Annotated in this window: 45 protein-coding genes and 1 riboswitch (2 of these 46 cut by a window edge); of the genes, 7 read left to right on the top strand and 38 right to left on the bottom strand. The window is 31.6% G+C overall.

What is annotated here, in order from left to right:
• The 9 genes from JHL18_RS19245 to JHL18_RS19285 all read right to left on the bottom strand — a co-directional run.
• Nucleotides 1-94 carry the start of a response regulator transcription factor gene (locus JHL18_RS19245; RefSeq protein ID WP_200272245.1) on the bottom strand. Its footprint begins 599 nt before the window's first position, so only the first 94 of its 693 coding nucleotides appear in the window; it begins with the start codon at nucleotides 92-94; its stop codon lies beyond the left edge, outside the window.
• Nucleotides 95-226: 132 nt separating this feature from the next.
• Nucleotides 227-1,216 carry a phosphotransferase gene (locus JHL18_RS19250; RefSeq protein WP_200272247.1) on the bottom strand — a complete coding sequence of 330 codons (990 nt, stop codon included), beginning with the start codon at nucleotides 1,214-1,216 and terminating at the stop codon, nucleotides 227-229.
• A gap of 80 nt (nucleotides 1,217-1,296) precedes the next feature.
• On the bottom strand, nucleotides 1,297-2,568 hold the full coding sequence (locus JHL18_RS19255) for a sensor histidine kinase (protein ID WP_200272249.1): 1,272 nt from the start codon (nucleotides 2,566-2,568) through the stop codon (nucleotides 1,297-1,299).
• Nucleotides 2,555-3,235, bottom strand: a complete 681-nt coding sequence (locus JHL18_RS19260) for a response regulator transcription factor (protein ID WP_200272251.1) — start codon at nucleotides 3,233-3,235, stop codon at nucleotides 2,555-2,557. Before JHL18_RS19260 ends, JHL18_RS19255 begins: the two co-directional genes overlap by 14 nt.
• A gap of 1 nt (nucleotide 3,236) precedes the next feature.
• On the bottom strand, nucleotides 3,237-3,998 hold the full coding sequence (locus JHL18_RS19265; RefSeq protein WP_200272253.1) for an ABC transporter ATP-binding protein: 762 nt from the start codon (nucleotides 3,996-3,998) through the stop codon (nucleotides 3,237-3,239).
• Between the two features lie 13 nt (nucleotides 3,999-4,011).
• Nucleotides 4,012-6,384, bottom strand: a complete 2,373-nt coding sequence (locus JHL18_RS19270; protein WP_200272255.1) for an ABC transporter permease — start codon at nucleotides 6,382-6,384, stop codon at nucleotides 4,012-4,014.
• Between the two features lie 294 nt (nucleotides 6,385-6,678).
• Complete coding sequence (locus JHL18_RS19275; protein WP_200272257.1) at nucleotides 6,679-7,542, bottom strand: GNAT family N-acetyltransferase; 864 nt, start codon at nucleotides 7,540-7,542, stop codon at nucleotides 6,679-6,681.
• Between the two features lie 112 nt (nucleotides 7,543-7,654).
• Nucleotides 7,655-7,948 carry a CD3324 family protein gene (locus JHL18_RS19280; RefSeq protein ID WP_200272259.1) on the bottom strand — a complete coding sequence of 98 codons (294 nt, stop codon included), beginning with the start codon at nucleotides 7,946-7,948 and terminating at the stop codon, nucleotides 7,655-7,657.
• A 297-nt stretch (nucleotides 7,949-8,245) separates the two neighbouring features.
• On the bottom strand, nucleotides 8,246-8,656 hold the full coding sequence (locus JHL18_RS19285) for a peptide deformylase (protein WP_200272261.1): 411 nt from the start codon (nucleotides 8,654-8,656) through the stop codon (nucleotides 8,246-8,248).
• Between the two features lie 431 nt (nucleotides 8,657-9,087).
• Here JHL18_RS19285 and JHL18_RS19290 point away from each other — a divergent pair, with 431 nt between their 5' ends.
• Nucleotides 9,088-14,265: a TIM-barrel domain-containing protein gene (locus tag JHL18_RS19290; protein ID WP_200272263.1), complete on the top strand. Its 5,178-nt coding sequence runs from the start codon at nucleotides 9,088-9,090 to the stop codon at nucleotides 14,263-14,265.
• Nucleotides 14,266-14,391: 126 nt separating this feature from the next.
• Here JHL18_RS19290 and JHL18_RS19295 read toward each other — a convergent pair whose 3' ends face one another.
• The 13 genes from JHL18_RS19295 to JHL18_RS19355 form a co-directional block, all read right to left on the bottom strand.
• Nucleotides 14,392-15,882 (bottom strand): NCS2 family permease, encoded by a 1,491-nt coding sequence (locus JHL18_RS19295; RefSeq protein WP_200272265.1) that lies wholly within the window; start codon nucleotides 15,880-15,882, stop codon nucleotides 14,392-14,394.
• 291 nt (nucleotides 15,883-16,173) lie between these two features.
• Nucleotides 16,174-16,276, bottom strand: a riboswitch (purine riboswitch).
• A 219-nt stretch (nucleotides 16,277-16,495) separates the two neighbouring features.
• On the bottom strand, nucleotides 16,496-16,957 hold the full coding sequence (locus JHL18_RS19300) for a YdeI/OmpD-associated family protein (protein ID WP_200272267.1): 462 nt from the start codon (nucleotides 16,955-16,957) through the stop codon (nucleotides 16,496-16,498).
• A gap of 35 nt (nucleotides 16,958-16,992) precedes the next feature.
• A complete protein-coding gene (helD, locus tag JHL18_RS19305) occupies nucleotides 16,993-19,233 on the bottom strand; it encodes an RNA polymerase recycling motor HelD (RefSeq protein WP_200272269.1) in 2,241 nt (746 codons plus the stop codon).
• 226 nt (nucleotides 19,234-19,459) lie between these two features.
• A complete protein-coding gene (locus JHL18_RS19310) occupies nucleotides 19,460-20,545 on the bottom strand; it encodes a helix-turn-helix transcriptional regulator (protein ID WP_200272271.1) in 1,086 nt (361 codons plus the stop codon).
• 363 nt (nucleotides 20,546-20,908) lie between these two features.
• Nucleotides 20,909-21,568 carry a YczE/YyaS/YitT family protein gene (locus JHL18_RS19315; protein ID WP_200272273.1) on the bottom strand — a complete coding sequence of 220 codons (660 nt, stop codon included), beginning with the start codon at nucleotides 21,566-21,568 and terminating at the stop codon, nucleotides 20,909-20,911.
• A 24-nt stretch (nucleotides 21,569-21,592) separates the two neighbouring features.
• Nucleotides 21,593-22,030 (bottom strand): MarR family winged helix-turn-helix transcriptional regulator, encoded by a 438-nt coding sequence (locus JHL18_RS19320; RefSeq protein WP_200272276.1) that lies wholly within the window; start codon nucleotides 22,028-22,030, stop codon nucleotides 21,593-21,595.
• Nucleotides 22,031-22,527: 497 nt separating this feature from the next.
• Nucleotides 22,528-23,061 (bottom strand): ribonuclease FAU-1 family protein, encoded by a 534-nt coding sequence (locus JHL18_RS19325; RefSeq protein WP_200272278.1) that lies wholly within the window; start codon nucleotides 23,059-23,061, stop codon nucleotides 22,528-22,530.
• Between the two features lie 384 nt (nucleotides 23,062-23,445).
• Complete coding sequence (locus JHL18_RS19330) at nucleotides 23,446-23,796, bottom strand: PqqD family protein (RefSeq protein ID WP_200272281.1); 351 nt, start codon at nucleotides 23,794-23,796, stop codon at nucleotides 23,446-23,448.
• Nucleotides 23,783-25,705 (bottom strand): OPT family oligopeptide transporter, encoded by a 1,923-nt coding sequence (locus JHL18_RS19335; protein ID WP_200272282.1) that lies wholly within the window; start codon nucleotides 25,703-25,705, stop codon nucleotides 23,783-23,785. The genes JHL18_RS19330 and JHL18_RS19335 overlap by 14 nt, the downstream gene beginning before the upstream one ends.
• Nucleotides 25,706-26,013: 308 nt before the next feature.
• Nucleotides 26,014-27,735, bottom strand: a complete 1,722-nt coding sequence (locus JHL18_RS19340) for a flavin monoamine oxidase family protein (RefSeq protein ID WP_200272284.1) — start codon at nucleotides 27,733-27,735, stop codon at nucleotides 26,014-26,016.
• Nucleotides 27,736-27,993: 258 nt separating this feature from the next.
• A complete protein-coding gene (locus JHL18_RS19345; RefSeq protein ID WP_200272286.1) occupies nucleotides 27,994-28,851 on the bottom strand; it encodes a hypothetical protein in 858 nt (285 codons plus the stop codon).
• A 236-nt stretch (nucleotides 28,852-29,087) separates the two neighbouring features.
• A complete protein-coding gene (locus JHL18_RS19350; protein WP_207753063.1) occupies nucleotides 29,088-32,432 on the bottom strand; it encodes a HEAT repeat domain-containing protein in 3,345 nt (1,114 codons plus the stop codon).
• Nucleotides 32,433-32,702: 270 nt separating this feature from the next.
• Nucleotides 32,703-33,371, bottom strand: coding sequence for a hypothetical protein (locus JHL18_RS19355; protein ID WP_200272288.1), 669 nt, complete (start codon nucleotides 33,369-33,371; stop codon nucleotides 32,703-32,705).
• A gap of 528 nt (nucleotides 33,372-33,899) precedes the next feature.
• Here JHL18_RS19355 and JHL18_RS19360 point away from each other — a divergent pair.
• On the top strand, nucleotides 33,900-35,297 hold the full coding sequence (locus JHL18_RS19360) for a DUF4317 family protein (RefSeq protein ID WP_200272290.1): 1,398 nt from the start codon (nucleotides 33,900-33,902) through the stop codon (nucleotides 35,295-35,297).
• A 245-nt stretch (nucleotides 35,298-35,542) separates the two neighbouring features.
• On the opposite strand, the gene JHL18_RS19365 is transcribed toward JHL18_RS19360, so the two are convergent.
• The 6 genes from JHL18_RS19365 to JHL18_RS19390 all read right to left on the bottom strand — a co-directional run bounded on the left by JHL18_RS19365 (nucleotide 35,543) and on the right by JHL18_RS19390 (nucleotide 42,312).
• A complete protein-coding gene (locus JHL18_RS19365) occupies nucleotides 35,543-35,914 on the bottom strand; it encodes a DUF1304 domain-containing protein (RefSeq protein ID WP_200272292.1) in 372 nt (123 codons plus the stop codon).
• A gap of 13 nt (nucleotides 35,915-35,927) precedes the next feature.
• Nucleotides 35,928-36,677 carry an MBL fold metallo-hydrolase gene (locus JHL18_RS19370; protein WP_200272294.1) on the bottom strand — a complete coding sequence of 250 codons (750 nt, stop codon included), beginning with the start codon at nucleotides 36,675-36,677 and terminating at the stop codon, nucleotides 35,928-35,930.
• A gap of 426 nt (nucleotides 36,678-37,103) precedes the next feature.
• The gene (locus tag JHL18_RS19375; RefSeq protein ID WP_200272296.1) at nucleotides 37,104-38,195 is read right to left on the bottom strand and encodes a VWA domain-containing protein; all 1,092 of its coding nucleotides are present in this window, start codon (nucleotides 38,193-38,195) and stop codon (nucleotides 37,104-37,106) included.
• A gap of 320 nt (nucleotides 38,196-38,515) precedes the next feature.
• Nucleotides 38,516-40,273 (bottom strand): leucine-rich repeat protein, encoded by a 1,758-nt coding sequence (locus JHL18_RS19380; protein ID WP_200272298.1) that lies wholly within the window; start codon nucleotides 40,271-40,273, stop codon nucleotides 38,516-38,518.
• A 187-nt stretch (nucleotides 40,274-40,460) separates the two neighbouring features.
• Nucleotides 40,461-40,865, bottom strand: a complete 405-nt coding sequence (gene mscL / locus JHL18_RS19385; RefSeq protein WP_200272300.1) for a large-conductance mechanosensitive channel protein MscL — start codon at nucleotides 40,863-40,865, stop codon at nucleotides 40,461-40,463.
• Nucleotides 40,866-41,154: 289 nt separating this feature from the next.
• Nucleotides 41,155-42,312, bottom strand: coding sequence for a MerR family transcriptional regulator (locus JHL18_RS19390; RefSeq protein WP_200272302.1), 1,158 nt, complete (start codon nucleotides 42,310-42,312; stop codon nucleotides 41,155-41,157).
• Between the two features lie 403 nt (nucleotides 42,313-42,715).
• On the opposite strand from JHL18_RS19390, the gene JHL18_RS19395 reads away from it, so the two are divergent.
• The gene (locus tag JHL18_RS19395; protein WP_200272305.1) at nucleotides 42,716-42,985 is read left to right on the top strand and encodes a hypothetical protein; all 270 of its coding nucleotides are present in this window, start codon (nucleotides 42,716-42,718) and stop codon (nucleotides 42,983-42,985) included.
• 251 nt (nucleotides 42,986-43,236) lie between these two features.
• On the opposite strand, the gene JHL18_RS19400 is transcribed toward JHL18_RS19395, so the two are convergent.
• From JHL18_RS19400 to JHL18_RS19425, 6 genes are all read right to left on the bottom strand, one after another.
• Nucleotides 43,237-45,477 carry a diguanylate cyclase gene (locus JHL18_RS19400; protein WP_200272307.1) on the bottom strand — a complete coding sequence of 747 codons (2,241 nt, stop codon included), beginning with the start codon at nucleotides 45,475-45,477 and terminating at the stop codon, nucleotides 43,237-43,239.
• Nucleotides 45,478-45,507: 30 nt separating this feature from the next.
• Nucleotides 45,508-46,134 (bottom strand): hypothetical protein, encoded by a 627-nt coding sequence (locus JHL18_RS19405; protein ID WP_200272309.1) that lies wholly within the window; start codon nucleotides 46,132-46,134, stop codon nucleotides 45,508-45,510.
• 329 nt (nucleotides 46,135-46,463) lie between these two features.
• Nucleotides 46,464-47,441, bottom strand: coding sequence for an ABC transporter permease (locus JHL18_RS19410; RefSeq protein WP_200272311.1), 978 nt, complete (start codon nucleotides 47,439-47,441; stop codon nucleotides 46,464-46,466).
• Nucleotides 47,441-48,184 (bottom strand): ABC transporter permease, encoded by a 744-nt coding sequence (locus tag JHL18_RS19415; RefSeq protein ID WP_200272313.1) that lies wholly within the window; start codon nucleotides 48,182-48,184, stop codon nucleotides 47,441-47,443. Before JHL18_RS19415 ends, JHL18_RS19410 begins: the two co-directional genes overlap by 1 nt.
• A gap of 18 nt (nucleotides 48,185-48,202) precedes the next feature.
• Nucleotides 48,203-49,141, bottom strand: coding sequence for an ATP-binding cassette domain-containing protein (locus JHL18_RS19420; RefSeq protein WP_200272315.1), 939 nt, complete (start codon nucleotides 49,139-49,141; stop codon nucleotides 48,203-48,205).
• Between the two features lie 430 nt (nucleotides 49,142-49,571).
• Nucleotides 49,572-50,126: a MarR family winged helix-turn-helix transcriptional regulator gene (locus tag JHL18_RS19425; protein WP_200272317.1), complete on the bottom strand. Its 555-nt coding sequence runs from the start codon at nucleotides 50,124-50,126 to the stop codon at nucleotides 49,572-49,574.
• 340 nt (nucleotides 50,127-50,466) lie between these two features.
• On the opposite strand from JHL18_RS19425, the gene rsmH reads away from it, so the two are divergent.
• The gene (rsmH, locus tag JHL18_RS19430) at nucleotides 50,467-51,531 is read left to right on the top strand and encodes a 16S rRNA (cytosine(1402)-N(4))-methyltransferase RsmH (protein ID WP_200272319.1); all 1,065 of its coding nucleotides are present in this window, start codon (nucleotides 50,467-50,469) and stop codon (nucleotides 51,529-51,531) included.
• 111 nt (nucleotides 51,532-51,642) lie between these two features.
• Here rsmH and JHL18_RS19435 read toward each other — a convergent pair whose 3' ends face one another.
• A complete protein-coding gene (locus JHL18_RS19435) occupies nucleotides 51,643-52,425 on the bottom strand; it encodes an HAD family hydrolase (protein WP_200272321.1) in 783 nt (260 codons plus the stop codon).
• Between the two features lie 164 nt (nucleotides 52,426-52,589).
• Between JHL18_RS19435 and JHL18_RS19440 the strand changes: the two genes are divergently transcribed.
• Nucleotides 52,590-53,354, top strand: a complete 765-nt coding sequence (locus JHL18_RS19440) for a DeoR/GlpR family DNA-binding transcription regulator (RefSeq protein WP_200272323.1) — start codon at nucleotides 52,590-52,592, stop codon at nucleotides 53,352-53,354.
• A gap of 73 nt (nucleotides 53,355-53,427) precedes the next feature.
• Here the strand turns inward: JHL18_RS19440 and JHL18_RS19445 are convergent, their stop codons facing one another.
• A complete protein-coding gene (locus tag JHL18_RS19445) occupies nucleotides 53,428-54,747 on the bottom strand; it encodes an amidohydrolase family protein (protein ID WP_200272324.1) in 1,320 nt (439 codons plus the stop codon).
• A 295-nt stretch (nucleotides 54,748-55,042) separates the two neighbouring features.
• On the opposite strand from JHL18_RS19445, the gene JHL18_RS19450 reads away from it, so the two are divergent.
• Nucleotides 55,043-55,495: a MarR family winged helix-turn-helix transcriptional regulator gene (locus tag JHL18_RS19450; RefSeq protein WP_200272325.1), complete on the top strand. Its 453-nt coding sequence runs from the start codon at nucleotides 55,043-55,045 to the stop codon at nucleotides 55,493-55,495.
• A gap of 160 nt (nucleotides 55,496-55,655) precedes the next feature.
• Here JHL18_RS19450 and JHL18_RS19455 read toward each other — a convergent pair whose 3' ends face one another.
• Nucleotides 55,656-56,354: an alpha/beta hydrolase gene (locus tag JHL18_RS19455; protein ID WP_200272326.1), complete on the bottom strand. Its 699-nt coding sequence runs from the start codon at nucleotides 56,352-56,354 to the stop codon at nucleotides 55,656-55,658.
• 199 nt (nucleotides 56,355-56,553) lie between these two features.
• Between JHL18_RS19455 and JHL18_RS19460 the strand changes: the two genes are divergently transcribed.
• Complete coding sequence (locus tag JHL18_RS19460; protein ID WP_200272327.1) at nucleotides 56,554-56,859, top strand: hypothetical protein; 306 nt, start codon at nucleotides 56,554-56,556, stop codon at nucleotides 56,857-56,859.
• Nucleotides 56,860-56,995: 136 nt separating this feature from the next.
• Here JHL18_RS19460 and JHL18_RS19465 read toward each other — a convergent pair whose 3' ends face one another.
• Nucleotides 56,996-57,671, bottom strand: the 3' portion of a protein-coding gene (locus JHL18_RS19465) for a DNA (cytosine-5-)-methyltransferase (RefSeq protein ID WP_200272328.1). It continues 440 nt past the right edge of the window; only the last 676 of its 1,116 coding nucleotides appear in the window; the start codon falls outside the window, past its right edge; its stop codon occupies nucleotides 56,996-56,998.

Consider the following 57,671-nt stretch of genomic DNA (forward strand, 5'->3'; position numbering starts at 1 on the left):
CTATTCTTCCTTCAAAACCATATTTATTTATATATTCTTGCAATAGCCTGCTTATTGAGGAATCATCTTCTACTATATATACTTTATATTTCATATTAATCCCCTTCATAATTCACATATAACATAAACACTTGGCATTCAATACATTATTTTTCCAACCTAATTATACTATTCTTCTTACATCAATTAAATCATCTATACAATATCAGTATCTCTCATTTCTATTTCAATTTCCTCTGGAGCTCTTTGATATGACCTTCAAAGCTTCTTCAAAACGCTCAGTTTTAATATTAGCTAAGAATTGATTCATGTGGACTATCCCATACTTAAGTTTGTTTTCATCATTGGCTAAATCAATTTCGCCCTCCCACATACGTTTATGAAAATCTTCAAAGCTTACATTTTCACCTTCTATATTAATATCTACAGTTTTAGATGAATAAAGCATGAAGATTGACATATAGAATATGTGAAGTAGTTGCTGCATTAGAAAGAAACGTGCTCTAATATAATCATTAGGAGCTTCTCCAAAATAATTCTCAAGATATTCAAGCTCATCGTCTTCGTTATTAACAGCAAAATTCCCCACTACAGCCAAATCTAAATAGCGATCATTTAGAAAAGCAGCTTCCCAATCAACCAGCCAAGCTTTTTCGCCATCAAATATATAGTTTTCTGGCTTTAAATCGTTATGGCATGATACTAAATCTTCAGAATGACAAGGATATATCTCTTTAATACGGATATAGTTTTTCATTATTTCTTCACTCAAATTATCTGAAAGAAACTTCGCTCCAAAAAATCTTTGAACAATTCCATCCATTGCATCAGAATAATTAACTCCCTTATGAAATGGCGGAAGCTTGTGGAGTTTATCAAGAAGTTTTGGCATTATCTCCTTTGCTTTGTCTATGGGAAAAGGTTTAGCTTCAATAAAATCTGTTATTGAAATTTTATCCTCTGTGCTTAAATACCAGACATGTGGAGCTATACCTGCATCTGATCCAGCTTTCATATATTCATAATAATTTGCTGGAGCACTTAATTCGTCCGTGCGTGCAATCTTCATTAAATAAGTTTTATTTTTCACAGCAATTCTAAATGTTAGCGCATTTGAAAGACCTATAGTTATTTCTTCTATATCTTCATAGCTGTCTACCCCAAAAGCTGTTTGTAATGCTTTTTTTACAATGGTTTTCTTATTCTCTGGAATCATACTATCCTCCTAAATATTTTTTATAGTGTATCTCTTTAGGTTTGTTGTTTAGATATAAGCATTTTATATTATATACTTAATTATCTAAAAACTAATGTAAAACTCATACCCTCTTTCTCACATTCTGCAAAAATTTCTCCATCCATCTTTTTCATTATCCCCTTACAGATGTAAAGTCCCAGACCATTTCCCTGCTTTCCTTCCGAATTACTAGCTCTATAAAAGCTATCAAAAATATGATTAAATTCGTTTTGACTTACTATACCTCCAGTATTAAATATCTTAATAAGTTGACAGTAATCTTCTTCATAAAAGGAAACTTTTATTTCCTTACCATCACCATATTTAAAGGCATTTTCAAGTATATTACCTATAACTTCAAAAGCTCTATCTAAATCTCCTTTTACTAACTTGTTATTATAATCTTCAACGATGAAATCTATCATTTTCAGATTGCACTTTTCTTTATAAGTTAATACTATTTTATCCATTAAATCTTTTAAATAAAATTCACCATCTACAACTTCAATATCAAGAACATCTTCAGTGGAAGTTTTTATTAATTCTCTTACGAAGCTTTCTATTTCTAATGATTTTTCTTGTATCTGTTTTGCTGCCAGTATCTTCTTTTCATTGGTATCGTAAACCTCTTCCGCTATAGCCTTAGCATAAAGCTTTATGGTGTTTAGCGGTGTCTGTATATCATGAGAAATTGAAATTAGTAGAAGTTTCTTCTCCTTTTGAAGCCTAAGCTCTTTTACCTTATGGTGATCTAGGCTTTCTCGCAGTATATTGATCCCCCAAATAAATTTACCAAAATATCTATCCTTACTTTCTTTTATATCCTCTTTAAAGTTTCCCTTTGATAATTCATAAGGCATTTCACTTAAAGTATTAAAGGGCTTAAGAATTGAATTTCTTATATATAAAAGTATTGATATCATACTTACTGCAAACATAAATAATACAAGTTCTACTTTTAGTAAGAAGCTATTATGGACTTTTCTGTTTATATAATTAAATCTCAAATAACCTAGCAAATTATCTCCATCATACCAAGGTTTAATTTCATATTCCATTCCATTTGAACTTTTATAAAACTTATCAAGTTCTTCATTGCTTGGTCTCGAAATCTCTGGTAAAAAGGCCACAGATTTTATATATTCATAGGAACTTAAATTAGGCTCAGTAAAAGTGCTACCTTTTACCAAGCCTAAATATATTCTGTTTATCTCTACTTTATATTCACTGCTTTCTTCATTATTGATACTTTGAAATAATATAGGCAGCACAAGTGATATTAATACATATACTGAAAGAACAACAGCTATTAGTTTATCAAACTTCTTCATACTTGTATCCTACTCCCCATATTGTCACAATCCTTTTTGGCTTCTTAGGGTCTTGTTCGATTTTATCTCTAAGCATCTTTATGTGAACTGTTAAAGTTTGGTTTTCACTAAAGCTTTCTGCTCCCCATATCTTGTTAAAAAGATATTCCTTGTTTAAGGTTTTACTTGGATTTTCAACTAGTAGTAGTAATAATTCAAACTCTTTTGAAGTCATATTTATCAGCTTTCCATCAAGATAAACTTCATTAGCATTTTTATTAATTGAAATAGAACCTGAATTTATAATGGTACGTTCTACTTTAAGCTCATAGTTTCTTTTCATAAGTGCCGAAACCTTTGCACTTAGGACATCAACATCTACTGGCTTTTCTATATAATCATCTGCCCCAAGGGTAAAGCCATTTATCTTATCAGTTTTATCAACCTTTGCACTCATTATGATAATTGGCACATTCTGATTTTTCCTAACTTCTGAACAAACTGTAAAACCATCTATGCCAGGCAACATTATATCTAAAAGCATAATTTTCGCAACATCCCTCTGAAAAAATTTCAATGCTTTTTCACCACTATCAACACTTATAATGCTGAAGCCATCTTTTCTTAAAAAAGTACAAATTAAATCTGCAAGTTCTAAATTATCTTCTACTAGAAGTAAATCTACCATATTACCATCCCATCTCCATTAGCCAATTATTGACCTTCCGTTCTCTATCTTTAAAATTATTATCTTCAACAAATTTTCCTAGCTGAATTTCACCTTTTATTGCTCCATCCTCTATATACATTATCCTATCGCACTTAGCTGCAACCTTCATATCATGGGTAACAAGCATAATAGTGGTACCATCTTCATTGATTTTATTAAGCTCTCGCATAACTTCCCTTGAATTTTGCTGATTTAATGCACCTGTAGGCTCATCTGCAAATATCATCTTTGGTGAGTTGATTAAACTTCTGCAAATACAGGCTCTTTGAAGTTGTCCACCTGAAACTTGATTTATATCATTTTCTGCAATCTCGCTTATTCCAAGTTTATTCATAAGCTCTTTTGCTCTGCTATTAACTTCCTTTTTGCTTTTTCCATTCTTTGACTGATATGCAGGTAATATAATATTATCATATATAGAGAGATTTTTTAACATATGCATTTGTTGAAATATAAATCCCATTTCATTAAGACGCAAATCACTGATTTCATTTGCACTAAAAGTACTTATTTCTTTACCAAAATAATCTACCTTTCCTGCAGTTAATTTATCCATCCCACTAACTACATATAGAAGAGTTGATTTACCAGAGCCGCTTGGCCCCATAATAGCAACCATTTCACCTTCAGTAATCTCAAAATTTATATTCCTTAACACATTATTTTGTATTTTATTTATAATATAAGTTTTACATAAATCTCTAACCTTTAATGAACTCATTTTAATCCCTACCTTATTCCATATTATTTATTTCTTTTAAATCTACTTTTTTAACAGCTCCGGCGCTCAAATAAGCTATAACTGTAGTAACTACTAAAATCATAATAGGATATATCCCATATACTTCTAATGGATTTACCTTTAATATAATGTTATGAACCCCAAGTACAGCAAACACTTGACCTATTGCTAAAGGCCCAAGGAAATCTGACAGTATAATACCTAAAGTAATTGCCACAATGAGTACTATACTTATTCTTGCTGCCTGCCAAAATCTAATAGAGCTATTTCTAAAGCCAATACTTTTAAGCATTGCAATCTCACCTTTTTCCTTAGTTATAAAAGTTTTCATCATTAAAACTGTAATTAAACCATTTATGCATACAACTATTAATGCTATTAGATTTTTCATTGTATCAAGCTGACTCATAGTTCCTCCTATATATTTCGAAATATATTCCTTAGAATTTTGAAAAGTGTAGTTTGGATATTTAATTTTTAATTTGTCCATTGACAATTCAGGCTTTTCCTTCCCTATGAAATCTCCTTGAAAAGGACCAACCCCCACTAAATAATTAAAATCTATATCTATTTTAGGATTCAATCTTACTGACTCACCCATGTTATTCATATTTTCATATAATCCAGTTATAATAAATTCTTTTTTCTCTTTACCTATTTGTGTATAAATCGTATCTCCAACAGAAGCCTTGAGTTTCTTAGCCACAGTCTCGGTTACTGCTAATTCATTTTTTAATTCTGGCATCTTACCTTTCAAAAGATTAATATTATCTTCATCATTTTTTATAGTCTGAAAGGACATTAATGACGAAGTATCATTTTTATCTTCAACATAGAATTTAAGTCTATAGATTAAACTTCCATAAAGCTTTGTATCTATACCGTTATCTTTAAAGGATTTTGTAAGACTATCCATATCACTTATATACTCTGCTTTGCTTGCTCCCATGGTATACTTATCCATTTTATCAGTTTGGATAAATACATCACTGCGATTGAACCCAAATAACCTAATAATATTATCATCCTTAAAAGTATTTATTGTATTTAAAGGGATAATGATTAAAACAGTTCCTATGCAGAAGGTTAAAATCAAAACCACAAATCTCTTAATATTACATAGAATATCATTTAAGGCAATAAACATAGGTACTTTAACTTTTTTGAAGCTTTTAAATTTTAATCTTGTTTTCCCCTTAAAGCTTTCACCATTACTTCCATTTCTGATTGCATCTATTGCTGATAATTTATTTAACCTTCTTGTGCATAAATAGCAGAATAAAATAACTATAAAAACTATTAGAACAGAACAACCAATATTGACAAAGATATTTCCAGCGGAAGACTCCATTAATATGTTTCCCTTAAATTGATTTAGAAAAATATTTCCAAATGGGAAGCTTGCTGCAAATCCAATTAATACACCAACTACTGTTATTGCAATATACTTTATTAAATATATCTTCTTTATGTCGAAGCCCCTCAGACCTATGGCCTTCATCACCCCTATCTCTTTTAAGTCATCTTGCATGGTAAAAATTATTGTAAATCTTAAAATCAAAAATGCTATTAATATAAGGCAAAGGCTTACTATAATTAAAACTCCAGATGGTATCATATCTAGAATAAAGGTCGTATTTAGAAGAGCTTTATCAAAGCTAATGATTGTATTGCACTCTATATTTTTAAATTCTTTTTCAAGAGCATTTGTATCCTTTGAAATAATGTAATAATTGTTTATAGCACCTGCTTCTTTATACTCTTTGAATATCTGATAGTCCTCATCACTTATGAGTATCCTCTTCATATCAACCATGCTTGAGCCAAATATAGCGTCTTTTATAAACGTCTTTACTAAGAATTCTTTTTTTATATTACCTAGGGTAATAATTATTGTATCTCCAATTTCTAAATTATTTTTTCTTTTGTCACCCAAGGAAAAAGCAATTTCACCAGCTTTTAAATTGATTTCATCTCCATTATCATCTAACATTTTCCCATAATTTTGTGGTTGTGCCTGAAATAGAATTTGTCCATAAGGATTAAATTCTTTAAGAGTGTCCCCTGTTTTTATCTTAATATTATCTTTAGAAAGTATAGTAGTTTTATCAATATCATGCGACTCTATATACTTAGAAGAATTAAGCCATTTATATAACTCTTCATTTTCTCCCTTATCATAAGCAGAAATAATATAATCAGGAGTTTTGGCTTTATTCATGAAATAATCAACTGACCTTGACACCGCTATTAGATTATTTACACTGCTAGCTAAAAACGTTGTTGCCATTATGATAAATAATAAAAGAATAATATTCATTGATTTCTTTCGTTTGAAGTCTTTTTTTAATATTCTAAAAAACATTTCATTTCCTCCATAAATCTTTTACATTGACATACACTTTATCCAAAGCCTACTCTCAGAACTCAAAGTATTTTTTATTACTCTAAGATAAAAATGATACATCAATAACTATGAATTTATTATAATTTACCAATTATTAAATAATCCTTAAATAAAAATAAGAATACACCAACAATTAATTTTGTAAGTGCATTCTTATTTTTATAGTTTTCTATAACATTTCATTTTTAACTTTAGCTCTGTAAAAACACCCCGTTTAAATGAAGCAATTAGCCCTCCTAAACTTTAATGAGTTTACGCATGTGATAAAGTTGGGAATATTAATTTCTTGGTTTCAATACACTCTAAATCTTTTCCAAGAATAAATACTGTACAATCATCTTCGTGATATTCATTAATGATATACCCAGTTACATCATAAGGCGTGAATCCAAGCCTAACTTTTTTAATACTATCACCAAAAGAACTAATCACTTCTTCTAGATCCACTTTATGACTTGATATTATTTGCTTAATATAAAGATTGTCGTCCTTTACATCTGCAATTATATAAACCTCTTGCTCAGCTAAATAATATACACAATCGCTCCACCTTGTCCAAAATGCAATCAATCCTGGATTGTTCATTGTGAACCTGTCGTTGCTTACACTATTCATTACAGTTTTAAAAAAATCTTTCCATTTAACCTCATCAGACATATTAACCTGTTGTATTTTCTTTACATTATTTATTGAATAAATATCTTTACTATACTGATATTGTTTACTACTTTTAAATCCAAATTTAGGATAAAAATTTATAACGCTATCATTTGCAAATAAATATATTCCATCTGAAGTTTCTTTATACTCACCAATTACCCTCTGCATAAGGTAACGACTCAAGCCTTGTCCACGATAATATTTATCTGTCATAACTGTACCAATTTGAATATAATGTTTCTCTATGCCATCCAAATCGAAATCCATTATATTAACAGAAACATTAGCTATAACCTTATCACCATCTACCAAAGAATGTGGAATGAACTTATCTTCCCAAAAACCATTCGAATACCAATTTTCAAAGTTAAAGGAAAAAGTTTTTTCCGTTAATTCATTTAGGCTTTTACGCAGTTCATCATTATCTTTATAAGATTTAATATAAGTATATTTCATTGTCCTCAACCTCTCAAAATCACTCTTAATACCCATCAATAATAACATCAATAGATTTGTTCAAACAACCTCATACTTAGTTCATAAATGAAAATGAGCCACCTAAAGTAAATTAGGTAGCACACTCTATGTTACAGCATTTTTTCTTTTCAGAAACAATCCTTTGTATACTCTTAGGTGACAAATAATACTTCTCAGAAAGTAATTGTGTAGACATCCCTTTAAGATAATCTTCATATATATTTGTATTCCTCTTCAAAAGTTCATTTTTACTCTTAGTTAGTTCGCCCCATGCAATTTTATTTTCATCTTTCCTCGGTATATAAATATATTCACCATCTACATAATTTTGAATAATCTCTAATACTTCACTAGGAAAAATATCTTTCCCATTTGAATAGCTCATTTTATGCTCCTCCTAAATATAATTTCATTTTAGGACTCACAAAGGCTACTTTATATTTTTAATATTTAAATATTATGCAATAGCCTTTGCTATGCATAAATAACATATGTTTTCATAAAAACTATACCCCTTTCGAACCTATAACTATGTACTTTCCATCAAAGTTATATCATAATAATTAATCTAAAACTCATTACCTTATATATCCAATTATATTATATTACTCCAGCTAACGTCTACAAATTTAGAATTATTTTATTATATTACTTAAGCAAAAATATCTTTAGGCCACTCTTTTTAGATTATTACACCTTCAAAATGATCCATTTCATGTTGAATTATTTGTGCTGTAAATCCAGTAAACACTTGCTTTTGTTTCTTAAGATTTCTATCTAGATATTCCACCTCAATCATTTCATATCTCTTTGTTTTTCTAAATCCAATTAAAGATAAACAACTCTCTTCTGTTTCATAAAGCTTTTCTTTTTTTAATATAACTGGATTTATCATAGGCACAATAAGGTTGCCAACAGCAAATACCAATATACGCTTTTTTACCCCAATCATATTACCAGCTAGACCAACACAATTTTCTAAGTTTGCTCTTAATGTATCTATTAAATCATCAACAACTACTATATCATCTTTAGTTGCCTCTTCTGATTTTTGTCCTAAAAACAATATATCTTTTACAATTGGTTTTATCATTAATTTATACCTCTTTTTTATTAGATTTTTATGAAAATAAGATAAGATTTTAAAATATACCATATAAAAAACCCTATTAAATAGCTTTACTATACTATTTGCATTGCTATAATCAGCTATGAATTTTTCACATAATGAGCATCTTTAACTCAAAAAAAATTATAACATAAACCAATGACAGATTTAATATACTTGGCTTACTTTTTATTTTTGGGGATGTTTAATCACCGTGTTGAAATTAAACACAATAATGTTCTACCTTCTTTAAAGTTTATTGAAATATGCGTCCTTAGTGTCTGTGCGTTAGCAGAAAACCTTTTAAAAACATATAAAATCTTACTTGAAGGTAGTAAAATTTATCGCTATAATGGAAATATATGGTAACAAATTTTTAGATAAATTTATGATTTTATAAGGGGGAGATAAGTAAAATGAAACCAAAAACAAAACTAAAACGGTACATTGCATCTCTGATTATGCTTTTTTTCACATTAAGTAATGTATGCATGACCAAAGCATTTGCAGCAGAGCAGCCAAATCTGAGCACCGGAATTAAAGTATCTTCTGTAGAAGCGAAAACAGGCATCATCATAGGGAATATCAGAGTACAGGTTCTCTCTTCATCTCTTGTAAGACTAGAGGTAAAGGGAGCAAAAGGGTTTGAAGATCGTAAAACCTATTTTGTTGTGAACCGTTCTTGGTCAGGTACTGAGTGTACAAGATCAACAGCTAACGGTTACGAATATATAACTACCTCCCAATTTGCTGTGAAAGTACCACAGGGAGCAACCTCTCTAAGTGGCATCGATATCACAAAACCAGATGGAACTAAGATCTGGACCTACACTTCACTACCAAGCGAAAAGGTTTGGCTTCCAGCAACAAGCGAAAAGACCATGGCTTGGGCAATTGCGGACAATCCTAGAATGGTACCTGCAGAGTGGGGCTATAATCCAGCTCCTACTGAAACAGCTAACAATGGCTGGGATTTAGACAACAATGCTCCCGATATGTATGTGTTTCTACCAAATGGAGATAGTCAAAAACTTCGCAAGGAATTTTTAGACCTTACAGGACATACGGACATGGTTCCACTTAGCGCACTAGGATACTGGGATAGCCGTTGGTATAAGTATACTGATGCTTCTGCACTAAAACAAATAGACGACTACAGGGCTCATGACATTCCACTTGACAATCTTGTTATTGATACTGATTGGCGTGTAAACGGTTCAACTGGATATGATATAGCTAAAGATTGCTTTCCTGATATGACCAAGTTTTTAAGTTCTGCACACGAAAAGAATGTGAAAGTTATGTTTAATGACCATCCTGAACCAGTTGCTGGTGGATTGGATTCTAAGGAGGTTGCATTCCGTAATACCGGACTTCGGGGACTTTTAGATAAAGGACTAGATACCTGGTGGTACGACAGGAACTGGAGCGTTGCATTAACTCCACCAGCTGGGCTTATAAAAGAGACCTGGGGTATGTACATGTATAACTGGATTACTGCCGATGCTGATAAAAATAAGCGTCCCATGATTATGGCTAATGTAGATGGAATAGACAATGGATACCGCAACACAGCTCCATCAATTGCATCTCATCGTTATCCAATTCAGTGGACAGGTGATATCCAACCAGACTTTTCATCCCTGCAGAGAGAGGTTGATAATGCTGTTTACAACGGTATGCATGCAGCTTATCCATATACCAGTGCTGATTTAGGAGGACATACATCCAATCCAACCACTGAAGGTTATATTAGGTGGCTTCAGTATGGTGCTTTATCTCCTATAACAAGACCTCACTGTACATTAAACTACACAAGAATGCCGTGGACCTTTGGAGAAAATGCTGAAAACATAACACGAGATTTTGTTAAGATGCGATATCGCTTACTTCCACTATTCTATTCATTGTCTAGGGAAAGCTATGACAATGGAACACCTATGCTAAGGCGCTGCGATTTTTATTACCCAAATTATAAAGAAGCAAGCAGCAATACCCAATACCTTTTAGGAGATGGAATACTTGTAGCACCAGTACTAGAAGAAACTAGCGGTTATAACGTTGTACCATCTGACTGGTTAAAAACTAGCGATGGCAAAGCAGGACTAAAGGGTGAATATTATGCAAATAACAATTTGTCGGGCAACCCAGCTTTGACCAGAACTGATAGTTCAGTGAATTTTAACTGGGGTACCAATAGCCCTGGAAATGGAGTACCAGCAGATAACTTTAGTGCCAGATGGACAGGAAATATTACTGTAGGAGACCAAGATGCAATTTTAGCTACCACTATTGACGATGGAATCCGTATGTATATAGATGACAAGCTTGTAATAGACGCATGGGGACCTCATGATTCATCAACACTCGATGCAAATATTACATTAGCCAAAGGTACAACTCATTCTATAAGGCTTGAATATAATGAAGGAGCTAGAGATGCACTGATCAGCCTGAAGTGGAAGTCTGCAGCACCAAGCAAAGACGCTTCTAGAACCTTATGGATTCCTGAAGGAAACTGGATTGATGCTTGGAGCGGAAACATAATAACCGGTCCAAAGACTATCACTACTAACGTATCTATTGATAAGATGCCAATATATATAAAGGCTGGAACCATGGTGCCTCTTGCACCTGAAATGTCATATACCGGAGAAAAGCCATGGGATCCTGTTACTTTAGACCTATATCCAAGTGTTGTCAATGAAGCAAAAGCACATCTATATGAAGACGACACAGAGAGCAATAACTATAAAAATAGTGCCTTCAGAACTACTGAAATGAACGCAAAAGTTGATAATACAAGCAAGAAAATCACTGTAAATATAGATCCAGCCAAAGGAACCTTCGATGGCGCCATAAGCGAACGTTCCTGGGTGGTAAGACTTCATAAAACTGCAGAATGGAAAAATCCTGTTCCAAGATCTGTTACAGTGAATGGTGTAAAAGCGGAATTTTCAATCAAAAACAAAAGTGATAGTGTAATGCCTTTCGTAAACAATGGCAGCTCAAGAGATGGCGATATTGTTGAAGTTGTAGTACCAAAGGCTTCTGTATCAAGTAAAAGAGTAATAGAAGTAACCTACTCTGTTGAAGCCAACAATGCTGATAAATCTAGCTTAATATCAGTACTTAGTCAAGCTGAAAAAATATTACAATCAGCTAAAGAATCAGATTATACCAAAGATTCTTGGAATGCATTTATGACTGCACGTACTACTGCAATATCTGTGAAGGATAGCTTAGACCCATCACAAATACAAGTGGATGCCGCAACAACTGTATTGAAAATCTCTTTAGATAAGCTTACCCTTGTGAATCCCAAAATTGATGTTAAGGATCTCAAAGGGAAAATATTTAAAGAAGCTGTTAATCTAACTGAAGAAGGAAAAATCGCCTGGGCTCAATATGGTCTCGGAAATGCAACTGGTTTCAACCACAAAAACGGAAATGAGCAGATCAGTGAGCTTAAGGTCATTGGAAACTCAGGACTTGAACAAGTATTGGATTCTAGAATCACCATGTCATGGACTGATGGTGCTCCGGTGAAGAAAGCTGACGGAGTGATAAATGCATCCTTTATCCGCTATCCTGGTAATGCTTCAGAGTTTTCCGTAGATCTTATCTCTCAAGAAACACAGAGATTGAAGGTTTATACCACTACTTGGAAGGCAAAAGGTAAGCTAGAAGTACTGAAAGAGGATGAAAACGGCCTTAAACAGCCTGTTAACTATATTGATAAGGATGGAGTAGCAAAGCCTGCAGTTTCATATTACGACTCTCCTGCTGGCAATGAATATGTTATGTGGACATTAAATTTAAAGCCAGATAACAGTAAGATCGGAAAGCAAAGATTATATATTAGATATACTACTGATAGTACCTATATAAATGGAGGTAACACCTCTATACAGGGAGTGACTCTTTCAACTGTAGACCCTAATCAAAAGGATTATATTACAGGCTATGGAGAAGCCTTTACTGGAAAAATTAACTTATCCCAGGAAGGAACCTCCTCTTGGGCTCATTATGGCTTAAATGATGCAAATTCCTATAATTATAAGAGCAGCGCTCAGCTTATTGGAGACCTTGTAAGCTCTGCAGGAAAGAATCGTTTAGGAGATTCACAGATAAATATGTCTTGGAATGATGGAGCTCCTGTACAAAGTGCAGATAATGCAACTCAAGCAGTATATGTGTGGGGAGCAAATAAAGGTTCCGAAATCAAAGTAAAAATTGACAAGCCAAGTAGATTAAAGGTATATACAACCACTTGGAAAAATGACGGAAAATTCGAGGTTATCTCGGAAGACGGCAAATCAAAACCTGTTGTTGAATATTTCAGTTCACCAGACAGTAACGGTTATACTTGCTGGACAGTAGATTTCATATCAGGCAGCGGTTTTAAAGCACAGACCGTAACAGTAAGATATACAAATGATATGGAAGGCGGAAATACTTCTATTCAAGGAGCTACCCTATCACCGTTAAAAAATCTCCTTGAAAAAATCCAGCCAGCCACTGATATACAAATAGAAACGGGTACCAGTATGGAGGGAGCTCTTTCAGCCCTGGCTAAAACCACTACTATTACTGACAACTGGGGAAAAATTTATGAAGTACCTCTAAGCTGGACCATAGCAAACTTTGACGGCAGCAAAGCAGGCCAATTGACTGCAACAGGCACCTTCACATTGCCAGAAGATGTGGAGCAAGGGGCTACTCCAATTGATTTAAAAGTGACTGCAAAAGTCACTGTAAAATATGCACCACCACTAGGTAAAATCACACTCAGCGCAGATAAATCTGTTTTAAAACCAGGAGACACAGCACAATTATCAGTAAAGGGATTTTTAACTGATGGTACACAGAGTGACTTAAGCCGCGGCACAGTAATATACCATAGTGATAATGAAAAGATAGCAGCAGTAGATAAAAATGGAACTATTACAGGAATAGGTGAAGGAAAAACAAATATTACGGTATCTGTAACCCTCCGTGGAGTAACCAAAACTAGCGCTATCAGTGTTTTGGTAGATAAAACACCTCCTGCATACAGCTTTACCTTAAATGGAAAGGTAATAAATAAAACTGCAGTATTTGACGACAATCTTCCTCTGACCTTCAGTATTTGGGATAACCTCTCAGGTATTGCTTCAGCTGAGCTTGTCATAGGAGATAAGACCTATCCCATTAATACTAAAACACAATCTAAATTAACACTAGACTTCGCAGGTAAAACTGGTAGCTACACAGCAGTCATAACAGCTAAGGACAATGCAGGCAATATACTTAAGGATAACTTCTCCTTTACTGTTACCACAAGTATCTCTTCAATGAGAAGTCTCATAGATGGCTATATTAAAAACTGTGAACTAAGTTTACCAATAATCCCTCAGCTTATCAACAGTCTTAATCAAGCACAACATGAGCTTGATAAAGGAAGAAAAGACAAGGCGATTGAGCACTTACAAAACTTCAAAAAACACCTTAACAACGATCCTTTTAAAAAATGCACAGGAGAAAATGCTAGAAAAGTCCTAAATGCTGATGCAGATGATATTATTAAAATCTGGTCCAATAAATGTGAGTAAAGCTCATTAATCTTATATGGTCAGATACAAGCAATTAATGTTTTATAGATGACTTTTAATGCATTATATCTATGCAAAATAAAGGTGCCGTAAAACCTAGGTTTTACGGCACCTTTTAAAATACAATTAAAGATTTCTAATTGCTAATAACACAAAGTTTAAAATAAATAGTCCAGTGAATAGATAAATAACTGGATGTATGCCCTTTGTTTCCTTCTTAACAATAGCAATTATAACATAGCTTATAAATCCAAATGCGATACCAGTTGTGATGCTATAAGCAAACGGCATAAGTGCGATTGTTAGGAATGCAACTGATGCAACACTTAAATCCTTCCAGTCGATTTCTCCAATAGAAGACATCATTAGGATACCAACAACCACAAGCGCAGGAGCTGTAGCAACTGATGGTATAACTCCTATAACTGGAGCAAAGATTAAGCATACTAAAAACATAATTGAAGTTACAACAGATGATAATCCAGTTCTACCACCAGCAGCGATACCAGCTGAACTTTCAACATAAGTAGTAGTATTAGATGTTCCGAAAAATGCTCCAACAATTGTAGCACTTAAGTCTGCAAATAAAGCTTTATCTAAACGAGATTTAACACCCTTACCTTCAAGCATAAGCTTTTCGTCTTCTGCATCAAAGATTCCTGCACGACGTCCAGTACCTATGAATGTTCCTAGTGCATCAAAAATATCTGTAAGTATAAATGCTATCATAGCAGTGATTGCAAGAAGAAACTTACCGCCATCAGCAAAAAGCCCAGCAAAGTCCATCTTGAAAGCAGTGTATTTAACTGCTCCTATAGATTCTCCTATACCACTTAGTGATATATTAGCTGAAGAGAAAAACTCTTGTGCATTTTTTGCATGGAAACCAAAAACGCCCGGATTAACACCACAAGCAATTTCAATGAAAGTTAAGGCAGTCACCGTTGTAATACCAATTAAAATAGCTGCTTTAACTCTTAAAATCATAAGAACAAGTATTAAAATAATTCCTAGTAGTGCTAACTGTACTGAAGGACTTGAGAAGTTAACAAGTGCTGGAACAGCTGATGAATTTGTTACTACAGTTGCATCTGCTGGAGTTTTTCCTAGGAACAGATATGTCCCAGGATCAGCAGTGAATTTTAAAAGTCCACTATCTTTTATACCTATATATGCTATAAATAGACCAATACCACCGCCTATTGCCTTTTGTAAAACCGATGGTAAAGAACGTATAATTATCTTACGAAGTCCTGTAACTGTTATAATTATGTTTACAACACCACAGATAAATACCATTGCTAAAGCTTGTTGCCATGTAAAGCCCATAGTTCCACAAACTGTGAATGTAAAGAATGCATTTAATCCCATACCAGGAGCTAATGCATAAGGCACGTTAGCAAAAAGACCCATAACAAGTGTACCAACCACTGCAGATATAATTGTTGCAACAAATATACCTTGTGGATTAAAAGGGTTGTCCGCAGTTCCTGCTAATTGCAGAATGCTTGGATTAACAAAAATAATGTACGCCATAGTAAAGAAAGTAGTAAGACCAGCTATGATTTCAGTTCGTACATTTGTACCATATTGCTTAAGCTTGAAAAATTTTTCCATCTCTATAACTCCCTAAAAATATTTTTTTGAGAAAATCTAATGTTTAAATAATTCGATAAGATCACTTTCATTAGTATTGTTACCACCTATGCCATTTCTAAACTTATTTTAGAAAATCAATGGGCACCTCATTTTTTACTCTTATTGATAAAACTTATTAAATCTAATATAATTCCTAAACTATCAAAATATTAATTTTATTATTGATATAAAGAGCAAAAAAAATAGATTGAAACATTGTTTCAACCTATCGAAAATACTTAATTACGAGTTATGTAATAAAAATTCCAAACTCTTCATCAACTTTTCGATAGTCGGGTAATTAACGGTCACCCGGTAGAAACTGCCAACCCATATATGTCGGCGATATATCGAAGCTATTTAATTTTACAAAATAATTTCCTCTTAAATTATAGTGTAATTTGTCGAATTTTACAAGAGGTAATAATGTTTTTTTGAACAAATACTTCATTTATTCTCATTGATTACAATTTTCACTATTATGATATTTATTAAAACTTGAATATATTCATAAAAAGCCTACTAATCCTAATTTTTCCTAATCTAAGTTGCAAGAAAGATTTTTTATATTTTAATATCTACTAATATTATATCAGCCTCTCAGCTTTTTACCTTCTGTAAGTAAGGCTACTGACTTATTGATACGATCGAGTCTAGTTTCTTCACGTTTAGCTGAAGTGATCCAAGTTACGTATTCTTTCCTCCCTGTATATGAAAGAGAGTTGAAGGTATTTATAGCAGCTTCATTATCGTTCATTGCAGCTTGAAAATCTTCTGGAACCTCAACCATACGTTCTTCTTCATCTTTTTCTATAGTAACAAGTATTTCGTCGCCAAAGCTTTTGCCAATTTTATTTCTAATATCTTTTGTTAATCCAAGCATATAGCAGCCGCCCATGTTTACCACAGAGCCTCTATACTCTACACCATCAAAGGTTGCCTTAACTTTCACACGTTTTGAACCAAAAACCTCTTGAACATCAAATGGCGGTTCAACAAAACCCGCATCTTTATTTTCAACCTGCTTTATAATTGCTTTAAACTCTTGTTTCAATTAATTCACTCCCTTTTCCATTGTTTAAATTTATATCAAAAATCAAGAAGTGGTGTAGGCTTATCTGAATAGTATACATTTAAAACATGAAGAGCTCTTGTACAAGCTGTATAAAGTAGAAGTCTTTCCTCTTCATCTTTATAATTATCATTTCCTACATTATATATAAGTGCGACATCAAATTCCAATCCCTTAGCTAAATATGCTGGAATCACCAAAATACCACTTACATATTCGTCATCATCCTTCATTATACCTTTCACTGTAACCTTATCTTTTAAAAAACCAAATACATCTTGTGCTTCTTTTTTAGTCCTCGTTATTATTCCAATAGATTTGTGTCCTTTTTCTTTATAAATTCTTATGTCACTAAGAATTCTTTCCCTTATTTCTTCATCGTTAGAAAAACCAACGAATAGAGGCTCTTCTCCACTTCTTTCAACATAACCATCATTAATTTGTTTATTTAGTAGTCTTCTTGAGAATCTTGTAATTTCCATGGTAGATCTATAGCTTTTACTTAAATTTATTATACAAGTATTATCCTCAGGGAATATGTTTTCGATATTTTTATACTCACCTACGTTCATAAATGGGTTTATAGATTGATTAAGGTCCCCAAGTATAGTCATATCTGCATGACTAAAAAGCTGCTTTAGTATTTCATACTGTAAAGGTGTATAATCCTGTGCCTCGTCTATAATAACATATTTAATTGATGAAGTCTTAGGAAAATCTCCTAAAACGCCCTTTAGATATAAAAGAGGTGATTGATCTTCATAATTTAATAATTTACCTCTTAAATTTTCTAAAGTATATCGTTTAATCTCATATATCTTTTGCTCACTGTACTCTGAGTCTGAACTTTTTGCAAAAGACTCTAAGTTCTGGAAAAGCTTTTTATAAATATCTACTAAATCAAACTCTGTCATTTTATCAATTGAATAGTATAGCTCCCTCATTTCAGCTTTTATAAGAGCTTTACTTTTCTCATTTATTTCATTTTTATCTATATATGAATCAGCCTCTTTTAGCTCATGAGACACTTCTTCTATCCAAAGCTTTTCATAAGGTTCTATAAGGAAAAGGATTCTGTCTCTTATCTTTTGAAGCCTTCTTTTTAGCGGTAAATTAGAATAATCCTCAAAAAATAACTTGTTTATTTCCTCAGAAGTTACTATTACCTGTCCTCTTAAATTAATGTCTCTAAAATCTCTATCAAGATTTTCAACATAAACAACATATCGCTTTAGCACGTCTATAAATTCCATTGAAGCTTTATATTTAATACTATTTATTCTTTCTCCATAACTAGGTTCATCCTTTGAAGCCAAAATATATTCCATCATCTCGCAGTAATTTTCCTTTTTAAAGCCACTACCTAAAGCATTATGCATATATTCCTTAAAGGTTGTTTGGTTCATGTTGTCTTCCCCAAGTTCAGGCAAAACATTAGAAATATAATCATTAAAGATTTCATTTGGGGAAAATATCACTATGTTTTGAGCTGTTATTTTATCTCTATGCTTATACAATAGATACGCAATTCTATGAAGAGCAACCGAAGTCTTTCCGCTTCCAGCAGGCCCTTGAACAATTAAATTTTTATACTGTTCATTACGAATTACTTTATTTTGTTCTCTTTGAATAGTTGTTATTATGGTCTTCATCTTATTATCAGTATTCTTGCTTAAGATATCTTGAAGTATTTCATCATCTATTTTAATATTGCTATCAAACATATAGTCAATTTTTCCGTTATTAATTTTGTACTGTCTCTTTAGAGTAAGCTCACCTTCCACTATCCCTTCAGGGCATTCAAACATAGCCTCTCCAATCTCATAGTCATAAAACATGCTTGAAACTGGAGCTCTCCAGTCATAAACAAGAAAATCATAATTATCATCAGTAAGGTTGGAGATTCCAATATAAAACTTCTCTTCTCTTTCCTCTCCCTTTTCTAAAAAATCGATTCTTCCGAAATAAGGAGATTCAACTATTCTTTCATACTTCTCTTGAAATTTTCTAGTTAACTCATGTTTTCTCTTTTGGATTTTCATAGCATCTATAAATTCCATAAACTCTACAATCTGATCCATTCCATTAGCTATAGAAACTGAGCCTAAATCTTGCCATAGTTGTCTTTGAGTTTCAATTGCATCTTTCTTAAATTTTTCTTTAAAATTCACCTTTTCATTGAACTGCTTTTTAGCTTCCCTAAGCACCGCTTCTAACCACTGATCTTCAAGTTTACATTCTAAGTCGTTCCTTTTCATGAATACCCCTCCAATACCTCAATTATAGATGCACCAAGCCTTAACCTAATCATAACTTAAAGACTATCGCTATAACATCTTAGCAAAATGGGATAAAAAGAAACAGTCTATATTTAGTTTTTTAAATATGGTATAATATAAGTGGGGGGAGAAATATACTATATTTCTCCCCATTTTGATTATTATTAAAATTGTATACAACACCTATTTTTATAGATCCATCATATCATCTTTTTATCTCTTCAATCATCCATTCATACTGTAAATCTCCAAGCCCGTACTGAGGAAATAATGAAAGCAGCTCTTTTATAAGATTATCTTTACTAAAATTATTTTTGATATAACGTTTAATATCACTATTTTCTTCCCTATAGGTAAGATATAAATTCATTGCCTGATAAGTAACAGGTATCAATTTTATATCACATTTTTTTCTATAACACAAAATGGTTTTATAGATTTCTTCATAATTCTCTATATCAATCTCAAATGCATCTGGCAACATTGTATCAGTTTGCTCTTCTGCCATACAAAAAAGCACGTCACCCTTAAAATGAATTTGTTCCAAAAATGCAAGTATCGTAACTAAATTCATCTGACAGAACATGTCATCACCAAACCATAAAACAATAATATCAAACTTTTCGTCAAACAGAGGGCTTAACGGCTCCATAACAATCTTTTTATATTCTTCAATCGTTGATTTTAAAGAACAAACCCTTTTTTCTATAAAATCCTTTGAGAAAATTTTTTCTGCAGTTTCTCCCCAGCACATAGCCTCATTAAATGGTACATAAACTTCATTTTCATGGATTAAGTGATTTTTTCGAAAAAAATCAAGCATACTGAGTCCACTTAGGATATGTAAGGTTTTAAATGGAAAATCTCTTTTGATTTGATTTTGTACATTTTTAATAGTTTCATTTTTCATAGCTGCGTTCTCCTTGTTTTTTATTGGAGGATGACTATTTTTTTGATAAGTAGCAAGAGGCTTAGGATTTTGCCGAAATCTTTTAGGTGATACTCCAAACATCAAAGAAAATGCTCTTGAAAACGCCTCTTGTGATGAATATCCGTATTTTATTGCAATATCAACAATTCTGTTATTTGTATTTTTAAGCTCATTTGCGGCGCAAACTAGTCGGCGCTTTTGCACATAACTTTTCATGGTTTCACCAAAAAACTTATGAAAAACAACAGAACAATAATAAGGTGAAAAATTGCAATTAGTTGCCAAGTCATTTAAAGAAAAATCTTCATCTAGATTTTGTTCCACATACTCTAGTAATTTTTTCATATCGCTATTTATCATTCATCGTTCCTCCTTTTACAAAATAGTAACACAGCTACAAGATTTTCTTTTGATATTAGTTGTGGTATTAAAGGATTCCTATATCGAAACTTAAGTTATACTTGTTCGATAATCCCGGCTTCTGGGGATTATCGAACAAGTATAACTTAATAGTTGAGTCAGGAATCCTATATAGGGTTCCATTACACTTATAGTTAAAATTAATTATAACAGTTTTATTAAATATAAAAAAACTTCTATATAGAAAAACTCCTACCTATCAATTTAGGCAAGAGTATCATAGATTAAATTATTTACTTAGTAGCTTACTTATAAACGCTTAGACAATCATTTGTAATACCACTTTCTATGCTATATAACTTATTAACTTTGTCCTAATAAACACTGGTTAATATATACAACCCCTTGCTTAATATTTCTATGACTTAGTGATTTCACATCAAATTTAAATATTTTATAAACCATTTGGACACAATACCCTACTGCAAAGGCAGTTATAAAGGTTCCCACTCCAGCATAACCTCCTAAGGTCCAACCAATCATTAATGCTCCCATTTCTATGAAAAATCTTATAAGACTTATGGGTTTACCAGTAAGCTTTACTAATGCAATCATAAGTCCATCCCTAGGTCCGCACCCCATGCCACATCCTATGTATAAATAACTACCTATGGCACTTACAAACAAACTACCTATCATCATCATGGTTCCTGCAACCAAATTATTGCAAGCAGGTATGATTTTAGTGTATATTATCAAATCAATAAAGCATCCAATTACTATCATATTCGCAATGGTTCCGAGTCCAACTTTAATTCCCAATATACTTGCTATTATTACTACAACTATTCCAACTAAAATGCTAGCCTGTCCAATAGTTATCCCAATTACATTCGTGAGTCCCTGATGGAATACATCCCACGGACTTAACCCCAGCTTAGAATTCAAAGCCATAACAGTTCCCGCTGCACAGCAGAAAAATCCTAAAGTTAATCTTAATATCATACCTAATAACTTTTTCATTGTACCTCCACTATCTTTCGTTCTTTATTTTATCCAATATTCTTCTATATTTTCACTCATTCTTTTTATTAGTTCAGTAGCTAACTCTTTTTCATCCTCGCTAAAACCTTTGAAGGATATTTCAAGTTGTTTTTTTTCTTCCTTAAGTATAAATGTATATACCTCCAAACCCTTGTTAGTAGGATTTAATTTATATTCCCGCTTATCTTTTTCATCTTGTTCTTTATTTAAATAACCTATATCAATAAGCTTATGCACTGCTTTTGTAGTTGTAGTTTTATCCACCTTTAACATGTTTGATAATTCCACAAAATTAATTCCTGGATTTTCACAAATCCTAGTCAAAAACATATATTGACCCTTTTGTAGATCAAGTTGCTTATATTTAAAATCAGCTTTGGAATTTGTAGCTCTATATATAGTTCCTAAAAATCGCAATACCCTAGAATCTAATTCTTTCATTATACTTCCTCACTGCAGTTAATTATTGTGTTTCTATCTTAACTATAGATAACCCATTTCCATTATTTAGAAAACATATTAATAATACATTTAACTATTATAGTCAATTAATTTGATAGATACATTTCATTTGGAACTGGTTTATCTATATTAATTTATACATACTAAAAGTCATAGGTTCATAATTTTCTAGAAGTTATAAATTAGGTTTCAACATAGGAACTCTTTATTAGTTGAACTTTCAACTAATAATATATCCTAATTTAGTTGAAAGTTCAACTTATGTTTTCATATATACTTTTTTTAATGCTATGATTAAGATTACTGTTGAAATTAATTCTTTGCGCAAGCTCATTAAAACATTGGATGAATAACCACTTAATTTCAACACGGTGCTTTAACAACACCTTTTTTAATAGTTCGGAAATTCAGTAAAGTAAAAAATAAGAGAACCTTGTCCACTTAGGACTTGTTCCCCTTACTTTTTACTGTTTCATTTAAAAGAATTCTTTTAAATACTTATTACTAAAATCTGATAACTTATTTACATCTACTGCAATATTTTTCATGATTTCTTTAGCTTCCGTATAAGCCATATCAAAATCCTGCTGTGTAATCTCGCCTTCATTAAGTGCATCCTTAAGTTCATTTTCATCAAGTAGAAGCATATTGGAATCAGGTAATACAACAACATCTAAAAACATATCTTCGAAAAATGGGATCCCCTCATCAGTAAGCCCTTTTTTTCTAGTAATATCAAAATACCACTGTACTATTTTTTTATTTCTATCATACATAGTTGTCAAGCAATAATTGCCTTTGAAAGGCAATGTCTCAAGCCATATATACCCATCATCCACTAAGCAATAGTCTTTTCCCAGTATGTTTTTTATCAAAGGTTCTCTTACTTTTTCTATGCGAGTTACCGATACATATCCTTCGAAATCTTCATTTTTAAAATATCTTGTGGTAAATTTTCTTTTTAAGACTCTTGTCCAATCTGATTTATTGGCATACTTCTTCTTAATCAAAACCACACACTTCCTTAATCTTAATTTGAACATAAAAATATTAATATTTTTAATAAAACCATATGCTATATTATATATCATCCAATTTTGTTTATGAGTGCTCAATACACATTTTTCCACATTTATAGTAAAAACTTATTAAAGATACTTGGAGATATATTTAGAAAATCCTAATAACTTTATATTTGGAACATAAATAAGTTTTACTTTTAACTATATAGACATAAGAAACTTCTAAAATCATTATTTTTTACTGTTTAGCCTAAATATCTGTTCTAACCACTTTATATTGCTAGGTTTAGACAGAAAAAAAGCATCTTCCAATATAGGAAAATGCCTTTTTTATTTTTTGATGACACTTAATATCAAGTGCCATCAAATATATTATATATTTATTTTTTCTATATAGTGACAATTAGCGTCTATATGATTAAGGAATAATAATAATCTTTCGTAAAGTGGGTGAACTGCATCACCGTACTTTGCTTCTAGACTTTCCCCAATATCTTTTACACTTTTCTTGCCATCTATCTGCAAAAATACCCAACTTCCATATTCATCAAGTGAAAGCTTTCTATACTCAGGAATTCTGAATTTAAGTTTTCTAAAGAAATTTTGTACCTTATGATCTTGCTTTATCATTATAGTTACAACGCCTTCTTCATCTACCTCATATTCTATGTTGTCAGATATTTTATATATTATATTTAGGACGTCCTCATTACTTTTTAGCATTTTCTACCTTGCTCTTTAATATAGGTATTATAGTAGCTATTACTAAAGCAGCTAGTAATATAAATGCCATTCCATTAGTAGCAGAGAAACCAGTTGGTTCAATTCCCTTTACTATACCAGTTACTTGGCATATTATACCTACAAGTCCTAATATAGAACCTCCAGCAACAAGTCCTGAAGATAAGCTTATACCATTAGAAACCTTAGCTTCCTTATCTTTTTCAGACTTAGAAGTCTTTTCTACGAATAATCTAACTAATGCTCCTATTAAGATTATAGTAGTTGTAGATATTGGTAAATAGAAACCTATAGCTATTGCCATTATAGGAAGGTTTAAAAGGAATAAGAATAATCCCATAACAACTCCCACAAATATCATAACCCATGGTAATTGACCTGACATTATACCAGCAGTTAATGTTGACATTAAGTTTGCTTGTGGCAACGCAAATGGAACATTATCTCCAGTCATTGAAAGTTGACCTGAAAGAAGTAGTATTGTACCAACAACTACTGCAACACCAAGAACTCCAGCTATAGCAAAGTACTTGTCCATTTCCTTTTTGTCCCCACCTATTATGTAAGTAACCTTTTGTGATTGTGAGTAACCACCAGCAACAGATATAGCCGTAACTATAAATGTACCAAATAAAAGTAAAGCTTTATTACTAGCAACATCTTTCCAGCCCATTGCAACAAATAGTGATGTTACAACAACTATAGAAGCTATAGTCATACCTGATACCGGAAGATTTGAAGTTCCTATAGTACCAGTTAAACGACCAGAAACTATAATAAATAGTAATGATAAGAATAATGATAAAACAGCACCAAGTAATGCCATTGCTACATTACCACCAGATGCTAGGAATCCTGCTACAAAGCCTAATACTATTCCACCAAGTAACAGTATGTTAGCAACAGATGAACCATTATCACCCTTTGAACCCTTAGCGTTAAGAGTTTCTCTTATAGAAGAAACTATAGTAGGAATAAGCTTTATAGCACCTATTATACCACCAGAAAGCATCATACCAGCTCCGATGTATTTTACATAGCTACCAGCTATATTCTTAACTTGCATAGCGTTTATAGCAACTCCATGGTTATTCCATACGTTTACGCCATCTTTTCCAAGTTCTGCAAAGTAACCTATTAAAGGCATAATACCAAAGTTAGATAATAATGCTCCTGCAAACATTGTTATAGAAACTTCCATACCAACTATGAATCCAATACCTAATAATAGAGGATTAACCTCAATTTCAAACTTCCACTTGTAGAATGTTTCATTTACATAACTTACAACGTTGTTAACTAAATTCAAGAATGAACTAGTTATAACAGTTATAATTCCACCTATTCCAAAACCAATCCCCATGAACTTCATTGAATCCCCAGCACCTTCTGAAGCAACAAGTGTTTCAGATATAGCCATTGATTCTGGATACATTAACCTACCGTGTTCTTCAACTATTAAGTAGTTGTAAACAAGTGAAGCTATTCCAATACCGAATAAAACTCCAGCTGCTCCTACTGCAAAACCTTCAATGAAACTAACTTTAGCTCCTATTAAAAGAATTGCAGGTAATACGAAAATAACACCACTAGCAACTGATTCCCCACCACTTGCCATACCTTGTACTAAGTTTTTACCTAGTATACCTTTTTTCTTAGCAAATGCAGCTATAAAACCAGAACCTATTATAGATCCAGGTATACCTGCAGCAACCGTAAGACCTGATTTCATACCTGAATAGGCAGTTGATGCTGCGAATAAAACTGCTAATATAATACCGATTGTTAATACTACAACGTTTCCACCAGACTTAGATCCCGTAGAAATATAAGGAACATAGTCTTTACCAGCTACGCCACCATATGCATCCTTTGATAACTTTTTATCCATAAGATGTGCCTCCTTTAATTTTGCCCCCAAATGATTATAACACGGTTTCAAAATAGTTGTATCTTCATGAATTTTTAAGGAGGAATTAATTCACTAATTAATTTGAGACAATTGCAAAAACTATACATTTACTTTTTCAATTATCAAATTTTTAATACAAAATATTATGTAAATTTCAAATCAACATATATAAAATAGACTATTCTAATAATAATTTGTATCAATTATTTAGATTAAATCTCACAAAAAATATAAGCAATTGATACTAAAACAGTATTAATTGCCTAAAAATTGAAATATTCCATTCATCAGCCATGCATTTTGCAAGAAATCGTTAAGTCATTGGCAGCCTCCATTCCACTTTTCAATGCCCCTTGCATCCATCTGTGAACTGCAGAAATATGCTCTCCGGCAAAAAACACTCTATTGTTATACTCTGGAAGAGTCATACTATACGAAAACAGTCTCTTTTGTTCAGGTTCAAAAAAGGTTAGTGCTCCTCTAAAAGACGGTTCTTTATCCCAATCGATTGTCTTATGTTCCTGGATTATATTATCAAGATACCCCACAGGTAGACCATGTACCATTTCAAGCTCTCGCTTAAGCTCTATAAATAATTTTTCTTCAGGTAGATTACTCAATCGAATTGCATCTAACCCGAAATTATATGAACCTAAAAGCACTCCTGGTTCGTTGGATGGCAAATTATTAAGTTGTTTTCCAATGCTTTTAGAACTACTAATGTACTTAGCATGATCTGAAGGATACCAAACTGATGCGATTGGTAAATCAGTATATGAGCCACCACCCACAATACCTTGCTTCTCCCAGAACCTCTCCTTACATAACAGCAAAGTTCTTTGAGATGAAGTATAATGTACCTCTCTAATTGCACGCATTTTCAGATGACTAAATAAAGGATCAATATTTATATTTCTCAGAGATGAAAAGGGGATAGCACATACTACATAATCAAATTCTTCCTTCAAATTCTCTTTAGCTTTTATATCTTCATAATTTAAAATTACTTTTTGACTTAAATTATCAAACCCTATATCTTTTACCCAGTAGCCTGCTTTATACTTTATCTGACCGAGATCTGCTTTATCTATATCAGGATAATTCTTCGTTGTATCTGGGTCATTAAAAGATTTGATAAATGCCTTTGGAAGATTCACCATACCACCTGGTATCTCATATAAGTATGCTAGATCCGCTGGATAACTTTCTTCAATAAAATCAATATAACTATTATATAGATTTCCATATAATAATGGAAAAAAGTTTGAAACTAGTGATATTGCTTCTTGACTTAATCCAGTGGACTCCATCAGCCTCATACTAGAGTTATCACTCCACATTAGGGTTCTTTCATTGTAATAAGGCTTAACTTGTATAGTTTCCGCTCTTACTTCAGGTGAGGCAAAAAGCAAGTGGCTATCTAACGCAATTTCCTGTAATCTCTGCCAGTTTGTATTTCGTTCATTTTCTTTCAGGTCATATCTTGGATAAATATTTTTCATAACATTAAAGCCGTTTCGATCATTTCTTGCTCTTGCTTTTCTATAGTATATAAAGCTATTTTCGTTATATTGTATAAAAGGTCTGGTTGGCAGCTTGAATAAATTTAAATAATGCCATACAGTTTCATGGGTAACAGGTATTCTCATTGGTCCAAATTCATGATGTAACTTCTCCTGATCATCAAAGTAGTATGTATATACTCTTCCACCAACTCTGTTTTCTAAGGCTTCATAAATTGTAATGTCAAAACCTATTTTCCTTAATTCAAATGCTGTTGCAAGACCTGCTAGTCCACCACCTATCACTGCAACTTTTACATTTTTAAATTCACCTGGTTTAGCATAGTTCGTTATCTGTGCCGGGGGAGACATAATTCTCTTAACAAAATCAAAATCCACAGCCCTTCCTCTTTCTCCCAAAGCATATTGAGATAAAAAATTTCTATCGTTGTCATTAGGATTGTCCGGCTGTGGTGGATAAAATAAAGATTGACTATTTAGATTCATTTAATTATCTACTCCTATAAAAAATTGCTAATTTGATTTCTTTACTCCATAATATGTAAACTCATTGCAACTGATACCAAGTAAATTTATACATACACTTTTAATAAACAAAAAAAACGATTATCCTTGGTGAATAATCGTTTTTATATCACTAGCCTAATATTCATTCTAAGAAAAGTCTAACTAGACTTATGTATGATTAAGTCTAACCATCTCCACAAATAACTCTCATGAAACTATTCAATAGCTTATTGTTAGTTAGTATTGTTCTGGTCTTACAGTATGTTTTTCAATCAAAATAAATATTGCTATAAATATCTCATAAAGAATTAACGTGTAGACCAAATTCCACCCATTTCCTATAATCAATATACCCATTTTTGCAAATATGCATTGAGCCATAATCGAAATTATAAATGGTAGCACACTCCAATACCACTTTTTTAGTATACAAGTGAACAATACTAAAAGAAAAGCTTCAATTAAATGATAGAAAAATATAATTATAATGCTTGATAAATATAGATCACCAAAAAAATTATTTACGAACCCTATATGATAGTATTGTTTTCCCATAAGCAGTAAAATTGGAGCCGGAATATGTACTATTATCATAGCCACAAAAAAGAAGGTTATAGCTCTATTTAATCCGTAACATTTTTTATTTATCTTAGGGAACCACTTATTGTCAAATAGTAAAATACCTACAACTGTAATAATGGTCATATAGTATCTCCACCAATGCTGCTCATATAATCTTAACTTCACAAATACATACTCTATTGCTGTAAAAAAAACTGCAACAAAGGAAATCCACCCGTAATGAAAGGAAAAAACCACCATAACTAATGCTGCAGCTGGATAAAGAGTAGTATTTAGTATTAAATGTCCTAACAGATTTTGAGCCCAGACATTTTGAAACACACCAGTTTTATATGCGTATGAGTTGAACAGACCAAGTACTAGAAATTCACCGCACCATGCAATACTAGCTGCAAATAAATAAAATACCAAAAGAGTAGTTACTTTGTAAATATGTTTTTTCTTATATACAGCATAGATAGCACTAAGTATGCCAATGATAGCTAGACCAATAAACCAAACTATATTTTGCATAATATACCTCTTAAAGTTTAATTCGTAAGACATTGTTTACAATGTTCTTAATAAAATATATTATTTGCTTTAACATTATCAAATATCCAACATGTTAGCCACTTTAATAAGTATACTTATGTTTTTATATGACTTTTTCATTGCGTCACTTATAATTTTGGAAGCTATAGCAGACTATAAATCTAAAATCCAAGCACATACCGAACGCTACTAAATATCAATTTTATTTGTAATGACTATTCTATTGCTACCCAGATATCTAAAGCTAAAGAACGTATTTCAACATTTGAATGATTTCTATACGCTCTCAAACGCTCTATACAATCCGAATTCCAAAACAAACCTTTCCCAACAACTTCAAGCAAAGAAAGAGCAATAAATTGATCTTGATGACTTCCCTTAAGCCATATTGTATCAACAATTTTTAATAAGATTTCTTGCTTCCAATAGCCCTTGCTTTCTTCAATTTTCCTTGCAACTGCATCATAAGCATTACTTAAAAGACGAGGCTGATTTTCTATACATTTTACTAAGCTATTTATATATGAAATTGCTTCCTCTACATTATCCCAATTAATTGAGGCTATATAAAATTTAATAGAAATACTTCTTAAGGTCTCGTCGAAATCAATACAATCAATAATATCCTTATACAAAGGCGTGAGTTTTAATCTAGTAAGTGTATTCAAAGATGTAAGTCTGTCGGTTAGCCTCATCAGACGCTGTCTACTTGGCAAATCCCTCTGCTTATTTGCATTCCACTTATCACTTAGCTTAACGCCTGCTAGAGTTTTATAAGTGTCTAATACAAACCTATTAACTTTTCCATCATGACATACATATATTAATACCTCCATGGCAGATTTCCATTTAACACTATCATTCAAGTCAAGTATGGTCTCTAAAGCAACTGAAGCAATTATTTCTTCGTTTCCATTTGTCCAATATCTTATACAATTATAAGCTTCTCGCCCAACTTCATCATCTATGTGATTTACGAGCTTAATAACTAACTTTAGATATCGCTCTCTATATTTTCTAGGAAGCTCATTAGGTTGTTGATTTAGTAAGCTTTTAGCAATATCACTTTCTTGTGAAGATGCAATTTCACCCAAAATATTCCATGCTTGCTCATAATCTAGTAACTTTCTAGCCGCATGTCCTATTGCAATTATTACATCCTTGTGTAGGTTTACCTTTTTAAATTCATTGATCAGTATCATGATGCTATCACTATTCTTGTACGCACCTAATAATCTTATTACTTCTTTTCTAACGGTTATTTTAAGCTTATCTCTACTCAAAAGCTCTTTTAGTATTTTAGTTAATAAATCAGGGTTAACCTTTCGTATACATCTAGGGATTGAATACATAGCAATCCGTGCTCTATCCCCATCTAAATTTTCTAATAATATAGTAAGCGCTATTTCAGGTTCCTCAATTAATGATAATGCATAAAGTGCAGTCTCTATTATATATATATCGCTATTTTTTAAAAGTTCTAACATATCTTTCATGGGAGAATCAGGCATTTTAGCCATTTTTCTTATAGATTCTGAACGTTCCCATAGATTACGCTTAGAATCAAATGAAATCTTTTCTAGCAGCAAACTAAAAGATTTTTGCTGACGAGGTAACCATCTATTAAAACCATTGCATGCTGGTACAAGATAAATTGTTTTTCCAGTTAGGAACCTTCCCTTAATAACTCTCCCATAAATAAAAGGATCCAACCACTCTTGTCGTTTTATATGCAAATGTGAAAATACTTCATTTATTGTAATAAAAGATTTATCTAATAATAATAATTCTTTAACTCTCTCATCACGAGTCTTTTTTGGCGCAAGCCAATGTTTTACTGCTTGAACCACGGTGTCATCACAACTTGCATTTATTGCTTCATGTAATAAGTTTTGGAGTTCTACTATATCTTCACCCCTTTTACCTAAAGAATCGGCTAAATCAATCACAAATTTATAGTTTTCTTTTTTGTTTTCCTCAACAACTAACGGATAAATTTCAGCAAATATCTTCTTTTCTATACCTCTAGGTAAATTCTCTTCAAGCGATGGCAAGTTAAGCTGACCATTTTGTTTTGCTAATTTTATTATTGTTCTTATAGAAAACCTAAACATTTCGCTTTTGGTATTAAATGCATTATATTTCATTATGGACAGTGCTAGTTTCTGTGTTACAAACTGGGTAGCATAAGATGTGTCTCTCGCTTCTATAATACTATCTACGAGAAAATCAAGGTCTTTTACATTCTCTTCTGAAAAAATAGTTGGCGAACAATTTGAAAGTGCACCAATCACCGCATTCCTTACAATATCCTGGTCATTTTTAATACGACGTAAAAACGTCAAAGTCTCTTGAACTCCACTCCTTGATAATCCCGTACCCTTAACTAACTGAGCAAGTGCAAAAGCTCTTTCTTCAGCATTTGACGCTTTTGATGCATTTTCAAAAAACATCCTTGAATTTTTAATAGAAAGATAGGCAGTAATTCTAGTAACTTTTCCTTTATTCTCGCTTATTTCACGAAGTTTAAGCATTCTAGCTGCTTCTCTTTCTCTCAGTACATGAGGTAATTCACCCAACAATCTTTCAGTAAAAACATGATTCTTACATTCATTTTTTTCATACACTGCTTCAAAAATCTCTTCTCTCTCTGAAGGAGCATTATGATTAAGTATTTCTGCTATATGCACAGGATTATCCCTAAGTAATTTAGCTAATTCAATCCATTGTTCTTTAGATAAACGAGTTCTTCTTTTTAAAACTCCTCTAGGCAAACCATTTGAAAGTAGATCTCCTCTAGATTCATTTCTGATCAATAATTCATACACAGTGTCCGGACTAATGCAAACTAAAATCCCAAGTTGTTTCTTTAACACTGGATGTATAATGTCCATAGGACCTAATTTGATTGCACATTCTAAAATAAGCTCTCCCTTTAAATTAGCCAAAACATCAATTGCAGATGAAAATCTCCACCAAACATATCCCCTCAAGCTCGGTGATGTATCTTGTAAAGTCATTTTAAAATGTTTAGCGACAGCATCGGGATGATTATATGCTAATTTTTTCCAATTAACAACTATGTACCCAATATCTAAAAGCCACTTTTTAACACTTTCCTCACTGCAAGCAGGGAGTAAAATTGCTGCTTCCTTTGCTCCCCAGTTATTATATACAAGAGTTATTAATTCTTCTGCCAATTGTTGACGATTGGACTTAGAAATACTTCGCAATAGTTTCAAGCGACATTCATAGGATAACCTTGATATAATATCTTTTATATCATAATCTGATGCAACTTTTACTAAAAGTCCTGTTGCCTTATTTCTAACACTAGCTTTAGGATGTTTTAATGCTGCTAATACGACCTTTTCATCTTTTGTTACTGCCGCTCCCACTAATGCTAACTTACCTTCGTATTCTCCATCTTTAAGTAATGAAAGAAGTAATTTTGAGTATTTATCCAATCCTTTATTATTACGCCCTAGTATTGCAATCTTCTTTGCTCGAGCTGAATATCCAAGTATATCTAATTCCTTAAGTAAATTTGCTTTGTTCATATCGTTTTTATTAAAAATAATAAACACCTCTTTAACAGTTCATTTGGTTCAATTTATATTCAATTAATTATACCATATAAGTATATATATGGTTCTTGTCTAATCTCCATAAAGTTCTTTTAAGCCTTCACTATAAAAAATATAGCCAACATCATTATTGATGTTGGCTATTTATGGTTATTTAATTCACAATTCAAATTTTATTTAAAACTTCTATTCTAAAATAATTTCTAACTGGTATGTTATTATAATCTCATTAGCTTTCCTAAACTACTGTATTTGTAGCTTAATGTTACCATCCTTATTTAAAGCGCTAACATAACAGCTTGTTGAATAAGAATCACCTTTATCCGTCTTTATTACTAACTTAAATGTAATATCTATTGCATACTTAGGATTTCCACCTACAGCTTTTTCCCAAGTATAAGAATCAACGCTGATATCTTGAATATTATCTTTTATTTGATTTTTCATTGATTGATAGTTTAAATCCAACTGAGTTTTTTCTTTATCAGTTAGTGGAACTGCAAACCATTTGTCAGCATCTTCTTTTGAATCATCGTATTCCATTGACACAAGTTTATTACTTACTGCATTAATACCTTTTAGATAATAGTCTTTAACAATTGAAAGCGCTTCGTCAACTTCTTTATATTTTCCATTTTCATATTTCAGATCAGTATATTCACTTTCTTTAATTACAGTAAAACCGCTATTACCTGTTGAACTTGTACTTGTATTAGAAGAACTGTTAGTGCTTGTACTATTATCGCTAGTACTTTTCTCTGTATCGTTAGACTTAGATTTACTATCATCCTTATTAGTTACAGTTGTTACTTTTGCATCTTCTTTAGTATCTTTTTTTGTACTATTAGTACATCCCACAAAGGACAACATCATTACTACGCATAATGATATTAAAATTGATTGTCTTTTCATGTGTTAATCCCTCTCCCTCTTGTTAATTGCCAGATCTTATTAAATTATCAACAGTATATGTTTTAATGAAAATTATAATTATATTAATTATTATAACCATAATTAGTTTTCTTTTTAATTATATTAGCAAATACTGTCAAAATCAATACTTTTTCTGTATTTTTTGTATTTCATATATCAATAATGTCTTTTAATAGATACTTTTAAAAACATTTATATCTCCTTTTATCAAAACATAAAAGCCTGATATAATCATAATTTTAAAAATTTATTTCGTCCCTTGCAGACTTGTCCATTGAACAATATACTATTATTAGATAAAATATTAATTACCATATATTTTCCAGTTTTACTTATTAAAAGTTTTTATCGTCCATAGGATACATTAGGAGAGCTTAAAGATATAAGATTTATTATTAAATAGCGCCTATGTAAATATAAAGTTCTTAAACTTAAGTATTAGATTACAATTATTTAGTTTGATACCTAATTACTAAAATAAAATTTCAGCAAAAGAAAGGGATTATTATGAACAAAAAAGATATATTAGAATTAAAAAGACGTTTAAAAAAGGATGATTGTACATTTACCAAAATGTGTGGCTGCTATGTTAATGGCGAAAAAAATATTGTATTAAAATTTAGAGAAACCTTTTTAAATCTAAGAGATGAAGAGTTTTTTAAATATTTAGAGATTGCAAAAAAAACCTTATCAGGAACCGTTGGTAATAATATTCTTGAGCTTAACTTTCCGGTTGAAGAAGGAAATAATATAAGCAGTAGACAACTTTCCCTAATGGAGCTAAAAAGAAGTGCCTTAAAAAACGATGTACTACTTGATGAATTTTACGACTTAATTATCGATAGTTATGAATACGCAGGTAACTTTTTAATACTTGTTTTCCATGATGCTTACGATGTTATTATAAAAACTACTGACAATGGAAAGTTAGATGAGTCTGAAGAAGTATATGAATATATATTATGTGCAATATGTCCAGTTGAACTTACAGAACCAGGACTTGGATACTTTGAAGATGAAAATAGAATCGGTGCTCGTATTAGAGATTGGGTAGTTGGTGCACCAGATCTTGGATTTGTCTTTCCAGCTTTTACAGACCGTAGTGCTGATATTCATTCTATTATGTACTACACAAAAAATGCAAAGAATCCACATCCAGAATTTATGGAAGAAGCTTTAGGCTGTGGTTCAAAACAAACTGCTACTGAACAGAAAGAAACTTTCAATACTATCATTCAGAAAGCACTTGGCAGTGATGATAAAAAATCAGAGCGTATCATCATGGAAATTCAAGATACCCTTAATACTATGGTAGAGGACAACAATGCTATTAACGGTAAGGATGCTGAGCCTATAACTCTAACTATGGAAAATATCCAAGATGTTCTGATTGAAAACGGAATTCCTGACGAAATCACTAAAAAAATCGAAAAATCCTACACAGAAGAATTCGGCGATGCCCCTCCTGTAGTAGAGCACTTAATAGATAAAAAAGTGCTTGCTGCAAATGAACAGAGAAAAAAAGAAGAAAGGCTTGAAAAGAAAGTACGTATCCTAGAGGAAAGACTCGAACAAACAAAGCAAATAGCTGAATTAGTGTCAGAAAAAGAAATAGCTTTGGACACAGACTCTGATACTCTATCAGAAACAGATTCAAACTCTGATCTAGAAGTAACTTCCGATACTAATTTAGAAGTAGATTCTGAGGTTACTTCAGAACAAAATACTGACGCAGAAATAGAATTAGATAGAACTCCAGTGGAAGACTATGATATTGTACTTCAGGTAAAACCTGAAAAAGTAACTCAAATAAAATCACAAATAATTGATGGGAAGAAGTGCATAGTTATTCCTATTGAAGAAGACGAACAAGCTAATGTAAATGGTGTTAGTACTGTACTTTAATTTTAATCAATCCTTCTTAGTTATGCACATGCAGAAAGAATGAAATTCAATTTATTAATCATACTAGCAAACTTTTTTAACAAACTATTGAATAATGCAATGTTCATCGATAAAAATACTCGAAAGTAATTAATAAAGCAAGAAAACCCTGCATTATATAGGAACTAGTTCTCTATTTATGCAGGGTTTTATTATAATTTAGTGCTTTTATACAACAGCCTTTTTCAACAATGTAATATTAACTTCTATATGCTAGCAATTAATACAATCATAGCAAGTATTGCCAAACCGCCTTGTTTTATTATTATTTTTTTATTAGCAGTAATTGAACCATATAAAGCCGCTATAATAACACATGTTAAAAAGAAAATTCTTAAAGGTATTACCATTACTTCTGGTACAAAAAAGCTCCAAAACAAACCTGCTGCCAGAAAACCATTATATAGTCCTTGATTTGCAAACAAAACTCGTACTTCTTTTCTTTCAAGTAGCTTACTATCTACTCCAAAAGTTCTTCTAGCCACTGGTGATTTTATATAAAACATCTCAAGTAGCATTATAAAAATATGTTCTGCTGCTACTAGAAAAACCAAAATTACTATTATATAGTGTAACATACTCTACTCCTTTTTATAATTTCATAACCTTCTTCTCTTCTAAACTTACTAGAGCTTCTGGAGTATGAGTAGAAAGATATACTGTAGGATTACTAATAATAAATTTTCTTACCTTTTCAAGGGTAATTTTTGCAGCTTCCTTATCTTCAAATACTACTGATAACTGATTTTCTACTAATGCCGCATCAGTATAAGTTACATCTCCGTGAAGCATATAGAATACTCCTTCATTTTCAACTATTACAATACTATTTCCAACAGTATGACCTGGAGCTGGTATTAAATATACCCCTTCTGCAATTTTCTCACTGCTATCAAAATTATGATATACTCCGTCTTTAAACTCAGCTCTTACAATGTTTTCACCACTCAACTTTAAAGCATCTGCTTCTGCTGGTGAAAGATATATTTTAGCATTTGGGAAGCTTCTTAACTCACCTGAGTGATCGGGGTGTTTATGAGTTAATAATATTTTTGTTACTTGTTCAGGCTTATAACCAAGAGAACTTAATGCTGTTAAGTAATCTTCTATCTTATATCCTTGATAAATTTTTTGTCCTTCTCTAGGTGGCATATCTGGAGTCTCTGCCGGAACCCCTGTATCAACTAAAATTACTTCCTTTCCTGTATCAATAACGAAATTTTGAAGGCTTGATGGGTATGTTTTACTTGCATCAAGTGTACTCTTGTCTGCACTTCCTCCAAACGCAAAGTCTTGTGTCATAAATCCACCTTCATATAATCTAACTGCTTTAATCTCCATAATTATTGACTCCTCCTAAAAATTTATAATATTAAAATTTTATAAAAATTAAACTTCATGAATAAAATTACAAAAAATTTATTGATCAATTTGTGATTGGTTGTTTAATCGATGTTTTAATTGTATACAATTAAATTGCATGTGTCAACATATTCTCACAATATTATCTATTTATATTCTAACTCGATTCTAATATTAATTTACCTAGTTATAGTAAAGATCTCAATTACTTATGATTTCGTAACTGTATTAATATAGAGTAGGCTCTTTGTTATTTATTTACTTTATGCTTTCAGCTTTCTTCATGTATATACATATGTTTCTTTGAACAAAGCTACATGTTATCTAAGAATTGTAAACCAAACCATTGCCTATAAAAGACTTTAATTCAAAACCCATGGCAAAATGCCATGGGTTAAATAATATTTACCTTTCCCAATCCTCTACTTCATAAAGCAAACTAGTACTCGCCATAAGCTTTCTATTATAAGAGGTAGATTGAATAAACACCTTGTACCTATCCATTAATACTGGTTTCAAGGTTTCCAGTACTCCTTTTACATTTTCCTGAGGACGGAGTCTTAGCATATCCCTAACCTGTGCACCATTAAATATCTTACCTGTTTCTTTTTCATATAATAATATTTCCTTATTTATGCCTACCTTTTCTGTTTTTGTTAGTTCATAAAACCCTCTGCCTGCCTTAAAGGATATTCCTTGCTCCAAGATAAATTCTTTTATGCTTTGATTGTTGTCTACATTTAATACCTGAAAACGTCCGTCAGGTACAGGGTTTAGCCCGTCCTCACTTACATAATCATCTATTTCCTTATGACTTAGTTTTTGTATAGAGCTTTTAATATTGTAATTCATTCTACCTTTTGATTTTAGCTCTTCAGCAAAAGACATAAGACTGTCTTCTCCATCTTGTTTGTAACATATGGCCATTATTAAATCTGGTATGTTTGCAAATTGATCTAGAGTTAAATAAAAACCACCTGTTTTATTTGCTATCTCCTCATAAAAAGGTTTAGAATGTTTTCTTACTCCTGGCATAGCGTGAATCCCATAAACATTTATTCCACCCTCCAAGAGAAGTCCTAATTCATTTCTCCAGTCAATTTTATTTATATTTGCTGGATAATTATGTCCATGCGGTACATCATCCCCAATTATAACTAATACCTTGGAGGTTCCTGACTTCCAGGAAAGGCTCGTCCTTGCTTTATTTAATACTAACTCATAACACTCAGGCGCATCTCCCCCATATGTTGGTTCCACTTTTGTAATAAAGTCAATTAATTCCTTTTCATCACTTGAGAAATCCTTAATTTTTATTACATAAGGCTTTTCCGCATCACAGTAATCTCCATGTGCTATTATAGATATTCTTAAGCTAGGAATATCAGAAAATAATTTAGTAACTATTTGTTTTATAGTTCTTCTAACCTGTGTTAAACATGGATACATCGAACCTGTAGTATCAAAGCTGATACATACATCTATGCTGTTTTCCATAAGCTCCCATCCCAATATATTAATACTTAATAAATATTATATTATTTAAATATTTTATTTATTCTTTAAAGGACTGTTTACAGATTCCGACAGTGTAATTTGGTAGTACCAATAAGGATACTATTCTGAAGGAAAATTTAAAGTAGCTATTAATTACTAGGAAATGCTAATATTATGCTAGAAATCTTTATACTTTACAATAAAAAAATAAGGAACCTCCTTGCTTCTTGTGGAAGCACCGCTCCTTATTTTTATTTTAGGCTATATTTATAAAATTATTTTAATCTATTATTAATAGTAACTTATTACTAGTCATCATATTATAATTTTTTAGCTATTACTACTAAATCAAAAATATCAACTATACCATCTTTGTTAAAATCAAATCTTGAATCCCAATTTACATCTGTATTTTTGACATCGTAGTTCTTCGCAACTAATGCCAAATCTAACACGCTTATCGTTCCGTCCTTGTCTATATCACAAATGTCTACCCACTTTGCATAAAGTACTGTGTTCGATATTACTTTATCTGTTGCAAAGTTCCATGCATTTATACATTCTGCTTCTTTATACCATCCACCAAAAGTATATCCTTCTCTAATTGATGTTATCGGTTCTGTTATTATAGTATTATAATCTACTTTCTTACTCTCTACTACACTTGAACCTTGGCTATCAAAGTTTACATTATAACTATTTATGGTCCATTTTGCATACAGTATTGTATCTGTTGTTACTGTATCGCTTTCAAAGTTCCATGCATTTATACATTCTTCTTCTTTATACCATCCATCAAAAGTATATCCTACTCTGATAGATGTTATAGGTTCTGTTATTGTAGTATTATAGTCTGTTGTCTTACTTCCTACTTCACTTCCACCTTGACTGTTAAATGTTACTTTATGACTTATTGAAGGAGGCTCTTGAAATGTTATAGCGTTGTTAAATGCATAAATCTGTGCATAAGATCCTATAACCCCTTTAATTTTAAAATTTGTATTACAACTATTGAATGTTAAAAAGCCAATACTAGTAACACTTTTAGGAATTGTTATTTCTGTTAGCGATGTACAATAGTAAAATGCATAATCACCAATACTTGTAACACTGTCTGGAATTATTATATTTGTAAAAGCATAACAGTGAGCAAATGCATTAAAATCTATTGTTTTAACAGTATCTGGGATTGTCATATTTGCGAGAACTCTGCACATAATGAAAGCTCGGTATCCAATTCTTGCTACGCCATTTGGTATTGTTATATTAGTAAGAGCTGAACAATTTTCAAATGCGCTGTTTCCAATATTCGTAAGACTACCTGGGAGTGTAACTCCTGTAAGAGAGAAACAATTGTAAAATATAAAATCACCAGTATTGGTAAGATTATTTGACAATCTTACACTTGACAAAGCTTGACAGTTATAAAACAAGTAATTCCCTACACTTTTTACACTATCAGTCATTACCGCAGTTTTAAGAGCCTTGCAGTCCTTAAATGCACCTTCGCCAATATGTATTACACTATCTGGAATTGTTATGCTAGTAAGAGAAATACACTCTAAAAACGCATAATTCCCAATACTTGTAACACTATTTGGAATTGTTATTTCTCTAAATGCTTTGCAATCTTGAAAAATAGAATTTCCTATGCTACTTAGATTAGTTGGAAGGGTTATATTAGGTAGCGATATGCAGTATGCAAATGCACTATCTCCTATACTTGTTACACTATTTGGTATGGATACACTTACAAGTGAGGAGCAATAATAAAATGCAAAACTACCTATACTTGTAACCGTATTTGGAATTGTTACACTGGTCAATGCTTTATTTTTAAAAGCATTACTTCCTATACTCGTAACTGTATGTCCATCTATTGAACTTGGTATTGTAATATTTGTATTACTACCATTATACCCAGTTATTGAATACGTTACTCCATCATCAGACAGCCAAGTAAAACCATTTTCATCTGTACCTGTTGTAGTTGCAGCAACAGACATAACATTAAAGCTTACGATTAAACTTATAAAAACAAGTATTCCATATAGCATATTTAGTTTTCTATTTTTCATATCTTTTCTCCTATCAAAAATAAAATTTTTATACTATATCTATTATCGTAATTTTAATTTTTCCATTTAATTTTTAATATTGGTAAGTAATAGTTTATAAAATAAATTTCGCCCATATTCACAAGAAACATGGACGAATACATATAAAATACGACAGTTAAAATTAAATCTCAGTTATATTAATCATTTAAACTTCCTTACTCTTCAATAAGTCTCTAATCTCTTGAAGCAACAACACCTCTTCAGATTGTTTAACTTCTACTTTAACAACTTCAGCTTTCTTTTCTTTTTTGAATTTATTTATCAATCTTACAAATAAGAAGATGGAAAATGAAACTATCAAGAAATCAATAATATTTTGAATAAAGTTTCCATAATTAACAGTAAGTGCTTCTTTGCTTCCATTGGATCCCTTAATTACAAATTTTAAATATTTGAAATCAACTCCACCCGTTAAAGCACCTATTATTGGCATAATAATATCATTTACTAAAGACGTAACTATTTTGCCAAAGGCACCACCTATAACAACACCAACAGCTAAATCTATTACGTTTCCCTTTACTGCAAATTCTTTGAATTCTTTGAACATAATTATATAGATGTATCACTTCATATTGAAACTTATTATTTTTAAACTCTCTCACCAGAACCCGTGAGAGCTTTAAAAATAGATTTCGGATTGAAGTGATACATCTTCACCTCACTTTCCATGAATTTTAAGTATCTATAAATTTATACTATAGATTGTAGCAGACTTACATTTTAAGATTTGTTTAGTAAAGCTTTTTATTATTATCTCACAATAGTTTGGCAATAATTTAAATATTAGACAGTATAACTACTGCAAATCACTTTTAATATAAGTTATTTTGCTCAATTTATTTATTTTTAGCATAAACTTTAAAGGCTTCCCCCATAAACTTAGCAGCACCACTTCCATACTTCTTATCCATAGCTTTTTCATAAATCGGGTTTGATATATACTGCTCAGCTCTATATCCCCAATAATTTTCTCCCATATCCATTTTTAAAAAGTCACTGCTCTTTTTAGTCTCTGATGCTATTTCTTCAACAATTTGTTGAATTTCTCTTGAAGAAGGATCTTTACTTAAATCTGCTGTAAGGTTTTTATACAGTTTCACTGATTTCGGAAGCTTATCTTCCAAATAAAACTTTAAGGCCTCTCCTATAAGTTTAGCTGCTCCACTTCCATACTTTTCATCTATTGATTCTATCCACTCTGGATATACTAAATAGAGTTGTACATTAGAATACCACAAATCATCTCCTATTTCTGTGCTGAAGACTTCATAATCTTTTTTAGCAATTGTTGTTATTTCTCCAGCTATTTCTTGAATCTCTTTAGAAGTAGGATCTTCATTCAAGTCTTTAGTAATCTTACCAAACAATTCCTTTAGCCTAAGATGTTTCCCCTCCAAACAATCTTTTTTAAACTTATCAATCTGCTCTGAAATTATAAACATATCACTATCAAAATTTTTCTTTATAGCTTCAGCAAACTTTTCAATACTTCCATGTTCCTTTATAGCCATTTTAGCTATTTCATCTTCCTTAGTTTTGATTTTTTCAATACTTTCGTTATATTTTTCTAAACTACCATACATTTTAATTACTTTATCTTCATTTTCTATCTTAAAATCTTCCAAAACCTTATAATATTCACTCATATCAAATTCTTTAAAACTCATTTCTCCTTCTCCTTTTAAAGTCTTATTTATAAGATTTATCAAGTCATCCAATCTCTTACGTTTTACCAAAAGTAGCTTTTTCTGATTTTTTAAAGCTTCCATTTTATCAAAGTACGGGCTCCCCATTATGTCTTTAACATCTTTTAATGGAATATCAAGCTCTTTAAAAAACAAGATTTGCTGCAAGGTTTTAAGTGCTTCATCGTCATAAAGCCTATACCCAGCTTCTGTCATTTCACTTGGTTTTAATAATCCTATTTCGTCATAATAATGTAGAGAACGTACACTTATTCCTGTCAAATCCGAAACTTGTTTTACTGTTTTCATTACTTCACCTCAAGGTTTAATATTACCTCCATAAATAACAACTATTTTGCCGGCTATTTTTTGTTATTGATTAGAAGCATGTTTTATTAATAAACCAATTCTTTATTAAATGCTCAGTTAAGTACTATGTTGAATTTAAGCTTATAACTATATAGTTCAGTAAATACAATATATTTCTAAATTATATATTATTTAGAATGGGTTTATTTATATATTACACTATGACGTGGTGTTAGGGTCAACACTTTAGGACCGGTTATCTGTAAAATTATTTTAAAGTTCGGGGCTTTAATTGTATAAGGATAATATTTACACAATTTTCAACTAGCGATATAATATGGTATATAATTACATTAAATACAATTTATAATTACACGTAAACATGGACTGGAGGTGAAACATTTTGAGACTTATTGATGCAAGAAGATTAGATTGGCCTGAAGCTAAAGCTAAAGGAAAGAGACGCTTTATATTTATGCGAGGAATAATACCATTTGTCATGGCAGATTTACTAGCCCTTACAATTAGTCAGTTATCATATAATAAACCCTTGTCACAAATTTCTTTGAATACTATGATGATATATTTGTCTAGCTTAATATTTATTATCTTTGCTGGATTTTTCTATGCAAACACGATTTGGAAATCTAATGTTAAAAATTTTGATAAATAGTTCATATAGAGTTCCTAACTCAACTATTAACTTATACGTGCCCGAAAATCCCCAAAAGTCGGGATTTTTTATCTATAGAACTATTTAAAATTTTAACTAAGTAACTATTTAAATATTAAAATATTTAAATAGTTACTCTTAAAATAAGGCTTTGAGAGAATTTTAGTATTTTAAGCCATATAAAATTTAAAAAGCTGCCACACATTATATGAGTGGCAGCTTGAACCTATTTCTTCGTAGTAATCCTGCGCTTATACCGAGATTTTCACTGTACTTACTTTATTTCTACCATTTTGTTTTGAAAGATACAGGGCTTGGTCAGCTTTTTCAATCAGCTGTGAGATTTTAAAAGTATTTTCGCTTGTATTGGCTACACCAATACTGATAGTACTTTTGATAAAGTTATCTTTATCTATTTCTATGTTCATATTTTCAATTTTTTCTCTTAATTTTTCTGCTAAATAAATGGCTGTATCTAAATTGGTATCTTTAAGTAAAACTAAAAATTCCTCTCCACCATATCTTCCTATAATGCAATCTTCAGTGAGCTCCATTTTTATGGTTGAAACAAGCTGCTGCAAAGTCTTGTCTCCTATCAAGTGTCCATAAGTATCATTTATTTTTTTAAAATAATCTATATCTAACATTATTAAAGATACACACTTATTAGAGTTTCTATGCTCTTCTATTATAGATTCAGACATGTTGAAAAAATGAGTACGCGTATATGCTCCTGTTAATCCATCAGTAGTAGCCAGTTTTTCCACCTGGTTGAATAATCTTGCATTTTCAATTGCAATCCCTACTTGTCCAGTAAAATTATAAAGCACTTCATACTGTGCACCATTGGAATCGTCTATGGTATCATCATATAGGACAATAATCCCTACATTTTTCTTATGATAAGTAATAGGAAATTCAATAAAAGCTTTAAAACTTCTGTCAATACCATATGCATGCATTACAACATCGTTTAATATAATTGAATGATTTTCTTTTATAGTCTTTTGAAAATATAAATCTTGTTCTACTTGAAATAAAATTTTGTTTTTCAATTGCTCTGCTTTGTATCCTAGCGTAGCTTTTACAACATAGCCCTGATCTTCCTTTAGAACTATCATGCCGTTATGAAACTTAGTTATCTTACATATTCTTTGCAGTAAAAAAGTTACCATTGTACCTATATCATTAGTGGATGTAATAGTTTTAGTTATATCATGCAAGTTTTCAAGTAATATCCTCTGCTTCTCTTCTATAACCTTTTCCTGTCTCATTATATTGAATCTATCTCCTAGTGACAGTGAAAGCAGCACAATATTTATCACGGCTCCTATCCTTGGAGAATATAGAGTAATAAAGCTTAACGGTAGTATTTTATAAGCTGTCAGGATATTCAGACTTGAACCCAAAAATAAAGCAATCCATGAAACAACATACAGCTGAACAGCTCTTTCCTTAACTCCCACAAGTTTTATACTCGCAAAGCAAATCGCCGAGCTTGCTGTTATAATAAAAACAGACATTTCAGTAGCAATTGCTACAGGTATCAAAATTGCAGCTATTACTGCTATAAGCTCTGTAAACAACATACAGGACATCAATTTATCATAAAATCTAGATCTTTCCTTCACCCTTAAAAAGCTTCTTGTGAACTGAAGCGAGAACATTGCGCTCAAGATTATAAAAACCGGATTTGCTTTAGTGTTCCAGAATACAAGCTTAGGCCAAAGGTATTGAAAGGCTAGACCATCCCAAATGAGCTGCATTATTGAAAACGCAAAGATAAAACAGCAATAATAAATATATGTTTCATCCTTCAAAGAAAAATAGAGTATTAAGTTATATAAAAGCATTATAAGCATTATTCCATAATAAAAACCTAGAACCATGTTACTATGTTCTTCTTTTTCTATAAAATGTTTTTCTGTATACAACTTAACTGGTAGCTGTAAGTAGCTCTTTGCTTCTACTCTCAAAATTATGGTTTGTGTTTCTTTTGATGGCAAATGCAAATCAAACACAAAATTTCTGTTATTTATCTCTCTATTAGAAAAAGGATAATCACTTCCAGTGTCTACCTCTTCAATTAATCGTTGCCCATCAAACCTATAAAACTTCAAGTTACTAAGCTGAGGCTTACTTATTTCTAAAAACATATTTGCTGCTTGATCTTGATCATTTTGAACTACCACCCTAACCCAATATGCAGCACTAGAAATTTCTCCACTTAAATTACTTTCTTTATAGGATTTAAATTTATCTCTTATTTCTGGATAAAATATAGAATCAATAGTAAATACCCTCTTAGTATCTTGTAAGATTTGTAGGTGATCTGTTAAATCGTATTCTTCCTCACCATTATTAACTTTTACCACCGAGGAGATATTTTCAGAAGCTAAAGCCACTGTATTACTTAACCCTATAGTTAAAAACACAAACAATAAATATGTAAATAGCCTCAATACGTTCTTTTTTCTAATTTCATATTTCATAATTTTACGCCTTTTGTGAAAATCCTCTCACTATTTGTTGATATCTATAGCAATTTCCTCAAGAAGTGTTCCTTTTAAAAGCTTTAAGGAGCCATCAGAGGAAAAGTCTTTTGGCATATAGGAGTTTATAACTCTTTTATTCTCTAACAGACCCATTTTAATTAGTGATTCTGCTACAAGTTCGCTGCATGTATAATTATCTAATTTAGACGGAATATTAAGTAACTTTCCTTCCACTACTTCCAATATCATTTTCCATTCGTCAGGATTAGGCAATCCGTGTAAAGAAGTAAATAATGCATTTAACGAATTAATCATTTCATCAGTTCTTTCTACCTCTAAACGTCTCACAGCATAAATCGGAGGAGTATATGGCTTTAAATCACTTCCATAAGTTTTTAATCTTTCTTCAAGGTTAACAATCTTAGGACCAGTCTTGTTATCCTTATAAAGTTCATCAGAAAGATTAGTTAATGCCGATGATTCCCAAAGCAAAGGATATTCTATATTAGGTATTCTTACAACCATTGCAGCATGTGACCACATACTATGTTCAAGCTTTTCTACAAGTTTGCTAATTGAGTATTTTCCACTAAACAAAATCAAATCTCCCGTTTTCAAGTCATCTTTAAGTTCAGAAAATGCTATTGTCTTCATAAGTACATCACCTCATAGTTTTAATAATAGGAATTATTATAGTAAAATTTAAAACTCAAATAGTTAATTAACATATCTTTCATCACTTAACTTCAATAATAATCCTATGTACAACTATTCGACACACTTTGATTTTTTTCCTGCCAGCTATTACATAAACTTAATAATAATTCCACATAAATAAGACTTTTAAAATAAACTCAAAATAGATGCTACGAAGTTTTATTTCGATCACTTTGAATATGGAGTAGTTTATCTATAGCGTTACTAACCTTTAACAAAGCATGATCATTGTATACAAAAGAAAAAGAGGCGGTATCACCGTCCCTTTAATATATGCCTTGTTTAATTTTTCTTTTATTTATAGCACTGCCTAAGAGATAAGCAGCTGCGATCCAGATAAATAAGTAAATAAGCTGGCTAGTGAATTGAGATAAGCTTTTCCCTTTTTCTATTCCTTGTATCATCGTCATATATGCTTTCTGCGGCAGCGCACTGCATAGTATATCTAAAAACTTATTACCATCGGTAAAAGATATATAACAGCCTGATACTAAACTAGTAAGCATATAAATTCCTGTGGAGGCTAAAGAGTAGTCTGAGCCGAGTACTGAAGCTATAAAAAGTGCTAGTGAGGTTGAAAGTGCAGAAATTATTGCAACTAATATAAACAACATTCCATAGCTAAACCCCATATCTACTTTAAAAACAATTTTGGTAACCGCTAAGGTTAAATACGATGGTATAAAGATGCCGGAAAATGTGAAGAGTTCTTGTGTAAAAAGATATATTCTTTCATTTGCTGGAGACATCAGTATTCTTCTTAAGGTTTTTTTATCTCTATCCTCAGTATACAGTGTTATAAGGGCTACACCTTGCATTAATAAAATCATAAGAATAAAGCCTAAGATATTTGTTCCTTCGCCTTTTTTTGAGGTATCCTCATTATTGTCTGGCAGTTTGCCTGTTTTAAAATAAGCTTCTATGATTCTTTTATCCTTCTGATTTTTCAAGGTTGTTACTATATAATCATCATTACGTTTTTCCACTATAGCCACATACTTTCCAATAAGCAGAGACGAAACAGCTGGCTTTTCTTTTAAAATCTCAATATCCACCCTATTATCTTTGGGAATACTAATATTTGTAGCTGATACATAAGCAATTTTTCCTTTTATAACTACTTTTTCTGAAAATAACACTGCAGCTCCAATCATAATTGGTATAAGAATTAAAGCAATTATTATAGTAGCTTTTTGTGCTAAGGTCCTACTTAGATTATTTTTAAAAATATTTAATATATTCATTATACATACTCCTCCGGCTTAAAGGTTATATGAGTTATAATAATGCAAACTATACAGAATGCTAAAATTACACTAAGTGTAGACATATACATACTAAAGTCATTATCATAAATGATTTTAAAAACACATTCTGTGATCCATCTTATGGGTGATATAACTGATATTTTAGTTATTAGCTTTCCTAAGTTTTCTACAGGAAAAAAACTTCCTCCTAAAAATACAAATATTAATATAGGAATCTGCATTATGGAATTTGCCAGTTGCTCTTTTTTAAAAATGCTGCAAAACATTGTACCAAGACAGCAGCCAAATAAGGAAAGTACATTTATAAGAAGTACCACGTATAAAACATTTTCTCCTCCAAAATTCATATTCAGTATATACTGAGCTAAAAGTATTATAAAGCTGTAGCAAACTGTACCTACAATATATGTGGCAATTAATTTTGAAAGATATATCTCAGTCTTGGAAACCGGTGCATATATAATACGGGTATTACCCTTCTTGACCTTCTCTTCCATAAAAGTATTTGTAGCTGTCATTGCCAGCATAATTGCCGTAAAAATCATCAAGGTGACTCCATAATAATCATAAGAATTAATACTTAAGGAACCATAGCCGCCTTTTGTAATAAACCCAATAACTCCAATAAGTATCAGTGGAAAGATAGTATTTGCAATTACTAAAGTTGGATTTCTAATTATATTAACAATATCAAATTTTACTATTTTTATTAAATTCATATGATAAACCTCCTTACACTAATCCCTCAAGTTTCTTCCTGTAAGCTCCAAAAAAGTAGTTTCCAATGATGCTTCCTTGCTATTCATGCTTTTAATTGTGCAATTTGTTTTTAGAAAGGTGGCTATTATTTCATTAAGATTGTCCTTTGATTTTAATGAGGTTAAGTTTACTTCATTTTCAAGGATCTTGACCTGTTTTATTCCTTCTATAGAATAAAGCTCTTCATCAATCAGTTTCTCTGTATTATTAACACTAAAAGAATAGGATATCTCCTCATTAACCATCTGCTTCAGTTCTTCATTTGTGCCTTCAGCTATTATCTTACCTTCATTCATTATTATGATCCTGTCTGCAATAGCTTCTACCTCCTCCATATAGTGAGTAGAATAAATTATTGCTGCCCCTCTAGATTTCAGTGTTTTAATAGAATCTAATATATGATTTCTGGACTGAGGATCAATACCTACAGTAGGTTCATCCATTATTATGATCTTTGGCTTATGTGCAATAGCACAAGCTATATTTAATCTTCTTTTCATCCCTCCTGAGAAGGTCTTTGGTTTATCCGACTTTTTATCATAAAGCCCCACTAGTTCTAATGCTTCTTTAACCTGTTGCTTGAGTTCATTTCCTTTTAGTCCATAAAGACTTGCAAAAAAGCTTACATTTTTTTCAGCACTTATTTCTTCATAAATAGCTATATCTTGAGGAACTATGCCTATAGACTTCTTTATAATTTTTGCATCCTCCTTCAAATTGTGTCCTAAAACCTCTATTTCTCCCTCATCAGCCTTCAGTATGGTAGATAAAATGTTAAGAGTTGTGCTTTTACCTGCACCATTAGGTCCAAGGAGTCCTAAAATTTCTCCATTCTTTAATGAAAAATCAATACAATCAACTGCCTTTTTTGAGCCATAATTTTTTTCAAGGTTTTTTACTGTAATAATATCCTTCACTATTCTCTCTCCCCCTAGACATTATACTGTCTATTTATATATTTTTTAAATCGCATCTTATAAGTTTACTTTGCAAAAATTCATCCTTGTTCTAAAATCCTGGTTTCAGGCAATTTTATAACATGTATAAATTAATGATTGAAGCTAGAACCCTCTACTGCTTTATGATAAGTTGCGATTTATGTTTTACTTAATTAAGTTATGGATGTACCACTTCGTAATGAAATTTATTACTGTGTCTTTATATTGTTCACTCTTTTAGTTAGACATTATATTGTCTAATATAATAATACTACCCTTCATATATTTAGTCAATATACTGTCTAATTTTTTCTAAGATTTTCTTATTTCTAAAAAATAAAATTGATATATTTATTTAATCTAATACTTATATATTTTTTATATAGCAAAAAAGGAATCATAACTAAAGTTATAACTCCTTTTTTAAGATTCTTCGTTTTCCAAATTCTTTTAATACTTTCTGCTCAAATTCACTTGGATCTACCCCTAAGTCTAAAAATCCTTCTGATTCAAAGCCATCTTGCTCTTCACCATCAAAGTGATATAGCTTTTTTAATAGCTTCCAAAGCGTTTCTATTTCATTTGAAGAAAAATCTTTAAATAGGTCTGCAAATAGATAAATTCCATTTTCAGTGCACTTTACGATTACCTTTGTTCCTTCTTCGGTAATCACAACATTAACCGCTCTTTTGTCCTTAGTACTAGGTACAGTTTTTATATATCCTTTTTTCTCCATTATATCTATAAGCTGTTTCACGCTTTGCTTAGTAGTCCCTAACTTCCTAGCTATATTATTTATAGTTCTTTCATCCTCATCTAGATGAGCCATTGCAACTACTGCCATATACTGTCTTGAAGTTAGCCCTTCAAGATATTTATCACCTACCATTTGCACTTTATTGGTAAGTGAAAATAATGTAGCATATGCTTGCTGCATTAAAAACAGTTCTTTAAAAACATCCATTAAAATCACCCTTCTTCTCTTTAGCCTATATTTGAATTAGTTTCTTAATCTAATGATAGCAAAACATTGAAAATTCATCAATATACTGTCTAAATTTCTATAAACATAGTGATTTCAACGGATTATTACCTTGTGAATAAACGGTGATGTTTTAAAAGAACTGATAATACTAATAATTAACCCTAAAATAATGAATTCTCCGTTGTACTTTTTTATTGAACTTTAGAATGTCTAATACAAAACAGAAGCTAAACTATGGTATTGCCTTAACAAATTCTATCTGATATGATAAATTTTATGAGAAAACTATAAAAATATAATATAAAAATGAGGGAAGATAATGGATCTAGATAACACATTGGATGAGAAAACTCCCAAGCACCAACGCCGTACTCGTTATAAAGGTACTCACCCTAAGAATTTTAAAGAAAAATATAAAGAACTAAACCCAGAAAAATACGCTGATGATATTGCAAAGATTATTCAGAAGGGTAATACACCTGCAGGCATGCATATTTCAATTTGCGTTAAAGAAATATTGGAATTTCTCCAAATTGCGCCAGGACAAACCGGTTTAGATGCCACACTAGGTTATGGCGGTCATACTTTAGAGATGCTTAAATGTTTAGATCAAAAAGGTCGCTTATATGCACTTGATGTAGATCCTATTGAACTGCCACGGACCAAAAATCGTTTAGAACAATTGGGTTACGGTCCTGAAATTTTAGAGATTAAGCAAATGAATTTTTCTCAAATAGATGAGGTTACTCCAAAATCAGAGTCCTTTAACTTTGTATTGGCAGACTTAGGTGTTTCTTCGATGCAAATAGATAATCCTGATAGAGGTTTTACCTTTAAGTTCGAGGGTCCATTAGACCTAAGACTTAATCCGAATTTAGGTATCTCAGCAGCAGAGCTTTTAAAAGAAATGACTCTATTTGAAATAGAAGATATGTTGATTGAAAATTCCGACGAGCCTCATGCTGCAGTAATCGCTCGTGCTATTCTTTCCAGTATAAAAAAAGGAGTTGATATAGCTACAACAACACAACTCCGAAATATCATCAAAGACGCTTTGAAATATGTTCCAAAAATCAAAGACAATGATATAAAAAAATCCTGTCAGCGAACCTTTCAAGCGTTACGAATTAATGTCAATCATGAGTTTGAAGTGCTAGATGAGTTTTTAGAAAAACTTCCTAATGTTCTAGCTAAAGGTGGTCGTGTTGCCATACTTACATTTCATTCAGGAGAAGATCGTCGCGTTAAAAAATCCTTTCAACACTTCTTCCGCGAAGGTATTTATTCCGAAATAGCAACAGAACCTATTCGTCCATCAGCAGAAGAATGCCGTGCCAATGGTCGTGCAAGTTGTGCCAAATTACGTTGGGCAATCAAAGCATAATATCTAATTTTAGATCTTATATATGCCTAAAAGGGCAAAAAACTGGATTCCGAGTTTTACAGAATCCAGTTTTTTTCATTCAATAATTTAGCATATAGCCTACTCCTTATTTCACAGAATAAATCTTTCAATTTCCAAAGCTACACCATCATTATGCACAGTATCAGTAACTTTTTTAGCATAGCTTTTAACGAAGTCATCAGCATTTCCCATAGCTATTCCGCAACCAACTGTAGACAACATTTCGATATCGTTTTTTCCATCTCCAAAGGCATAACTATTTTCTACAGGTATATCTAAAAATTCCAATACCTTTAGAATTCCTGAGGCTTTAGAATGTGTTTTAGAATATAATTCGAAAGATCCATCTGGATTGTCAAGATATGAAAATCTATCTTTTCCTAAGGAAGCACAAAAATCTATTCCTTTTTGGTCCTTGCATAACATTTCAAGTTTGTAAGCTTCAATCTCTTCTAGATCAAATTCACCAGTTAAATATTTTTTAGATATATTATAATTATCATAAAAGGAATGGAGAGACTTATGATCATCCTTGATGTATGAGTATTCTTCCCCTTGCAGTATATATTCAATGTTAAGTTCTTCAAACTTATCAACTAATTCTCTAACAACTTCTTTTTCAATAGCCTCCTTATGGATGCATTTATCTCCAACTTTTACATATGCTCCATTAGCAAGTACAAAACCATCAAATCCAAAATTAATTAATGCCTCATTTAAAAAAGCATAGGGTCTTCCTGTAGCAATAAAAACATGATTTCCCTTTGTCTGCAATTCACGTATAGCTCTTTTAACTCTAGGAGTAATATCTGTTAATCCATTTAAACAATCAATTAATGTACCATCAATATCAAAAAACACTGCCTTCTTCATATTACTTCTTATCCTCCTAAACACGTTGTTATTTTTCACTTTTTTTCACAACTACCATTCATTATCATTTTATTTCGTTAATTCCCATTTGTCAATATTTCAATTGCATTTCCATAATTTCATTGATAAAATAGAATTAAATGAGAATAACTTGGAGGAAACTTATGTTTATTGAAGAAAGGCATAAACAAATATTAGATATATTAGAAAGCGAAGGAAAAGTATTAGTAAAGGATTTAAGTGTGCAATTTGGAGTTAGTGAAAGCATGATTCGAAAGGATCTTCAGGTTTTAGAAAAAAATAGCCTATTACAGCGTACCTATGGTGGTGCTATTAATATAAAAAGAACTATTGTTAGTGGGGAAAGCTTCTCAAAACGTGTTGAAAAGGATACTGATTTAAAGGAAATTATTGCAGAGAAAGCCTATGAACTAATAAAGGATAGCGATACGATCTTCTTGGATGCCTCAAGTATATCCTATCTTCTTGCTAAACTAATTACTGAAAATAATAGGAATATAACTTTGATTACAAATATGGTTGAGATTTCATCAATGATTAGAACAGATTCTAAGGTCCATACTATCTTTATAGGTGGAGACTATGATCCTGTTATTGGTGGAAATGTTGGTTCTCACTCAAATGAGCAAATTAAACTCTATCGTTGCAATAAAGCTTTTATGGGTTGTGGCGGCATTGATCTTGGTGATGGAAGTGTAAGTTCTTGTGAATCCGAGGATGCTGGTACTAAAAAAGCAATTATGGGAATCTCCAAGGAATTATTTTTAATGGCTCCAAATGAGCGTTTTAACCTAGATGGAATCTATAACTTTGCAAACATATCTGATTTTCATGGAATTATTACTGAAACTCCCCCTAGTGATCCTATTCTTACTTTACTTCAACAATATGACATCAATTTGATGTGATATTATAACTATTATTTTTTATAAAAAACCTCACTGAAAATTACTTCTTAAGTGAGGTTTTGGAATTCTTATATTATATATCTTTAAGTCGTTTTCCTTTAATCCAAATCTCCTTAATTGATAGAGTATCTGATATATTAGTGGTTGGATCACCATCAACTAATAATAAGTCTGCACGTGCTCCAGCTACTATGTGTCCCCTATCAGTAAGACTAAAGCGTCTAGCTGGAACAGAAGTTGCTGCTTTAAGGGCTTCAATCGGTGTAAAGCCCGCCTCTACTAGTAATTGTAGTTCATGATGTACACTAGCACCATGAGCAAGTCCTCCAAGGGTTGGAACTGGAACAGATACATCTGTACCTACTAAAATATCTACTCCAGCCTTGTGAAGATCCATCACATTATGATAATTATTCTTCATACTTCCTTGTGGAAATGTATTAAAGCTTGAATTCAATGTATCTATCCATTCCTCACTCAGTCTTGAACTAACACGTGGATCATTTGCTAAATTAGAAGCAGCATTACCAATAATAGAAGAGTTAAGCACTAAGCATGGTGTTACAAAAGCCCCGCTATCAGCAATGATCTTTATCAATTCTGGAGTCCAGGCTGGGCGATCAATAAATATATGTGCCAATCCATTCACTCCAAAATCAATAGCTTTTTTTGAAGACTCTGCTGTTAATACATGAGCAAGGACTATTTTATCAAATTTATGTGCTTCATCTACTGCTGCTTTGTAAATTTCATCACTTAAAACAGGCAAACCTGGACAATTCATTACAGTTCCTTCTTCAATTAGAATTTTAATATAGTCAGCGCCTTGGGAGACTTGTTCTCTTACATGCTCTATTGCTCCTTGAATGGTTGTTACCGAAGGTGCTTCTTCTTCATGCTTATGCTGCTGCTCATGAGCTGCTATAAATGCAGCCTTTTCTTCCTCTGTCATCCTCTCCATTTCCTTAAGGACAAAATCAGGAATACCATCCCCACCCATTAATTCATCGGGATGTCCACCAGGAGGTGTTACTCCCATTCCAGCAGACCTTACATCTGCAATATCATCAATTCCCTTTAACTGTATTTCACGACCACTTTTTGTATAACCTCCCATCATCTCTAATTCAGTTGTAACTCCAAATTTCAATGCATGTCGTAGACCATCTTCTGAGGTATGCACATGGGAATCAATAAGACCAGGTAGTAATGTGGAACCTTTTGCATCGATAATTACTGCCCCTTTTGGTACTTCTCCACCAATAGCAATTATATTCTTACCATCAATTATTACAGAACTTTCATCAATGACTTTTTCTCCATTAAAAATGCGAGCATTAACAATAGCAGTGAATCTTCCATTCTTTAATTCTTGATTTTCTATTTTACTCATTTCATTTTCCTCCTTCTTTATCCATGAGAATGATCATGGTTTTAAAATTTTTATTTCCTATCCACTCTTTCATGAATTCCAAACTTATCTTCATAAAATCTAAGGATAATATCCTTTATTCTTAAGTTAATCTCATTATATTTTCAACAGTTGATTTTGTCAACAGTTGATTTTGAAGATTGTTGCTAATATCTACTTTTTTACTTGCATACTACAATATCCTTCTATATAATAAAAATAAAACAAATCCTATTTGTTAGAGCTATTTTAACTTCAATGAAGGAGAATCAGATAAATGGAAGAGCTATATTTCCTCAATTATTTTGGTGCTATATATCGAAAATCGCAACTTTATATAAAAGCAGCCTTAGCTGATAGAAATATGAGTTTCTCTGAAGCTATGGTTTTAATATATGTTAGTGCTAATCCTGGAACAATCCAAGATGACATCGGTACCAACTTATCCATTGACAAATCAGTTGTAACACGTTCTATTAAAAACTTAGTAGCCTTAGGTTTATTGACAAGAACTGAGGATTCCACCAACCAACGTGTTAAAAAGGTTTATGCTACCGAAGCTGCCAAAGAATTTAGGATATACTGGAATAAACTCATAAAGCAATGGAATGAAACCCTGTTAGCTGACCTTACTCCAGAAGAACGAAGCATAGTAGTTAGCGCTAGCTATAAAATCAAGACTTCAGCTATCACAGCTGATATTCAAGAAGAAGTGAAAAAAATAAAATAATTAAAAAGCAATGTTTTATACAAAAAACTAAGAAACCCTGCAGACAATATCTCTACAAGGTTTCTTATTTATGTTTTATTATAATCATTTTTTCACTCTTAAATTGCTTATCTATCTTTTATGCTCACTGAACTTAAGTAAATTATAACTTTAAATTTATCTATATATTATTCCTTAACCAAAGCTCTAACTGCTCCAAATATCTTCTTTCGGTAAAATAGTGCTCTGCTCCATCCAAAACACTTAGATTAACTAGATGTTTATCGGCGAATTCATCTACAACTTCTTTTGGAGTTAAATTATCTTTTGATGGATATAAAATATATGTTTGACACTTCCATTGATCAACAGCATGCTCCTTTGAATATGTTAAGTAATCCCAGCTCAAGGTCTCACCAATTGGTGTCCCTATCTCTTTTTCCACTCTTAATTGTTCCTCTGTTACATTAAACCACTGCATCATATCAAAAATTAATCTCTCCATGTTTAGCACAGGACATTGAAATAAAGCCTTCTTTATATCCATATCTTTATAAGCTAAAAGACTAAAATATACCCCTAAACTGCAAGCATATAGATTTACACTTACCCACTGCTTCATTGCATAATCACTTATGCACTGTAAGTCCTTCACCGCATTCCATGGCATAATAGGATAATCTTCATTTTTTCTTTCTCCATGCTCAGGCAAATCAAAGCTAATCACTTGATAGCCTTTCTCTATGGCAATTTCAGCGAAGTGTTCAGCATTTTCTTTACATCCCATTTTACCATGAACATATATATATACTTTATCTGAGGTTGGTCCCCATATAATAGCTAGTATATTATTTATCAATTCTTTTCTATTAGTTATCATATATTCCCCCATAACTTATACTTAATCAAAGTAACCTTATTTTAATCTTAATTTCAATTCTAATTACTGCATATTTTGGCAATTATATATATAATATAACTCAGAAGAATAATTTTCTTTTTTAACACTCCTATTACCTAAGAGAAGTTAAAACATGAATTTTATTACTAGGCTATAAAAGTAAAAAGAGGTGAGTAAATTGAAACTAAATTATTTAATTTCATTAATTATGTTTTTAGTAGGACTTATCTTTTATTTTATTCCTAAGAACTGGCTTATCAGCGATTTGGGCTTAAAGATACCATTTTCTTTGGAAAAACATAGCAGAGTGGATACTACTAATAAATTTTTTGGCAAGATCCTGCTTTACGGAGCAGTAATATCAGCAATAATATGCTTCCTAATTGGCATAAGCCCATTAAAAGAAAGAATTACTGATAGTGTTTATGTTAGCATTGATGTATTTGTTACTGAAGTAAGCTTAAGATTTCAGAAAAATTCTTAAACCAATATGAGGACTATGTTAAACCTACATGGCTACATATTAAAAGCCATTTTTTATAGTACGATTGAAAATTTCTACTCTAACTTGATAGTGTATTAATAAACATTTAGTACGGTACTTAGAAAATGTCTTATACTTATTTTCTTCCATATGAAATAAGTAATCCTTGTACTTTTAAGAACGACTTCTTACTTTTAGTATCTTTAAAATATCTTGCTATCTTAGATTGCATTTTTATGTAGTCCTCTGCCTCAGATCTATCAATTCCTCTACTCATAAACAACTCAATTACATTTTCTTCATAGAATTTATCAAAGTCTTTATTCCAGCCATTGATTTCAATAAAATCCTGTACTTTTTCCTCGTAATCCTGTATATCAGTATTTACATAAACTACCTTATCGTTTATACGGACATCAATATCCCTCAAACCTAGCTGTTTCATACAAAATGGCAATTTCATTCCAATTGCGTAGTCTCTTCCTTCACATTCCAATTCTTTCTTCCAAATCTCATGAAAATCAAAAGCTGTGCAAAGATAATCATAACTAATATCATCGAGATATAACCCATCATTCTCAAATTCTCTGTTTACATCTATACAAGCAACAATACCATTTTTCTTAACCGAATCAACCATCTTTTTCAGTACTTCCATAGGTTTATTCATATGTCTCAGGCCGGCCTGGCAGATAGCCATGTCATATTTTTTATCAATTTCAAGAGAATATATGTCTGATACCATGAAACTTACATCAAAGTCCGTGTTACTAAAATAAACCTCTGCCTTAGCAATAAAGTGCTCATTATCT

The sequence above is a fragment of the Clostridium yunnanense genome, from assembly GCF_016595795.1.
Taxonomy (GTDB): Bacteria; Bacillota; Clostridia; order Clostridiales; family Clostridiaceae; genus Clostridium_AR; species Clostridium_AR yunnanense.

Coding starts and splice junctions, on each gene's coding strand:
- JHL18_RS19250 (WP_200272247.1), bottom strand. CDS start 1,216: ATGATTCCAGAGAATAAGAAAACCATTGTAAAAAAAGCATTACAAACA.
- JHL18_RS19255 (WP_200272249.1), bottom strand. CDS start 2,568: ATGAAGAAGTTTGATAAACTAATAGCTGTTGTTCTTTCAGTATATGTA.
- JHL18_RS19260 (WP_200272251.1), bottom strand. CDS start 3,235: ATGGTAGATTTACTTCTAGTAGAAGATAATTTAGAACTTGCAGATTTA.
- JHL18_RS19265 (WP_200272253.1), bottom strand. CDS start 3,998: ATGAGTTCATTAAAGGTTAGAGATTTATGTAAAACTTATATTATAAAT.
- JHL18_RS19270 (WP_200272255.1), bottom strand. CDS start 6,384: ATGTTTTTTAGAATATTAAAAAAAGACTTCAAACGAAAGAAATCAATG.
- JHL18_RS19275 (WP_200272257.1), bottom strand. CDS start 7,542: ATGAAATATACTTATATTAAATCTTATAAAGATAATGATGAACTGCGT.
- JHL18_RS19280 (WP_200272259.1), bottom strand. CDS start 7,948: ATGAGCTATTCAAATGGGAAAGATATTTTTCCTAGTGAAGTATTAGAG.
- JHL18_RS19285 (WP_200272261.1), bottom strand. CDS start 8,656: ATGATAAAACCAATTGTAAAAGATATATTGTTTTTAGGACAAAAATCA.
- JHL18_RS19290 (WP_200272263.1), top strand. CDS start 9,088: ATGAAACCAAAAACAAAACTAAAACGGTACATTGCATCTCTGATTATG.
- JHL18_RS19295 (WP_200272265.1), bottom strand. CDS start 15,882: ATGGAAAAATTTTTCAAGCTTAAGCAATATGGTACAAATGTACGAACT.
- helD (WP_200272269.1), bottom strand. CDS start 19,233: ATGAAAAGGAACGACTTAGAATGTAAACTTGAAGATCAGTGGTTAGAA.
- JHL18_RS19310 (WP_200272271.1), bottom strand. CDS start 20,545: ATGATAAATAGCGATATGAAAAAATTACTAGAGTATGTGGAACAAAAT.
- JHL18_RS19315 (WP_200272273.1), bottom strand. CDS start 21,568: ATGAAAAAGTTATTAGGTATGATATTAAGATTAACTTTAGGATTTTTC.
- JHL18_RS19320 (WP_200272276.1), bottom strand. CDS start 22,030: ATGAAAGAATTAGATTCTAGGGTATTGCGATTTTTAGGAACTATATAT.
- JHL18_RS19330 (WP_200272281.1), bottom strand. CDS start 23,796: ATGCTAAAAAGTAATGAGGACGTCCTAAATATAATATATAAAATATCT.
- JHL18_RS19335 (WP_200272282.1), bottom strand. CDS start 25,705: ATGGATAAAAAGTTATCAAAGGATGCATATGGTGGCGTAGCTGGTAAA.
- JHL18_RS19340 (WP_200272284.1), bottom strand. CDS start 27,735: ATGAATCTAAATAGTCAATCTTTATTTTATCCACCACAGCCGGACAAT.
- JHL18_RS19345 (WP_200272286.1), bottom strand. CDS start 28,851: ATGCAAAATATAGTTTGGTTTATTGGTCTAGCTATCATTGGCATACTT.
- JHL18_RS19350 (WP_207753063.1), bottom strand. CDS start 32,432: ATGAACAAAGCAAATTTACTTAAGGAATTAGATATACTTGGATATTCA.
- JHL18_RS19355 (WP_200272288.1), bottom strand. CDS start 33,371: ATGAAAAGACAATCAATTTTAATATCATTATGCGTAGTAATGATGTTG.
- JHL18_RS19360 (WP_200272290.1), top strand. CDS start 33,900: ATGAACAAAAAAGATATATTAGAATTAAAAAGACGTTTAAAAAAGGAT.
- JHL18_RS19365 (WP_200272292.1), bottom strand. CDS start 35,914: ATGTTACACTATATAATAGTAATTTTGGTTTTTCTAGTAGCAGCAGAA.
- JHL18_RS19370 (WP_200272294.1), bottom strand. CDS start 36,677: ATGGAGATTAAAGCAGTTAGATTATATGAAGGTGGATTTATGACACAA.
- JHL18_RS19375 (WP_200272296.1), bottom strand. CDS start 38,195: ATGGAAAACAGCATAGATGTATGTATCAGCTTTGATACTACAGGTTCG.
- JHL18_RS19380 (WP_200272298.1), bottom strand. CDS start 40,273: ATGAAAAATAGAAAACTAAATATGCTATATGGAATACTTGTTTTTATA.
- mscL (WP_200272300.1), bottom strand. CDS start 40,865: ATGTTCAAAGAATTCAAAGAATTTGCAGTAAAGGGAAACGTAATAGAT.
- JHL18_RS19390 (WP_200272302.1), bottom strand. CDS start 42,312: ATGAAAACAGTAAAACAAGTTTCGGATTTGACAGGAATAAGTGTACGT.
- JHL18_RS19400 (WP_200272307.1), bottom strand. CDS start 45,477: ATGAAATATGAAATTAGAAAAAAGAACGTATTGAGGCTATTTACATAT.
- JHL18_RS19405 (WP_200272309.1), bottom strand. CDS start 46,134: ATGAAGACAATAGCATTTTCTGAACTTAAAGATGACTTGAAAACGGGA.
- JHL18_RS19410 (WP_200272311.1), bottom strand. CDS start 47,441: ATGAATATATTAAATATTTTTAAAAATAATCTAAGTAGGACCTTAGCA.
- JHL18_RS19415 (WP_200272313.1), bottom strand. CDS start 48,184: ATGAATTTAATAAAAATAGTAAAATTTGATATTGTTAATATAATTAGA.
- JHL18_RS19425 (WP_200272317.1), bottom strand. CDS start 50,126: ATGGATGTTTTTAAAGAACTGTTTTTAATGCAGCAAGCATATGCTACA.
- rsmH (WP_200272319.1), top strand. CDS start 50,467: ATGGATCTAGATAACACATTGGATGAGAAAACTCCCAAGCACCAACGC.
- JHL18_RS19435 (WP_200272321.1), bottom strand. CDS start 52,425: ATGAAGAAGGCAGTGTTTTTTGATATTGATGGTACATTAATTGATTGT.
- JHL18_RS19440 (WP_200272323.1), top strand. CDS start 52,590: ATGTTTATTGAAGAAAGGCATAAACAAATATTAGATATATTAGAAAGC.
- JHL18_RS19445 (WP_200272324.1), bottom strand. CDS start 54,747: ATGAGTAAAATAGAAAATCAAGAATTAAAGAATGGAAGATTCACTGCT.
- JHL18_RS19450 (WP_200272325.1), top strand. CDS start 55,043: ATGGAAGAGCTATATTTCCTCAATTATTTTGGTGCTATATATCGAAAA.
- JHL18_RS19455 (WP_200272326.1), bottom strand. CDS start 56,354: ATGATAACTAATAGAAAAGAATTGATAAATAATATACTAGCTATTATA.